We start from the raw sequence: 57,671 nt of genomic DNA, 5'->3' as shown, positions 1-57,671 counted from the left end.
TTGCCGACCTTATGGGAAGAGGCAGCACTTAAAAATTTCGATGGTATTGTTTGGTTTAGCAAAAAAGTTACCCTTCCCGAAAATTGGAAAATAAACGACGTGAAACTCAATCTTGGTACCATAGATGATAACGATATCACTTATGTAAATGGTGTAAAAGTTGGCGAAACGGTAGGTTATAATGCCGGAAGATCTTATGCTGTACCTGCAAACTTGCTTAAAGCAGGCGAAAATATGATAACAGTGCGTGTATTCGATAGCGGTGGCGGCGGTGGTATTTATGGCGAAGCCAAAGATTTAAACTTAGCAAATAATGCTGGTGAGAAAATATCATTAGTGGGCGACTGGAAATATAAAGTAGGTTTAGATTTCAGCAAGACGGGGCCAAAACCTGCCGACGAAAGTGGCCCGAACAGGCCAACAGTTTTGTATAATGCCATGCTTAATCCTTTTATTCAATTTTCGATTAAAGGTGCGATATGGTATCAGGGAGAAAGTAATGCCGACAGGGCTTATCAGTACAGGGAGTTATTCCCGGTAATGATTAAAGATTGGAGGCAGAAATGGGGGCAGGGCGATTTCCCTTTTTATTTTGTGCAACTGGCCAATTTTATGCAGACAGATAATAACCCGGTTGAATCGGCCTGGGCAGAACTAAGGGAAGCACAGCAAAAAACACTTGCTTTACCCAATACCGGTATGGCAACCATTATTGATATTGGCGATGCAAAAGATATTCACCCAAAAAACAAGCAGGAAGTAGGCAGAAGACTGGCCTTAATTGCACTGGCTAAAACTTATGGTCAAAAAAATAACTATTCAGGTCCGGTTTACCAGTCCAGTAAAGTAGAAGGAAAACAGATCCGTTTAACTTTTGGCAATACCGCAAACGGATTAAAAATTTCGAACGGCACCGAACTCACCGGATTTGCCATTGCCGGGGCAGATAAGAAATTTTATTGGGCAAAAGCAATTATTCAAGGGAATCAGGTGGTGGTAAGCAGCGATAAGGTAGCCAATCCGGTTGCAGTGCGTTATGCCTGGGGAAATAACCCGGTAGCCAACTTAACCGCAAATGATGGCCTTCCGGCTTCGCCATTCAGGACAGATACCTGGCAGGGTATCACTTTTGGTAAAAAGTAATTTCTATACATAACTTTATCGATAACCCAACAGTTTACAATAGTTAAATTGTTGGGTTTTTGTGTTTAATATGTTTAGTCGTCACCCTTGCTCCGAATTTCCATGATCAGGATCTTTTTGACATGAAAGACCCTGATCCCGATGTAAAAATCGGGACAGGGTGACGACCGCTTTAATCTAAAGGCTAATTAAAATACTACAAAAGGAGGGGTATCAATTTATTATCTGTAATGTGTTGATAGTTATGTTTTTAATTACTTTTTATCGTATTTAGTAAAACGTTTTATTATTCACTCATATTTGCTAGTTTTATAAAATAATTATCTAACCAATAATCCCTTTATGAAGAGAATAGCAATACCCTTTTATTTCCTGATTTCAAGCTTATCCATTCAAAATTTACAGGCTCAGAATTTAACCGAATTTAATAAAGCACCACTAAAACAACAGGTTTATGTGCAATTGCCAATAGGCAGCATTAAAGCTAAAGGCTGGTTATTAAAACAACTCGAGCAACAGCGCGATGGCGCAACAGGTATGGCTGAAGAACTGTACCCTGAAAAAGATAACCTTGGTAAAAATACCGATTGGCTTGGCGGTGATGGAAATGGATGGGAGCGCGTACCTTATTATGTTAAAGGTTTAGTGGCACTGGCTTATACTTTAGATGATGCGGGGCTTAAAGCCAAAGCACAGAAATATATCGATTGGACCTTAAACAACCAGCAGCCTAATGGTTTGTTCGGTCCGCCAAAAATGAAAGACTGGTGGCCGCGCATGCCTATGATGTATGCACTGCAAAGTTATTACGAAGCTACTAATGATAAGAGGGTTATCCCGTTTCTCTCTAAATATTTTAAGTACGAACTGGCCAACCTCGATGCCGACCCTTTAAAAGAATGGGGTAAATCAAGGGCTGGCGATAATATGGAAATCGCTATCTGGCTTTATAATAAAACCGGCGATCAGGACCTGTTAAAACTGGTAGAAAAGTTAAAACAACAGGCTTATCCCTGGATCGATATTTATACCAATAACGGTTTTTATTTTTATGGCGACGATTTTCAGCCAAAACACATGGTTAATGTGGCACAGGCCCTAAAATTTCCTGTGGTTTATGCGCAACTGAACGATTTACCTGCCAATCGTGATGCATTATTAAAAGGCATACAGCACATTATGCATGATCACGGTCAGCCGGAAGGTTTAGGTTCGGGAACGGAGTTTTTGGCGGGCACCAGCAGTATAGAAGGTGTCGAAACCTGTACCGTGGTAGAGTGGATGCAGAGTTTAGAAACAGCCGCCAAAGTAATCCATCAGGCAGAAATTGGCGATCAGCTCGAAAAAGTGGCCTTTAATGCACTGCCGGCCCAATTCAGCAGGGATTTTAAAAACCATTCGTATTATACCTTACCAAACCAGGTGCAAAGTGTACATGGCGAACATGGTTTTAACCAGGATTATGGTTCAGGTATTGTTTCGAGTCCGTATTCAGGTTATGGTTGTTGCCGCTATAACATGCACATGGGCTGGCCTTATTTTGTAAAAAGCAGCGTGGTGGCCACACCAGATCAGGGCCTGGCTGTAATTACCTACGGACCGATGGAAATAGAAACATTGGTGGCCGGAAACAAAAAAGTTAAGATTACCGAAGAAACCAATTATCCTTTCGAAGAACAGATTAAGTTAAAGGTTGGTCTTGCTGCTCCAGCAACATTTCCGTTGATATTAAGAATACCGACATGGAGCGTTAAACCTGGCATAAAATTAAATGGAAAGGTTTTAACTGACGTAAAAGCCGGGGAAATGTTCAGTATTAACCGCGAATGGAAAAACGACGATCAGCTGGAACTTAACTTTCCGATGGAGGTAGCTACCCAAACACAGGTGAACAACTCGGTAAGTGTATCCCGCGGGCCAATCGTTTATGCATTGGAAATAAAAGCTGAAAATAAAATCACCAAAACACATTCCGTTGCAGGTTTTACCGATTATGAAATCCGCCCTGCATCAGCATGGAATTATGGCCTCTCGTTAGGCAAAGGAAATTTAAACAGCGTGATTAAGGTGGTTAAATCGGCTATGACCGAAAATCCCTTTATTGCTGTACAATCTCCCGTGAAATTAAAAGTTCAGGGTAAAAAAATTCCGTCATGGGGTTTAGGATATAATAAAATAGCCGCTTTTGATGTGCCTTTCAGTCCGGTTGCCTCTAATGAAAAGGAAGAGGAAATCACTTTGGTGCCTTACGGATCAGAAAATATCCGTTTAAGCTGTTTTCCCGTAATTGGTCAGCCTAAAAAGGTAAATAAAAGCCTTGTCGAAAATTTTGATAAAGGAATGGCTGCCGACTGGGTTTTTTACGGTGGTGGCTGGTTCTGGAAAGACGGAGAGGTTAATTCGGCATCTAATGCTGGTTCTGGTGGGTTTGGCATCAACGGCTCAAAATATGTGGCTAATGGAACCGATTTTAAAGATTTTACCTATCAGGCCGATGTAAAAATCAATACCGCCGGCGATGCAGGTTTAATGTTCAGGGTTTCCAATCCGGCAATCGGACCTGATGCTTACCAGGGTTATTATGTGGGCTTAAACCAGGTGGATGGAACAGTACAGATAGGTAAAGCAAGTAATCAGAAATGGATGGTTTTAAGCGCGGCAAAGTTTCCTGTTGAAATGAACAAAATGTATAGCTTAAAAGTGGTAGCCAGGGGTGATAAATTTGATATTTTTATCGATGGATCAGCAAAACCTGTGCTCTCGGTAACCGATGGTCAGTATCAATCGGGCAGCATAGGTTTAAGGGCATATAAAGCATTGGCCAGCTTCGATTCGGTAAAGATTAACGCTTTTTAACACCCATTAAAGGGGAGATTAAACTTTACGGCAAGGAATTTGTTAACGTATTAGCAATTAAAAAAAATAAGATTATGAAATTTTACAGATCAATCCCCATAATGCTTTTTGGTCTTGCGCTTGCCACCGGTTGCGTAAGCAATAAAAAGTATGCTGAACTTCAGGATACTTATGCAAAACTCAGAGAAAGAAATCAGGAATTAAGCAATAAATACCAGGATAGCCAACGCGAACTGAGCGGAAGCACCAGCAGGGTAAAAAGCCTGGAAGAACAAATTGCATCAGAAAGGGCAAACGTAACTGCGTTGCAGGATGCTTTAAACAAATGTTTAAATTCGAGCAACCAGGGTAATGTTAACATCTCAAAACTGGTTGATGAGATTAACAGTTCGAATAAATACATCAAACAACTTGTAAATGCCAAAAATAAAAGCGATTCGCTTAATATGTTGTTAACCAATAACTTAACCCGTTCATTAAGTAGAGAAGAGCTTGGTGATGTTGACGTACAGGTATTAAAAGGCGTGGTTTATATCTCTTTAGCTGATAACATGCTTTATAAATCAGGTAGCTACGAAGTTTCTGATAAAGCAGGAGAGACTTTGAGTAAAATCGCAAAAATCATTAAAGATTACGATACTTATGATGTGCTGATTGAAGGTAATACCGATAATGTGCCTATTACCCAAACCAATATCCGTAACAACTGGGATTTGAGTGCTTTACGTGCTTCATCAGTAGTTCAGGTATTGCAAACCAAATATGCGGTTGATCCAAAACGTTTAACTGCTGGTGGCCGTGGCGAATTTAACCCGATTGCCGATAATACCACAGCAGGCGGAAAAGCTAAAAACAGACGTACACAGATCATCATTACACCTAAGCTTGATCAGTTTATGGATCTGATCGGAAAAGCTCCCGAACAATCACAAAAATAAACTCTCGGTTGTCACAAAACATAAGGGCTGGAATTAATTTTCCAGCCCTTTTTTATGCATAATAATTTATACCAATTATTTCTTTACAGCTGCATTTGATTAAAAATTATAGTACTATTTAGACAAAATAAAGAAAATCTGTATCTTGTGGGCTTAATTATTAACGCTCCATTCTTTATGAAGTCTTCTTTTTCTTTTGGCCGCTGTCCAAAGATTCTTTTTCTGTTATTATTTTTATCAACAGTAACTTTTAATGGTTTTTCGCAGCAAAATAAAGCTGATTATAATTTATTATGGCAAATTTCAGGAAAAGGCATGGCGAAACCGTCCTATCTTTTCGGTTCGATGCATGTTAAAGACCGCCGCGCCTTCAATTTTAGCGATTCTGTTATAAAAGCCATTCAGGCCAGCTCCGGCTTTGTTCTCGAAATTCACCCTGATTCGCTGCTTAAATCTATTTACGAAAGTAGTATCGGAGAAAAAAATAAAGGAAAAATCACCGGGTTAATCACGGCAGAACAAACCGCCGAGCTGATTAAACGTTTTCAGGCCAAAAATGGTTATAAGCCAGATTCTGCTTTGCTTGATAATCCTGTTTTAGTCTCATCCTTAATGAAACCCGTTTTTTCAAAAAAAGACGACATGCAAACTTTCATGGATGCTTACCTGTACGGAATGGCAAAAATGATGAAAAAAGACATTTATGGATTAGAAAAACCCGAAGATCAGGTTAAACTGTTATATGGCGATGATCAAAAGATTGGCGCCCTGTTCGATATTGACGAAGAAGCCGAAGCTCAGAACTTCGAAAAAATGATAAATATTTATTCCAGGGGTAATCTTGATGAGATTTCTGCTTATTTAAATGAAGAAGATAAAGACCAGTTGGATCTTGTGGGCAGGAATAAGGTTATGGTTAGCGGGATAACAAAGCTAATCGCATCATACAACATGTTTATTGCTGTAGGTGCAGCGCATTTAGCTGGCGAACAGGGTATTATTAACCTGTTGAAACAACAGGGCTACACCTTACGCGCTGTAAAAGCCGATTTTACGGGCTTGGCAAAATCTTTCAAAATAGATTATGCTAAAATGGATTGGGTAAAATATAAAGATGCAGCAGACAATTTCGAAATCGAATTTCCAGCACAGCCATTTGTTGTTAAAAAAATTATCGGAAAATCGTTAACCTGTACCGATCTCGTAACCGATGTGCTGTATACTTTTCACTCAACTTATATTGGTCCGCTCGATAAAGCTTCGCCAAAACAATATCTCGATACCGTTTTAAAAGGATACACCAAAGGAGATGTGAAGTTATTGAGTAAAAAAAACGATAACAGGTTTGGTGCGGCTGGTCTAGATGTAGAAATGCAGATCAACAACAAGTTCTCCAGAGCGATTATGTTTTATAAAAATAATAGCCTGTATGTGCTTAATGTTGAAAATGAAAAGAACAACCTTCACGAGGCTTTTATAGAAAGATTTATTTCTTCACTCAAAATTGGCAATGCCATTTCTTCAACAGGCAGCAACTGGTCTGATTACAAACATGCAGCAGGTGCTTTCAGTTTAAAAACGCCCTTACCACCCGAAGAAATGATTAAAGAAGTACCTAACCCAAGTTTTCCTGCTTCTCCTTATGTAATGAACATATACACCATGCTCGATAAGGTTAATAATATTAGTTACCTGTTTAAATACAACGATTTTCCTGAAGGGATGTATGTAGCTGATAAGGAAACTGTATTTAGTGGAACAATAAAGCAGATGGAAAAAAGCGGTAAAATTACAGCAGGCCCCAAAACCATCTTTAAAGAAGGCCTTGAGGGTAGGGAAATAGAATTACTGGTGCAGGGTACGTACATGAAAGTGCAGGTTTTTTTAAGGGGAAATCGTACCTATTTATTAATGATGCAGAATGGAATAAGTGACGAAAAATTAAAAGAGGATGAATTTTTCGGGTCGTTTAAAATGGAAAAATACCAGGACGGCATTATTAACGAATATAAGGTTGAAGATTTAAAGGTATTTACTCCAGGCAAACCGGTTGAAGCCGTGGCCGTAGACAAAAAAGACTACAATTCTATTTTACAACATAATAATACCTACTATTCGCTCAATAAGAATTCTGGCGGGCTTTATGCTTTCGAAACCGGTAACCTCAGTAAATATGCAAAAATCCTGAATGTAGATTCTTTCTACATTAAAATAGTAGATGGTATCAAAAAAGAAACCGATAGCATCCGTAAAACTGAAGATGTAATGGTTGGCAAATCAAAAGGTAAAATTTTCACCTATACCGATAGCGCCGCAGGGATCGAAAGAAAAGTGAAGATCTGGATTAACGACGACCGTTTCCATTACATGGGCGTGATGTGTACCAAAGAAGAACTGGATAGTAAACTTGCAGATGCTTTTTTTAATCAATCCACCTTAATCAGCGCTTCAAAACCATTTGATATTACGGCATCAAAAGCAAAAATGTTATTCGACGACCTGAAAAGTAAAGATTCGCTGATATTTAATCCTGCTTTTGGCGCATTGTCGTATTATGAATTTGATAAAACAGAAATTCCTTTGATGAATGCAGCATTAAAGATTAAATATGCTGACGATACCACCACAAACGGCGTAAGAATAAGATTGATCAGGTGGTTAAGCGTATTGCAGAAACAAAAAAGCATTCCGCTGTTAAAGGAGTTGTTCGCAGATGTTAAGAATCCGGATGTTTTGCGTGCAAAAGCGCTTGCTGAAGTGGTAAATCTTGATTCGACCCAATATGGCTGGTATTTAAAAAATCTTTCAGATCAGAAAACACTTCATCTGAAAAATAATTGGATGATTTTTAAACCATTAAGCGATTCTCTGGCTTTTGTTTCCAGGAATTTTGATCAGGTTTTGGCCTTAAAAAATAAGCCAGAATACCGCGACAATATACTCGATATTGTTTCTGATATGATAAACGAAAAAAACAGGTCGAAATATTTGGCACAGGTTAAAAACAGCAGGGATAAAATAACGGCTACTGCCTTAACCGATCTGAATACCTATTTAAAAGATACCGAAAATGAAGATGCAAGTTCGATGTATGCTTACCTGAATATTTTACCAGCACTTGATGTACCTAACTTAACTGATGTATTTACCAAAAAGATAATTGCCGATACTGTTCCTTACATGCTTACACAGGCGTTGTGTGCCAGGATAAAAGCAAATTTACCGGTCGATCAGAAATTGTTGGATACCCAGTTAGATAGCCTTTCAACGCGTTACGATATTTTACTGGCTTTTGATGATGCAAAACAAATGGATAAAGTACCGGCGAAATATAAAAAGCATGAAGAAATTGCAAAACTGATGTTTTATAATTATCTGGGAATGGAGAATGATTACCCTGAAACCATTAGCTTACTGGATAAAGTCGAGGTTAACGGGAAAACCTATTATGCCTTCGAATATTCCTACTCAGGCGAGGAAGGGAAAAAAACGTATGTTGGCGTTTGCGGTTCTTTTGATGCCAAAAATGATAAAATTGCCCTAAGGGATTATAATAGTTACAGCGATTTCGAAGAAAAAAGCGATGACTGGTTAACGCAGGCCAAAACAATGATCAAGGTGTTGGAAGAATAGTAATTATAGCTGACATGTAATGCTTATTTAATTATTCAGCAATCAGTGGTTGTGAATATTATCTTATTATATTAAATATGAATAATCATGTTTCAAAAAAAAGGTCCAAATTTTAAAATTTGGACCTTTTTTAATGATAATCAATTCTATTCTGCAGCAGCTTCTTCATTTACAAAGCTTTCTGCAACTTCGGTTAAAGCAACATCAGTGGCTTTTTCATTTTCGAGTGTTTGTGCCAGTAGGTTTGCTACTTCAGTATGTCCCATGTTTTCGGCAAAAACCTTCAAGGTTCCATAGGTGGCAATTTCATAATGCTCTACTTTTTGTGCGGCCAAAATTAATCCTGCATCACGAATCATCGTTCCTTTATCAGTTTCTTCAATAATTCCATTGGCTTCTTCCAATAAACCTGCCATTGCATCGCATTTTTTTGCTACAGCTTTTTCATCCAATAAGGCGAAAATCTGCTCCAATGTATCAATGTGGGTTTCAGTTTCAGCGGTATGTTTATCAAATGCTGCAGCAAGTTCGCTGCTTGTTGCTGCTTTTTTCATTTTCGGTAAAGCTTTAACAAGGTGTTTTTCTGCCCAGTAAATATCTTTCAATTCATCAACAAAAAACTTATGGAATTCTGAATCTTCCATTTTGCCTGTCTTGTTTTGTGGCTTAGCCGTTGATTTTAAATTTCCAGAAGGGGTAGATTTTGCATCTGATCCTTTACCTGATGTACTTGTTTTTGTAGCAGGAGATTTTGTTCCTGTTTTTGTTGTGGTAGCCATAGTTGTAATTCTTTAATTGTATATAAAGAACCATGGCTTTTACTAAAAGGTTTGAACAATCTCATTTAAATGCAAAAAGATCGGCTAAAGCTTATTACATAACCAGGTATCAGGAAATACTTATTGTATTTTTTTGCTGATTTAAATAAGCGGTAATCTGATCCAATGTTATACTTCTGGTTGCCCTTACTGCCGATTTTAAAGCCTCACAACTCACGCCTAAGCGGTTTGCCCAATAATTGCGGTCGGTTTCTTCAGATAAAAGGATAATTTCTTCTTTAATGCCTGTGGTTTGATTGAAATTTTTCATGGTAAGGGGATGATTAGATAGGGTGAATAACAATTGCAATCCTGCTTTTGTTTTATAAATTTAATGTTTTTTTTATTTAATAACAATCTGTAAAGCAGTTGATTAAAATGAACAATATGTTTAGCGCTAAATCTTGCCGTACGAAAATGATCATCACCCAGCGCGGCGGTTAATAAGCACTCTTACTTTAATTAAACAATTGAATTAAATTTTTGGCAGGAGTTTTGAATAGATATTAGAATTAATAAAACATGAATATAAGATTAATACAAAACGTTTTAGTATAGCTTTTAGTTGTGCGTATATTTCATTTTTTGTATTTTTAATTCTACGTATTTTGATTATAATTGCTGAGTTTTTTGGTGGAAATTTATATGAATGACAGAAGGAGGGGAGAAATTACCCTGATTGATAATGAACATGGGTTTGGAGTTATTATGGACGAAAATAACCAGGATATACAGTTCCGTTTAGAGGCTGTTTCCGGTTATATTGAAGAGAATTTAAAAGTAACTTTTGAAATACAATTAACGGCTCGGGGTCTTTCTGCCGTCAATGTTGAAATGCAGGAAGAAAAAGTGCTGATACAAGCGGTATAAACCATTAAGATCTATTCTGCAGTGGGCAAACTGAAATAAAAGGTAGAACCCTCACCATATCTGCTTTCGGCCCAGATTTTTCCCTGGTGTCTTTCTATTACCTCGGCACAGATGTACAAACCCACACCAAAACCTGCTATGGTTTGTGTAACCGGACTTTCTACCCGGAAAAACCGGTCGAATAATTTAGGGATATTATTTTCTTTAATACCAATTCCTTCATCTTCAACACTAACTACGAGTTCTCCTGCTCTTTTTTCGCATTTTATAGCTATAAATGATTCTTTTTTAGAATATTTTGCTGCGTTGCTGATAAGGTTATTGATTACATTTCCAATTTTCTCACGGTCGGCATTTACAATCATTCCATCTGCCCCGATTACCTGTATAAAATGACTTGGTAAGATCACGCGGTTTTCTTCGGCAATAATCTGGATCAGTTCTACCAGGTCGAAATCCACTTTATGCAACTGGATCTTACCCGATTCCAATAATGAAACGTTTAAAAAACCATCAATCATTAACGACATCCTTTTGAGCTGAACATTGATTTTATTCAGTGTTTCTGTAGTAAACTCGTTTTCGGTTTCTTTTAATTTAAATTGTAAAAGCTGTACATAAGCGTTCAGGGCGGTTAAAGGTGTTTTGAGTTCGTGGCTTACCATTCCTATAAAATCATTTTTCCTGATCTCATCCTGTTTGTGCTCCGTAATATCCAGTACTGCGCCAGCAATATAAACACCCTTTCCCTGTTCGTTATAATAAGCTTTACCTGCAGTTCTTAACCATTTTATTTTATTTTTTGGTCCTTTTAAATTAATCTGATATTCTACATTGAAAGCTTCCCTGTTGTGCAGCGCTTTTCTGATGCTGCTGGTAAGGAAGCTTAAATTCTCCAAACTGATCAGCGATTTGGCTTCATCAAGATCGAGTTTGTTGCTTTCCAGTTCGTAAATCTGTTTAGCCCTTTCTGATAAAAGAACTTTTTTACTTTCAATGTCGATATTCCATGAGCCCATTTCTGAAGCATCCATGGCGATTTTGAGTATATCTTTTGCTTTTAATAGTTCTTTTTTAAAGTTTACCTGCTCGGTAATATCCTTAATAATTACTAAAATACTGGTTACCTCGTTTTTATCGTTTTTTAAAGGTTGATACATGGCTATAAAATAGCCATCTGCAATCGGCGTTGATATTTTAAGCTCGTTCAGCGTTAAAGGCTCGCCTGTTTTAAAAATATCCTTCACCCGGCTCAAAATCTGTTTTTGTAAACCAAGTTCCTGTATGGCTTCTTCCTGGGCAACACCTATTATCTCCTTCCTGCTTTTGCCCCAAAGTTTTAAAATATTATCGTTTGCATACTCCGTGATCAGATCCCTGCCCCTCAATACGCACATGCCTAAGGGAGCCTGCTCAAAAAAGCCCCTGAATCTTGCTTCGCTTTCTGAAAGTTCAAATAAAATACTTTCCAGGTCATTCTCATTTGTTGGGATTTCTTTCAGCGAACAGATAATATAGTCGGCAGGCTTTTCGCCATGCAATACCGGAGAAAATTCGAGCTCCCATTTTACATTTGGCGAATTGGAATAAATAGGATGGATAATTAAGCCGGCATTTACTTTTAGCTCACTTACTTTATTTACCGTTTTTATCAAAAGGTCTTTTTCCCTGTCCGAAAGCAGGTTTGGGATGACGTCAATATCATAAAATTTTAATTTGCCACCAATCCGCTCTATTAGAGCCTGGTAGGCATCATTATGTTCTACAACCACCAGCACGGGTTTAATCTTAAAAATAACTAAGGGTGATTTAGAATGTTTTAATAATGCCTTTAAGAATGAAGAGCTCAAATCGATCATAAAATTTGGTTGACACTTAATCAAATATAATCTTTAAGACGCTAACTGACAATAGGATTACTATGGTTGCATAATATTTAAATCGAAAATGGATGAATTATCAAAAAAAGATATGTAAAATTCATTATATACAGTCTTAATAATAATAAGAGTACCTTATTTTTATAAATAATTAATTTTTAGCTAAACATTTTTACTGGTTCTGTGTTTCAGAAACAGGTAGATAATATTTTCGTTTGCCGTTCTTTTTGAGCGGTTATTTTGCAGTTACACAATAGATAAAAAATGAGTCCCGAAAACATTTATTCAAAAGATAAGTGGCTACCTTTTAATGGATATTCGCCAGTAATCAACGTTTATAGAACGTTTCACGATTTAACACCGGAAATTGAGTTTATCATCAATAGCCATACCTTTCCAGTTAACTTTAAAAAAAATAAATTTATTACCTCGCCCTTGCACCGTGATAAACATACCTATCTTATTTTAAACGGTATAGTAAGAGGTTATATGAAAGAAGACAACCAGGAAATAACCACCTGGATTGCAAAAGAAAAGGAATTTGTGGGCAACGTAAGTAATTTCTGGGATGAACATGAACCTTCAGAAGAATATGTACAGGCCCTTGAAGATGTGGTAGCCATAGCTATCCCCAATACCATGTCGAAACTCTTATACCTTAATTACCATATTGTTAATTATGTGAGCCGTAAAATGACGCAGCTCCATTACCTGCAGGCTTGCGAACGGGCACTTATTTCACGTTTACAGTCGGCTGAGAAAAGGTACCTCCGCTTTACAAGGTCTTACCCGGAATTAATTAACAGGGTTCCGTTAAAATACATTGCTTCATTCCTCTGTATGCGTTTAGAAACTTTAAGCAGGATCAGGTCTAAACTCGCTTTGCAGTTTATAGAATAAGATTTAACCGGGGTTAAAATGCAGACTGATTGTTATTTTAACATCAAAAAATTGTAAACCTAAATGCTAAAATTGAGTAATCAAAAAACAAAATGTATGCCTGTGTTTAATAAAATCGACTGATTTGTAATACATTTTATCTTCAATTGTTATCTGAAATGTGCTGATTTTAGCATTTAAAATGGTTTTTTGATTTTTTTATTGAAAATTATTTTGCTGTTAATCAGTTAGTTGTAATTTGTTTTTCAATAAAGCGCGTCATTTGCACGATTTAACATTTAAGGCTTATATTTTTTTAAAAATTTATATATATTTGTTCTTACCCTTTCGAGGGTATGTTTTTCATAGGTAGATGTAGGGTCAGAACAATGTTCTGGCCCTTTTTTATTTTTAGTCCCCCAGAAAACCTATTTTTGTTCCATGATGAAAAAGAAAGTTATTGTTGCGGTTACCGGGGCCAGCGGATCTGTTTATGCCAAAGTTTTATTCGATCAGTTAGCTACATTAAAAGATCAGATCGAAGCGGTTGGCGTGGTAATGAGCGATAATGCGAAAGAGGTTTGGCAATTCGAGTTGGGAAACCAAAATTACAACGATTTTAAAGACTTTACTTTTTATAATAAAAACGATTTTAATGCACCTTTTGCTTCCGGATCGGCAAAATATGATACCATGATTATTGTCCCGTGCTCAATGGGTACTTTAGGGCGTATTGCACATGGTATATCAAACGACCTGATTTCGAGGGCTGCGGATGTGGTATTAAAAGAGCGCAGAAAACTGATTGCCGTGGTAAGGGATACACCTTTTAGCCTTATTCACATCAATAACATGAAAACCGTTACCGAAGCCGGTGGCATCATCTGTCCGGCAAATCCGTCTTTTTACAGCTTGCCGAAAACCATTGAGGAAGTGGCAGGTACGGTAATCAGCCGTGTACTGGATTTGGCCGGTTTTGAGCAGGATAGTTACCGGTGGCAGGAGAAATAGTTTCAGATGTCAGTTTTAATTAACGTTTGTATTCAACTGAAAATCGAAAATTGCCAACTGCATTGTTAATACACTGTAATTTGTGCACCATAAGCTCCACAGACTCCTAACTCCGAACAAATTTCTTATCTTTGCAGGCTCAATGAAAAAGGTCGCATTTTATACATTAGGTTGTAAACTCAATTTCTCTGAAACTTCAACTATCGGTCGTTTATTTACCGATGCCGGTTATGCTGTGGTAGAATTTCAGGATCAGGCCGATGTTTATGTGATCAATACCTGCTCTGTTACCGAGCATGCTGATAAAAAATGCCGTAAAGTAGTTAAAGAGGCCCTAAAATATTCTCCTAATGCATTTGTAACCATTGTGGGCTGTTATGCACAGTTAAAACCACAGGAAATTGCCGAAATAGAAGGCGTTGATATGGTTTTAGGTGCAGCTGAAAAATTCAGGATTGTAGAATACATTACCGATTTAACCAAACAGCCAAAAGCTTTGGTTCATCAGCAGAATATCGAAAAGGTAAACCATAATTTTATTGCTTCTTATTCAATTGGCGATAGAACACGTACATTTTTAAAAGTACAGGATGGTTGCGATTACCCTTGTACCTATTGTACCATTCCTTTGGCACGTGGCGCAAGCCGTAGCGATACCATCGAAAATGTAGTTAACCGTGCAAAAATGATTGCCGAAAGTGGTGTGAAAGAAATCGTTTTAACAGGGGTAAACCTGGGTGATTTCGGTATCCGCAACGGTGAACGTGAAGACAAATTTTTCGACCTGGTTAAAGCATTGGATGAGGTAGAAGGAATAGAAAGAATCCGAATTTCGTCAATAGAGCCAAATCTTTTAAGCAACGAAATTATTGAATTTGTTTCCACTTCAAAAAGATTTGTACCGCATTTTCATATTCCTTTGCAATCGGGTTCTGATAAAATTTTAGGCCTGATGCGCCGTCGTTACCGCCGTGATTTATACGTAGAGCGTGTTGCCAAAATTAAAGAGGTGATGCCGCATTGCTGTATCGGCGTTGATGTAATTGTTGGTTTTCCGGGCGAAACTAAAGAGGATTTCCTGGATACCTATCAGTTTTTAAACCAGCTTGATATTTCTTACCTGCACGTATTTACCTATTCCGAACGCGAATTAACCGTGGCAGCCGAAATGAAAGGTGTGGTAGCAGGAAGCGAACGTAATGAGCGTAGCAAAATGCTCCATATTTTATCCGACAAAAAACGCAGGGCTTTCTACGAGTCTCAGATTGGCAGCGAAGCTGAAGTGCTTTTCGAAGCTGATCAAAAATCAGGCTTTATGCATGGTTTTACCAAAAACTACGTTAAAGTTCGTGCTAAATATGATCCATTGATGGTTAACGAATTAAAAGCCGTCAAACTGATCGAAATTACTGCTGATGGTGAAGTAGAAGTAGCCGAACTCGAAACGGTATACGCACATCATTAGTTTAGTCTTTAGTCCAGAGTCTGAAGTCCTGAGTTCTAAGTTTGTATTTCAATACTATTTTAATCGTTTTGTCATCCTGAGCGTAGTCGAAGGATCTTTCTCAAGATACCGTCATTTCGAGCGGAGTGCAACCTGTACAAATTTTATATCGGTAACTCAGTATAGATATGTAGATCTCTCCGCTTCACTGCGTTCCGGTCGAGATGACGTCACTTTTTATCGAATTCTGTCATTCTGAACGCAGTGAAGAATCTTTTGAATTGCATCTTTACTTTATTGTACTTACCGTTAGCCTTTGTGCTCTTTGTGTCTTTGTGGTCAATCATGCTTGCAACTTTCTATTTACCCCAATCTTTCGCCTTTCAGCTTTGGTCTTTCTTTCCTATCTTCGCAACAAAATATTTGTATGTTTCCTACCGTTTCACATTTTTTAGAATATCTTTTTGGCATTAATTTGCCGCTTCCATTTAATACCTTCGGTGTTTTTGTAGCACTGGCATTTGTGGCCGGTTATTGGGCTTTTACCAAAGAACTTAAACGTAAAGAAGCGCTGGGCATACTTCATCCGATTAAAAAAACGGTTGTTATAGGCAAACCTGCTACAACTACAGAACTGATCATGAATGGCCTTTTCGGCTTCGTGATTGGTTATAAACTGGTTTACGCATTATTGAATTACAGACTTTTTGTAAGTGATGCACAGGGCATATTAATGTCGGCCAAAGGAAATATCATCGGTGGTTTATTTTTAGCTGGTTTATTTGCTTACTGGGATTATACTGAAAAAAATAAACACAAACTCGATAAACCAAAAGAAACACAGGTTACCGTGCATCCGTACCAAACCATGAGTAATTTAGTTGTTTGGGCAGCAATATGGGGTTTTTTAGGCGCCAAATTCTTTGATAATTTAGAATATTGGGACGATTTTGTGCAGCATCCTATCGAAAGGTTATTGTCGTTTAGCGGTTTAACCTTTTATGGCGGCTTAATCTGTGGTGGTGCAGCAGTGCTCATCATCGCCAAAAGAAACGGAATTAAACCGCTGCACATGCTTGATGTAGGCGGGCCGGGTATGATGCTGGCTTATGCAGTAGGCCGTATCGGCTGTCATTTAGCAGGAGATGGCGACTGGGGGATTGTAAATCTTAATCCAAAACCTTTTTCATGGCTGCCAGACTGGTTGTGGTCTTACAAATACCCGAATAATGTGGTAGGCGAAGGAATTCCAATCCAGGGTTGTACCGGTAAATTTTGTAACGAACTGGCCCAGGGCGTTTATCCAACACCAATTTACGAAGTAATTGTTTGCCTTATCCTTTTTGCCTTTTTATGGAAAATAAGGGACAAAATAAAAGCACCGGGTTTAATGTTCGGTATTTATATGATTTTGAACGGTATTGAGCGTTTCTGTATCGAACTGATCCGTGTAAACTCAAAATACCATGTATTTGGCCTTTCTTTCACCCAGGCAGAAATGATTTCTACTTTCCTTGTTGTTGGCGGCATAGCATTAAGTGCCTATGCTTTAAGGAACAAGAACGAACTGGCTCAATAACACCCTTTATAAATTCATTTAAAATCCAACAACAAGCTTAGTCTGTTGTTAAATAGCTATGAATTACGAATTACTATGCAATAAAGTGATCTCGATTGTAAAGCTTACCGGAAATTTTATCCGTAAAGAAGCAATGCAGTTTGATGCACAAAAAATCGAATACAAAGGATTAAACGATATGGTTTCTTATGTTGATAAAACAGCAGAACAGAAACTTGTCCACAATCTTGAAAAATTAATTCCAGATGCCGGTTTCATCACTGAGGAAAAAACCATCAACCGGACCGGAAAAACCTACACCTGGATTATTGATCCTTTAGATGGTACTACTAATTTTATTCATGGCATACCCGCTTACGGAATCAGTGTGGCACTTTACGAAGATGGTTTACCGGTTGTAGGCGTGGTTTACGAATTAAACCGGGGTGAAATGTTTTATTCGTATAAAGGTGGAGTGGCTTTTATGAACAAAAAAGAAATTCGGGTTTCTGTTAATCCTGATCTAAAATCGAGTTTATTGGCTACAGGCTTTCCTTATTATCAGTTTGATAAACAACCTCAATATTTGAAATTGCTGGCAGAGATGATGCAAAAAAGTCATGGCGTGCGTAGGATTGGTGCAGCGGCTATTGATCTGGTTTACACTGCCTGCGGACGTTTTGATGCTTTTTTCGAATTTAACCTGCAACAGTGGGATTTTGCAGCCGGATGTTTTATCGTTCAGCAGGCTGGGGGAGAGGTATTCGATTTTGCCGGAGGGAACGATTACTTTGAAAAAAGGGAGATCCTGGCTACAAATGGTAAACTTACCGCCGAAATGTTAACGGCAATTAAGCAGTATTTTTAATCTATAACTCGTCATTGCGAGGCACGAAGCAATCCTAACGCGGTCACAGGTAGCGATCGTCGTAAGATTGCTTTGTCGTTCCTCCTCGCAATGACGACATTTTTTATAGATCTCCCCATTCCGCGTTGCTCCAGGCGAGATGACGAGGCATGGGTATAAAAAAAGTCCCGGTTTACACCGGGACCTTTTCACTATATATGTACTATGAAAAATGCTCAATTAAAGCGCTTCAGAAACTACTTCTGTAACCTCTGGTACCATTCTCTGTAATAAGTTCTGGATACCTGATTTAAGCGTAATGGTAGAAGACGGACAGCCACTGCACGATCCGCGTAACTCAACCGTAACCACTCCTTCATCAAAAGATTTATAGGTAATGGCACCGCCATCCTGCTCAACAGCCGGGCGAACGTAGTCATGTAAAATCTGCTGGATTTTAATTTCTGTTTCCGAACCTTCAAAAGCAGGTGCTTCTTCAGCAGTTGCTTCTTTAATTTTTAGTTCCGACTCTACTGCTCCCTTCACAAACTCCTTTAAAATGGCTTCAATATCAGCCCATTCTGCATCATCTGTTTTGGTAATGGTAACAAAATTACTGGCGAAAAACACACCAGAAACAAAATTGAACTTAAATAACTCTTTAGCAAACGGAGAATGTTCTGCACTTTCTTTGGTGGCAAAATCCTCACTGCCATTAATCAACAGCTTGTTTACCATAAATTTCATGGTAGCTGGATTTGGAGTCTGTTCTGTATATACGTTAATCGTCATGTCTTAATCAATTTGAATATACAAAATTAACAATAAGTCATTAATAAAACCTTTAACTGCTGTCTGCTTAACGTCAATTTAATCTGATTAAAAAACGCCGGTATAGTTAAAAGGAGTAATGGTTCTCAATTGTACTTTTATCTCTTCCGAAACGGCAAGTCCTTCAATAAAATCTGCAATACTTGCCGCATTGATTTTTGAATTGGTCCTGGTAAGCTCTTTTAAAGCCTCGTAGGGATTAGGATAGTTTTCTCTTCTCAATACCGTTTGGATGGCTTCTGCCACAACGGCCCAGTTATCATCTAAATCAGCATGTAAAGCTGCTTCGTTTAATAAAATTTTATTTAAACCGCGTAAAGTAGAATGAATGGCAATTAAAGTATGACCAAATGGAACGCCAACGTTTCTTAAAACAGTAGAATCGGTTAAATCTCTTTGTAAACGCGAAACTGGTAATTTTGCTGCAAAAAACTCAAATAATGCATTTGCAATTCCTGCATTTCCTTCTGCGTTTTCAAAATCGATCGGGTTTACCTTATGTGGCATGGCCGATGAACCAATTTCGCCGGCTTTAATCTTTTGTTTAAAATAGTTTTTAGAGATATAGGTCCAGATATCCCTGTCCAGATCGATAATGATATTGTTAATGCGTTTTAGGGCATCACACTGGGCAGCAAACTGATCGTAATGTTCAATCTGCGTGGTGTGTTGTGCACGCGTTAAACCCAAAGTATCATTTACAAAACTGTTCGAAAAATCAACCCAGTTTACCTGTGGATAAGCAATATGGTGTGCATTAAAGTTTCCGGTTGCACCGCCAAATTTCGCGCTGTTGGGGATGGCCTTTAAATTTTCTACCTGGATGCTTAAACGCTCGGCAAAAACTAAAAATTCTTTACCCAGTTTGGTAGGAGAGGCTGGTTGTCCGTGCGTATGTGCCAGCATCGGGATATCTTTCCATTCCGTTGCCAGTGCATTTATTTTTTCGATCAAAGTATTAATGGCCGGATAATAACTTTCGTTCAATGCCAGCTTAATAGAATAAGGAATGGCTGTGTTGTTAATGTCCTGAGAAGTTAACCCAAAATGGATAAATTCCTTATAATTTTGAAGCGAAAGGGCATCGAATTTACTTTTGATAAAATATTCTACGGCTTTAACATCATGATTGGTTACCTTTTCGGTCTCTTTAATTTCCAAGGCATCAGCTTCCGAGAAATTTTCATGTATTTTACGTAATCCGGCATAAAGATTTTTGTCAAAATTTTCCAAGCCAGGCAAGTTGATTTCGCAAAGCGCGATAAAATATTCGATTTCTACAAAAACACGGTATTTAATCAGTGCTTCTTCCGAAAAGTAAGCAGCTAAACTTTCGGTTGTTTTTCTGTAACGACCATCAACAGGTGAAATAGCTTGTAGTGATGTTAAATTCATTATGCGGATTATATTTTTGCCGCAAATTTACTACAATTGATGGATTTTAAGGTCTAGATGCCTAAATAAAAAAAAGCCTTAGGTTATCTAAGGCTTTTTTCAAATGGTTTGATAAAACTATTTTTTAACAGTAGTAGTATCAGTTTTAACTGTAGTGTCTTTAACGGTTGTGTCTTTTACAGTAGTATCTTTAACTGTAGTATCAACAACGGTAGAGTCAACTTTAGAAGAATCGGCAGCGCCATCTTTCTTCTCTGATTTACAAGCTACAACTGATAAAGATAAAGCTAGAGCTAAAAAGCCCATTTTGAATGCATTTTTCATTTTTTTTAATTAGTTTGGTTTTAAAAAATTAATTACTTGCTAATTTATACAAAAAACTCAAAAAGGTAACCCGGTATTTTAAAATAAAAAAGGTCCCGATCAGAAATCAGGACCTTTTTTATAGAAATAAGTGAAATAAACTAGTGTTTAGTTTCTTCTTTAGTAGTTGTAGCTTTAACTGTAGTATCTTTTACAGTAGAATCTTTAACTGTAGTGTCAACAGAAGTGGTATCGGTAACAATTGTAGAAGAATCTGTAACTGTTGTATCAGCGCCATCAGCTTTTTTACCTGAATCGCCACAAGCAGCAACTGTTAAAGATAAAGCGAAGGCTAAGAAGCCTAATTTGAATGCATTTTTCATTTTGTTTTATGTTTTAGGGTTAATATCTACTATTAATACCCAAAAAGATAAAAGGTAACCCGGTAATTTCGGGTAAAATAAAAAACCCTCCCGATTTTTACATCGGGAGGGTTTTTTTATGAGTAAGTTAGACTAGTGTTTAACTTCAGTTTTCTCAGTAGTAGTTTTTACAGTAGTATCTTTAACTGTAGAATCAGTAACTGTAGTGTCTTTTTTAGTAGTATCGGTAACTACAGTTGAAGAATCAGTAGCAGTTGTATCAGTACCTTCTGCTTTTTTCTCTGAATTACAAGCAACAACTGATAAAGATAAAGCTAAAGCTAAGAAGCCTAATTTGAATGCATTTTTCATTTTTAAATATTTTTTAAGTAATTAATTAATTTACCTCTTAATACGCGTTATTTAAAAAGGTAACCCAAAAAAGTAAAAAAAAGTTAAAAAAAATAAAAAAGGCTCCCAATGTATATCAGGAGCCTTTTTTATATCATAAAGTTAATACTAGTGTTTAACTTCTTCTGTAGTAGTTGTAGTAGCTTTTACAGTAGTATCTTTTACTGTAGAATCTTTAACTGTAGTATCTTTTGCAGTAGTATCAGTAACGATAGTAGAAGAATCAGTTAAAGTAGTATCAGCACCTTCTGCTTTTTTCTCTGAATTACAAGCAACAACTGATAAAGAAAGAGCTAAAGCTAAAAAGCCTAATTTGAATGCATTTTTCATTTTTGAATTTTTTTAAGTAATTAATTTCTTATTAATGCCGCAAAGGTAGAAAGGTAACCCGATAATCATAAAAAAAAGTTAAAATATTTTTTGCCGGGCTTTTGGGTTACCGACGGCGATAAGTTTGTATTAAGCAATTATAGTGGCTATAAATATTTTTTTGTCTAATATTGGGTTACTATTTACCGAAAAATGTATTAACTAGTGAATAACAGTTTAAAGGGTTCAGTTCCAACAGATAGAGAGGTTATTTTAGGTGTCCTAAATAACTCAAAAGATGCACTTAACAAGTTATACAAGGCTTATTATGCAATGGTTTTGCAGTTTATCCTTAACAATAATGGTGATGAAGATGATGCAAAGGATGTTTACCAGGAAGCCATTATTATTTTATATAACAAAATTAAGGAAGGTAATTTTGAGCTGAGCAGCAAACTTAAAACTTACATTTATTCGGTTTGCCGGCGGATCTGGTTGAAGAAACTCAACCTCAACAGTAAAAAGGCTGGTAACATTACCGATTATGAAGATGTGTTTGCGGTAGAGGAGGATGTGGAAGAACATGAGGAAAAAGACCTGCAATTTGTAAAAATGCAATCGGCACTTGATCATCTCGGCGAACCCTGTAAAACCATTATTCAGGATTTTTATATCCATAATTTATCCATGCAGGATATCTGTGAGAAATTTGGTTATACCAATACCGATAATGCAAAAACACAGAAATATAAATGCCTGCAAAGGTTAAAGAAAATATTTTTTCAACCATAATAATTGAAATGAGAAACGATTTGGAGTTAGATGCAATTATTGAAGATTATCTTTTAGGTAAACTAAATGCCCAGGAAACAGAAGCTTTTGAGCAGTTACGTCGTAATGATGCTACTGTAGATCATAAGGTTGTTTCGCATAAGTTCTTTTTAGAATCTATGGAGGCTTTTGCCACGCAGCTGCATTTAAAAGAACAGTTAAACGAAATTCATGCCGAAATTGATGTAGATAGTCTGGCCAATGCGCTTAGGCCGCACCCATCTCGTGTGGTACAGTTGTGGCGTAAACACAGGTCTGCTATTGCGGTTGCAGCGTCATTTATTGTGCTTTCGCTGGTTTCTATCTATTCTATACAGCATAATACCAAACAGGCTGAACGGTACAGACGGTTAAGCAACCAGGTAAACAATGCCATCAAAACCCAGAATAGCTTAATCAGAAAAATCAATCATAATAATACAACTTCTAATAAAGCCACTGTACAAAATAGTTTCGGCGGTACAGGTTTTGCCATTTCTACCAACGGTTATATTTTAACCAACTTACACATTATTAATGGTGCCGATTCTTTATATGTACAAAATAGCAAAGGAGAATCGTTCAAGGTAAAATCTGTTTATACCGATCCACAGAATGATATCGCTATCTTAAAAATTAACGATAAACACTTCAGTAATTTATCATCTATACCTTATACCATTAAAAGAAATACCAGCAGTATTGGCGAAATGGTTTATACTTTGGGCTATCCAAAAGATGATGCCGTATTGGGAGAAGGTTATGTGAGTTCTAAAAATGGTTTTATTGGTGATACAACCCAATATCAGGTAGCTATTTCAGTTAACCCGGGCAATAGCGGCGGACCTGTTTTAGATAATAATGGAAATTTAGTGGGTATTATCAGTGGTAAACCGGATCAGACAGAAGGCGCAGCTTTTGCGATTAAATCGAAATACATTTTAGAAGCAATGAGGGCGATTCCGCAGGATTCATTAGGCGCAAATAAGCTGTCTGCAAATAAAAGAAGTTTGCTGTCCGGCTTAAAACGTACCAAACAGATCGAAAAAATACAGGATTATGTATTTATGATTAAAGCTTATTAAGTTAAAAACCCCAAACAAATTAATATTCTTGAACCCTGTAGCTTAAATGTTGCAGGGTTTTTTGTTTGAAATGTAATTTATAGGTCTTAAAATAATATAATGCCTATGTATTTAGTATACTATTGTTTAGATTTGTTTTAATCAACTTAAAAATTATCATATTATGAGCATAAGACTAGGCGATACCGCACCGAATTTTCAGGCTAATACCTCAATTGGAGAAATCGATTTTTATGAGTACCTGGGCGATAGCTGGGGTGTATTGTTTTCGCACCCTGCAGATTATACGCCTGTTTGTACTACCGAACTGGGAAGAACAGCGGCCTTAAAAGGAGAATTTGAAAAAAGAAATGTGAAAGTTCTGGCATTAAGTGTTGATTCTGCCGAATCGCATAAAGGCTGGATCAGCGATATAAATGAAACGCAAAATACTTCTGTAGAGTTTCCGATTATTGCCGACCCGGATAAAACTGTTGCCAACCTGTACGATATGATCCACCCCAATGCTTCTGAAACTTTAACTGTAAGATCATTGTTCGTGATCAGCCCTGATAAAAAGGTAAAACTGATCATTACTTATCCTGCTTCAACAGGAAGGAACTTTAATGAAGTGTTACGTGTAATCGATTCATTGCAACTTACCGCGAATTATAGCGTGGCTACACCTGCCGATTGGAAAGACGGAGAGGATGTAATTGTGGTAAACAGTATTAAAACTGAAGATATTCCGGCTAAATTCCCAAAAGGACATAAAGTGATTAAGCCTTATTTGCGTACTACACCTCAGCCGAATAAATAATTTGAATAATCTTCTTTTTGAAACGCAACATTCTTGTTGAACGGCCAAAAAGGACTTGTATTATAGGCTCAAATTGTTATATTTGGTAGTTTTGTTTCAATATTAATGCTTATCTGATTGTTTATTCTCACTTTAATAGTCAATTGGTTGAATGAAATGCTGATCAAAGCGTAAAAGGTTTATTTATTTTATACAATTTTTTATTTTTTTATGGCAACCGGAAAAGTTAAGTGGTTTAACACTCAAAAAGGCTTTGGATTTATTGTGCAAGAAGACAATAAAGACTTATTTGTACATTTTAAAGATGTTTTAGGTGGAATCGAAAGCTTGAAAGAAAACGATACAGTAGAATTTGAAGTAGCTGAAGGCAGAAAAGGTTTACAGGCAGTAAACGTTAAGAAAGTTTAAGCGATAAAATATTAAATATTTGTTCGTCCCAGCAAAAAGCCTTTCGAAAAGAAAGGCTTTTTGCGTTTTTGTCATTCTGAATGCAGTGAAGAATCTATAAAAAAGTCATCATCGCGAGGAGTTACGACGAAGCAATCTTTAATTGCAGGCTAATAGCGATCGTTTTAAGATTGCTTCGTCGGCTGAAAAAGCCTTCTCGCAATGACGGAGTGGTGGCAACTAATAATACTGAATAATCGAGGCCTTTAAAATTACATTTTCTCCGTTGGCAACTTTGGTGAAAATCAAAAACTGCTCCTGATCGGCTTTGATTTTGTATTTTTTTACCAAATCTTCAGGTTTTGCAGGGTAATTGCGTACAATAACATTGCCTTTTAAATTGCCCTGTTTTTTAAGCTCGCCTGTAGTTAATATTCCTTCAATTTTAAAAATGCGGCCGGAAAATTCCTTATTTATAGAAACAGATGAATATAACTGCGTTTGTGGATGCAGTTTTGAAAGACCAAAGGTTGATCCTATTAAATTAAATGCGCCTGATTTTAACAAGGCTGCATCTGGTTCGTAGAGGTAATGATCGGTATGTAAACTTTCAGCAAACTGAACGGGTGCATTAGCCGATGGCCAGCAGAAAGAAAAGTCTTTTTCAATACCATTATTTAAAGTTAACGCAACAATTTTAGGCTCCCGGTTAAATCCTTTATCAATTACCCACAGTAGTTCTTTGCATTCGTTTTTTACGCTAACAATGTGAATTTCGCTTACCTGACTCAATTCGTTTAAACCTGCAGAAATATCGAGCAGTGGAGCCGTTTTGATGATGATTCTTGAAGATTTTTCAAGCAAAACATCCAAATTGCTTACCACGTCTGGCGTACAATCTTTAAGCATAAAAACCTTACCTTTTTCGGCCCTGCGGGCTGGATCTATATAAATGGTATCGAATGTGGTATTGGTATTTTGAATGTAAGCAATGCCATCTTCATCTATAAAGTTGATATTGTGGGCTTGCAGCGCTTTGGCATTATGTTGGGTAATGGCCGATAATTCTGCGTTGATTTCGCAATGGGTAACTTCTTTTACTTTTTTGGCAAAATAATAGGCGTCAACCCCAAAACCTCCGGTAATATCGATTAGTGTATCACCTTTGGCCAGTTTCGACTTATAGTTAGCGGTGATTTCGGAAGAAGTTTGTTCAATGGATAAAACCGGTGGATAATAAATACTTTCGGTGCTGAACCAGGTTGGTAATTTCTTCTCCGATTTTTTTTTTGCTGTGATCTGCGTGGCCAGTTCGGCAGAAGTAACATCCTCGAACGAACTTTTAGCTAAAGCAATCTGATTTACATCGGCGTTTAAGTTGGTGCTTATGTAATCCTGGACGGCCTTGGCTATAAGTTTGTTGTTCATTGTTTAGTATCAAGTATGGAGTATCAAGTATGGAGTATCAAGTATTGAGTATCAAGTATGGAGTATCAAGTATCGAGACAAGACTTATCTTGATACTTGATACTAAATACTTAAACCTTTTTATTCTTCATCACCATCTGGCAGGTGTGGCGGCTTTTCACTTCGAGTAAAATATCTTTTTCAACGGTTACACGATCGATGGTTTGCTGGTTGTAATAACGGATGGTTACCAGTTCGAGGCCTTTATTATATTTTACGGTGAACTCCTCCGACAGGTCTTTAATTAGTTTTTCAATCTGAACAGGATGATCATCAATACTCACTGAGAAACTTATAGCAGAATTAAGCATGGTATTAATCTTGATCTTATGCCTATGAAAAAGTTCAAATATATTGCTCAGGTTTTCTTCAATAATAAAAGAATAATCTTTTGGGAAGATGGAAATCAACGCCTGGTTAACCTTAAATATAAAAGAGGGGATAGGCAGTGGATTGTTTTCTTTCGTAATAGCTGTTCCCGAACCTTCCGGTTGGATAAAGGACCTTACAAAAAGTGGAATACCTTTGTTTTGAAGTGGTTTTATGGTTTTTGGGTGGATTACCGTTGCACCATAATAAGTAAGTTCTATTGCATCGTGGTACGAAAGCTGGGCAATTTTTTCAGTTTCATCAAACCATTTTGGATCTGCATTTAAAACACCCGGAACATCTTTCCAGATGGTTAAGGCTACAGCGTCTAAACAAGAAGCGAATATGGCAGCCGAATAATCAGAACCTTCTCTGCCTAAAGTTGTGGTGTAATTTTCACTTGTTCCACCAATAAATCCCTGCGTTACAATAATGTTTTCGGCCAAAAGTGGCACTAAATCTTTTTGTATAATCTGGTTGGTTTTGGCCCAGTCTACTTTGCCTTCGCGGTAAGTATTATCGGTTTGAATATAATTCCTTGCATCGGCCCAAAGTGTCTTATTCCCGGTTTCGTTTAACCAGGCAGCCACAATTTTGGTCGAAACCACTTCTCCGATAGAAACAATCTGATCGTAAATATAATCGGGGTTGTTATCTGGTTCATCTTCGATCAGCCAGTCTATTTCAACGAAAGTGTTGGCCACATCATCGTAAACCGGATGGTGTTTCCCTTGAAAAAGTTCGTCGATAATATTGAAATGGAAATGTTTAATCTCTTCAAAAATAGCATGTGCCTCATCGTTTTGAGCGAGAAATGCATGGGTAAGATCTTCCAATTTATTGGTGATTTTGCCCATTGCCGAAATCACAATCAGCAGGTTGGCTTTTTTGTAATCACGCACAATATTGGCTAGGTTTTTTACACCGGCCGCATCTTTTACCGAGGCACCCCCAAACTTAAAAATATCCATATTAAAATGCCTTGATTTGTTCTGTAGATAAAGCTGCGTTTAACCAGCCGCTTTCTAAATGTGCTTGATATTTATTGTAAAAATTGATTGCTGGTTCATTCCAGTCGAGTACCTGCCAAACCATGCCGCTGTAATTGCCGTTTTTGGCTTCTGCCATTACTTTTTCGAATAATATTTTCCCTAATCCTTTTCCCCTGAATGCTTCTGTTACGATAAAATCCTCGAGGTATAACCTACAGCCCTTCCAGGTAGAGTAGCGGGTATAATACAGGGCAAAACCAACAATGATATGATCCACCTCTGCTACAAACGCTTTCCAAACCGGATTTTTACCAAAACCGGCGTCGGTAAAATGTTCTAAAGAAACGGTTACTTCCTCGGGAGCTTTCTCGTAAACAGCAAGTTCATTAATGAGCTCTAATATTCTCGGGCAATCGTCTGCCTCGGCAAATCTGATATTGAAATTCATATTAATTGGCAGAAATATCGTTTTTGAAATGTTTAATTACCCTTTTACCGAAAATGCTGCTGCCAATGCGAACCATTGTGCTTCCTTCTTCAATTGCGATTTTATAATCTGCACTCATTCCGGTCGATATTTCTTTAAAAGCTTCATCTTTACGGAAGAAACTAACTTTAATGCCATCGAAAAATACTTTTAACTCATTAAATTCGATGGTAATCTGCTTTTCGTTTTTGGTATTGGTAGCAATGCCCATTAAACCTACAATGCGGATGTTTTTCAGTTTTGCAAACTCTTCATCGCGAAGCAATTCAATCACTTCGTCGAAACCAAGCCCGAATTTGGTGTCTTCGTCAGCAATGTAAACCTGTAACAAACAATCTATTACGCGTTTATTTTTTGCCGCTTGTTTGTCTATTTTCTGAAGCAGTTTTAAACTGTCTACACCATGTATTAACTGAACAAAAGGGGCAATATATTTTACTTTATTGGTTTGCAGGTGGCCGATAAGGTGCCATTCGATATCTTTAGGAAGCAATGCTTCTTTTTCTACCATTTCCTGTACATGGTTTTCTCCGAAAATGCGTTGTCCGGCGTTGTATGCTTCTAAAATTGATTCTACTGGTTGTGTTTTTGAAACTGCAATTAGTTTTACCCCGTCTGATTCAACTTCGCTTTTATATTGTTTAAGATTATCAGCTATGCTCATTTATAACTATTTTTGGTAAAATTAATAACCTTGCCGCAATTTGGGCAAAAAATAATATTTTAATTAAGGATGAAGAGACTAATATGGGTTTTAATGACGGCTATATTATGGTTTGGCTGTAAGCCCGGTATACCGGACGACATTATTAAACCCGATAAAATGGAGAAGATTTTATTTGATATGCATATCGTTGACGGGTATATTTCGACCATTTATGTGCCAGATTCGACCAGAAAGGTAGCAGCAGCTTATTACAGAGGGATTTATAAGAAATTCGGGACGGATTCTGCCCAATACAATAAAAGTTTAAAATGGTACAATAACAACCCGAAAGAGCTTGGCGATATCTATAAAAATATTGAGAAAGCACTAAAGCAGCAGAAAAAAGCGGTAGACATTGCCGATAAAAGCATTCAGAAAAAGAAATTCAAAGCCGATTCATTGGTAATTGCAAAGAAATTTAAGGCCGATTCGCTTGCAATCAGGAAAAAAATGAAACCGGATTCATTATCAAAAGCAAAAGCAACAGCTGAAATTGCAAAAAATAAAAAACAGGCCGATTCACTTATTAATATAAAGAAATCCGGTGCCCTGGAGGTGGTTTCGCCTACAGCAGCGCCGGTACAGGTACAATAAAATAATATGTTATATCCCGATAATTGTTTAGAACGTTTAGGTTTTGTAGAGATCAGGCAGCTGATCAGCAAACATTGTTTAAGTCCCATGGGGCAAGCAATGGTGGGCAAGATGCAGGTGATGAACCGTTTTGATCAGATTGATAAATTTTTAAGACAAACAAACGAGTTTAAAAGTATCCTGCAAAATCAGGAACCGTTACAGATCAATACATTTTTTGATATTAAATCGCTGGTTGATAAAATCAGGGTTGAAGGGACTTATCTGTTAGAGGATGAGTGGTTTCAGGTTTATACTTCGCTGCAGACTGTTTTTTCGGTACTGCGCTTTTTTGAAGAACGTGCCGAAGTTTACCCTACGCTCGAAGCTTTATTTGAGCATTTACCGATTGAAAAAATAATTCTCCGTAAAATAGAAACAGTAATTGATGCCAAAGGAAAGATCAAACCCAATGCATCGAAAGAACTGCAGGAGATTACCTCTGCGATAGCAAAGACCGAGCAGGATGTGCGTAAGCGCATGGATTCGATTTATAAACAGGCCATTGCGAATAACTGGGTTGCAGATGGTAGTTTAACCATCAGGGATGGAAGGATGTGTATCCCGGTTTTGGCAGAGAATAAAAGGAAACTAAAAGGTTTCGTACACGATGAGTCTGCCACAGGGCAAACGGTGTATATTGAGCCTGAAGAGGTTTTTACCTTAAATAATAAACTGCGCGATCTGGAATTTGATAAGCGCCGCGAGATCATCAAGATTTTAATTGCGTTAACAGATGAATTGCGTCCGTATTCGCCATTATTGCTTTCTTATCATGGTTTCTTAACTAAACTAGATTTTGTACGTGCAAAGGCCTTATTTGCCTTAGATATTGAGGCCGAGATGCCAGGTTTGCTAAAAGAACCAAAAACCAAACTGATCAACGCAAGGCATCCCTTATTATCGATATCGTTTGCAGCGGAAAAGAAGACGGTTACACCTTTAAATATTCATATTGATGCCGAAACACGTGTGGTATTGGTTTCAGGACCAAATGCGGGTGGTAAATCGGTTTGCATGAAAACGGTTGGTTTATTGCAGATTATGCTTCAAACCGGTTTGTTGATTCCTGTTGATGCCAATAGTGAAGTGGGTATTTTTGAAAATATTTTCGCCGATATTGGTGATGATCAGTCGATAGAAAGTGATTTAAGTACCTACAGTGCACACCTGAAAAAGATGCGCTATTTTGTAGAACACGCTTCGCCCAAAACCATGGTGCTGATTGATGAGTTTGGTACAGGTACTGATCCACAGTTTGGTGGACCTATGGCCGAGGCTGTTTTAGAAGTGCTTAACAATAAAAAAGTACGGGGCGTAATCACCACGCACTATTCTAATTTAAAGCTTTTTGCAGGCAACACCCCCGGACTCGAAAATGCATCGATGCTTTTTGATAATGCAAAGATGAAACCGCTTTACATTCTGGAAATGGGAAAACCGGGTAGTTCTTATGCTTTCGAAATTGCACAGAATATTGGTTTGCCAAAAGAGGTAATCCAATTGGCCAAAGAGAAAACGGGCTCTAACCAGAACAGGGTAGATACGATGCTGGTTGACCTGGAACGTGAAAAGAAAAATGTTTATGATGCTAAGGTAAGTTTGGCAAACCAGCAAAATAAAGCTAAAAACCTGGTTGCCGAAAATGAAAAGTTGAAAGCCTTTTTAGAGGAGAATAAAAAGGTATTGATTAAAGAAGCCAAGCAGGAAGCACAGAATATTATTAAAAATGCCAATAAACTCGTAGAAAATACCATTGCGGAGATTAAGGAAAAGCAGGCTGATAAGGAAGTAACGAAAGAACTTAGGCAGAACCTGCAGAAAGAGCTTGTTAAAAATACAGTTCCGAAAGAACGCCCGAAACCTGTGCAGGTAGTTGTGGGTGGTGAAATTGAAGTTGGCGATCTGGTAAAATTTACAGATAGTGAAACCATTGGACAGGTTTTAGAAATTAACCGCAACGAACTGGTTTTGGCTATCGGCGATTTACGCTCTACAGTTAAAAAGAACCGTGTGCAGAAAGTAAGCAACCGCGAAGCTAAAAAAGTGGTTCAAAGCAGTGCAAATTCTTTTGCCGGTCGTATGAACGAGGCAGTTTCGGGCTTCAGGGCTGAACTGGATTTACGTGGAAAACGTACAGAAGATGCTTTGTTCGAAGTTGAAAAATACCTGGATAAAGCGATTATGCTTGGCTTTCCTTCTATCAAACTGATTCATGGTAAAGGCGACGGGATTTTAAGAAAAATGATCAGGGAGTATTTACGGAAGTACAGTCAGGTAAACAGGATGGAAGATGAGCATGCTGACAGGGGCGGAGATGGGATTACTTATGTTTATTTGAATTAGAGGTTTTTTTTAGATACAAGATTTGAGACACAAGATGTGAGATGAGATGTTCAAGAAAGTATCGTCTTCTCAACTGAAGCGAAGCAGAAAGATCTATCTCGAGGCAGATTTCATAAAAAGAGTCGTCATTGCTTCGTCTTCTGAAAAAACCTTCTCGCAATGACGGTAACACCATAACTAAAACTTTATAGCCGTAACTATGTTATTTCTAAAACGTTACGGCTATGAAAAAAATCTTACTCTGCCTTTTTGTGGTAATGGTTGCCACAACTTGCAAAAAGACTGATGATGGTAATGAGGATTCAGGCACCCTGCCTGATGTAGAATTAAAAGCGAAAGTTATTGTTTCGGGCTTAAACCTTCCATGGGAAATGGTATACGGACCCGATAACTTTATCTGGTTTACCGAAAAAGCTGGTAAAATCAGCCGTTTAAATCCTTCCACAGGGCAAATTACTGCCTTATTAACCATTTCTGAAGTGCGTACCAATGGCGAAGGCGGTTTGCTGGGAATGGCCCTGCATCCAGATTTCACTGCAAACCCTTATGTTTATGTGGTTTACGGTTATGGAAATACCTACAAGGCTAAAGTTGTGCGTTATACTTATGGTGGGGGAAATTTAAGTAGTCCGCTCGTATTACTGGATCAGATTCCGGCTGCTTCTATCCATAACGGATCTCGGCTGTTAATCAGCGGAGGCAAACTTTTTATCAGTACCGGCGATGCATCCGATACAGCCAACCCACAAAATATAAATTCCTTAGCTGGTAAAATATTAAGGATTAATTTAGATGGTTCCATTCCAACAGATAATCCGTATCCAAACAATCCGGTCTGGAGTTTAGGCCACCGCAATGCACAGGGTTTAGTGCAGGTTGGTAATAAAATATTTTCTTCAGAGCATGGTCCCGATTCAGATGATGAAATCAATATTATTGAAAAAGGCCGGAATTATGGCTGGCCGAATATTAAAGGTTTTTGTAACGAAAGTGGCGAACAATCGTTCTGTAGCTTAAACAATGTGGCAGAACCTTTAATCAACTGGACGCCCACTATTGCACCAAGCGGTTTGGCCTATTACAACAATAATTATATCCCGCAGTTTAAAAATTCTTTACTGCTGGCTGTATTAAAAGGAACCAAACTGATGCAGCTGAAACTGGATGATGCACAAACTAAAATTACGGAAACGAAAGATTTTTATGTAAATACTTATGGCAGGATCAGGGCTGTTTGCCAATCGCCTGAAGGAAAAATTTATATCTGTACCAGTAATGGAAGTGATGATAAAATTGTAGAAATTTCGAAATAATGCTTATTTCTTTTTATTTCCCGGGCATTTTTTGCAACGTTTGCCTTTTTTAAATTTCTCACAACATTTTTTGTGTTCAGCAGTACAACTGAAAATAAAACCCATTCCTTTCTGAAATTCAGGATCGGTGGGTAATATGAATAGACTTTCTTCTCTCTCGTAAATCATTGCTGCACAAAGGTAATAGTTATTTAGATTAATTCCAATTGATAAATATTCCCAATAGATTTAAAAATTATAATTGCTGCATTTTTGAAGGCAATTTGTAATTTAGCGAACTAACCAAAAATTCGTAAAATGATAAATAAAGTGGTATCTGGTGCCGAAGAGGCGATCAAAGATATATCAGATGGCGTAACCATTATGCTGGGTGGTTTCGGTCTTTGCGGTATTCCAGAAAATTGTATCAATGCCCTGGTAAATAAACAGGTAAAAAACTTAACCTGTATCTCCAATAATGCCGGTGTTGATGATTTTGGTATTGGTTTGATGCTGAAACAGCGTCAGGTAAAAAAAATGATTTCTTCTTATGTAGGCGAAAATGCAGAGTTTGAACGGCAATTGTTAAGCGGCGAACTGGAAGTAGACCTGATTCCTCAAGGTACTTTGGCAACACGATGTTTAGCTGCCGGATATGGCATGCCTGCAATTTTTACCCCTGCAGGTGTTGGTACCGAAGTGGCAGAAGGTAAAGAAGTCCGTAACTTTGACGGTAAAGATTATTTAATGGAATATGCTTTTGATGCTGATTTTGCCATTGTTAAAGCCTGGAAAGGTGATACTGCCGGAAATTTGATTTTCAGGTCTACCAGCCGCAATTTTAATCCGGTAATGGCCATGGCAGGTAAAATTACTATAGCGGAAGTTGAAGAACTGGTAGAAGCCGGCGAACTTGATCCTGATTATATCCATACCCCGGGTATTTATGTGCACCGTATTTTTCAGGGGAAGGATTATGAGAAAAGGATTGAACAAAGAACGGTTAGAAAGTCCGAAGTCTGAAGTCGGCAGTCTGAAGTCCGAGGTCGAATAGCAGATTAGAGCATTCAATCATTCAATTCTTCAATCATTCATTCATCCACTCATTCAAAATTCATTTATTCAATTTTATGTTTTCAAAAGAAGAGATTGCGCAGCGTATTGCTAAAGAAATAAAAGACGGGTACTATGTTAACCTGGGGATCGGTATACCAACGCTGGTGGCCAATTATATCCCCAAAGGAATCAATGTAGTGCTACAATCAGAAAACGGTTTATTGGGCATGGGACCATTTCCTTTTGAGGGAGAAGAAGATGCCGATTTAATTAACGCAGGGAAACAGACCATTACCACTTTGCCAGGCTCATCTATTTTTGATTCAGCGATGAGTTTCGGCATGATCCGTGCACAAAAGGTTGATTTAACCATTTTAGGGGCTATGGAGGTTTCTGAAAACGGAGATATTGCCAACTGGAAAATTCCGGGTAAAATGGTAAAGGGAATGGGAGGTGCAATGGACCTGGTGGCATCGGCTAAAAATATCATTGTAGCCATGCAGCACGTTAACAAAGCCGGCGAAAGTAAATTGTTGCCAAAATGTACTTTGCCTTTAACTGGTGTAAAATGCATTAAAAAAATAGTTACCGAACTGGCTGTATTAGATATTTTGCCCGAAGGTGGTTTTAAACTGTTAGAGCGTGCTCCTGGGGTAAGTGTGGATTTTATACAACAAGCTACAGCAGGAAGGTTGATTGTGGAGGGGGAGATCCCGGAAATGAGGTTGGATTAAATCTTTATGTAGGAGTTATGGCGATGGTTTGTGAGGACACAAACCATGGAGTAGAGAAGTCAAGTTTTTAAAACTTGACTTCTCTGGTATTTAAGCTATATCAACCAAAATACTATTCCTCAAATCATTCGAAATAGCTTCTGTTATGGCAATGATTTCGTCGGGTTCGTTGGTGTTGTTGAGCACTACTTTATTGCATTGTTCGCGGTAGGGTAATAAGTACTCTTTATAGGCCGGAACAACGTGGTTATGCCACTTATATAATACATCTTCTTCCGGATAACCTCGTTCTAAACCATCGCGTTTAATGCGACGGTCTAAAGCTACCTGTTCGTCGGCATCCACAAAAATGGTATGATCCAGTAATGAAGCAATTTCTTTAAAATGAAGGATAAATAAACCTTCTACAATAATGATCGGAGCCGATTTAATTTCGAGGATTTTGACAACAGCTAATGGATTATTGAAGTTGTATTCTTTTTTATAAACCACTTCGCCACTCATTAATTGCTTAATATCCCTTAAAAACTGTTCACTATCAATTGTTGAAGGAAGATCGAAGTTATACAGTTTGTTCTCCTCCTGCGTCATTTCGCCGGCCGGGATGTAATAATCATCCTGCGATACCAGCGTTACCTCATCCTGTTTAAAATGGTGCAGAAAGCAGTTTAAGAAAAATGTTTTGCCCGATCCGCTACCGCCGGCAATACCAATTATAAAGGGCTTTTTGTTTGAACTCATTGAGCACTATATGTTAAATTGCAGAAAAAACGTTTGTCTAAAGCACCCAGCGAATCAGCTACAGCTTTAGTCATTACAATGATAACATCTTTTGTAGATTCGTTCTCTGTAAATTTACCAACAACTTTGGCAAAAGTGGTACGGTTGGTCATGGGGTTGGTAATTTTAATAACCCTGCCCACAGGAGCTGTACGGTGTAAAACCAGCATTTTGGTGCCATCAAGGTCCTGATCTGCTATCCAAACCGCCGTGCCTTTTTCTTCAATCTGGCTCAGGCCATAAACGCTGGGATCGCGGCGCAATTTAGGATCTTTAACCATCGTACTATCCGGTTCATTCTGCTGATCCTCTTTCGACGCATCATTTACCGATTTTGGTTGCGGTGGTTTAGGGATAATCAGTTTCTGATCTACTTTAATATTATTATCATCAAGTTTATTCGCTGTTCTGATCTGGTAAGCCGTTAAATTATATTTTTTAGCAATTGAAAAGATATTTTCGCCTGTAGCTACCGTATGGATAAAACTTTCTTCTTTATCTGCAACAACTTCTTTTGTTTTCGTTTCGGCTTGTTTTTCTTTTGGTACCTGTACATCGGCAATAATTCCTCCGGGTACTTTTAAAACCTGCCCGATGGTGATTGCATTGTCAGGAAGATTATTCATTGTTCTGATCTGATAAGCCGTAATGCCATATTGTTTGGCAATGGTGAAAATGGTTTCATTCCTTAACACGGTATGGGTACCGGCAGCATCAGCTGATTTATTCTCCTGTGCTGGTTTTTCTTCAACAGCAGCAGAAACCACTTTATTCTCGTCGATATTTTTTGTAGCAGGGATTTTTAATTTCTGGCCTATCTTCAGGTTATTTCCCGAAAGGTTGTTGGCTTTTTTCACTTCCTCAACCGTGGTGCCATATTTTTCGGCAATTTTACCTAAAAATTCTTTTGGCGCAACAGTATGTTCGATCATGGTCTGATCAGAAGACGTGCCAGTATTTGCTGGTACTTCAGTATTGTTTTTTGCTGCGGGAGTTGCCGGAACTGTTGACTCGCCCTGTTGTCCGTTTTTTGCAGGAATTTTTAAAACCTGACCGATGCTTAGGTTATTACCGGTTAAATTATTTAAAGTTTTAATTTCGCTGATGGTGGTGCCGTATTTTTCGGCCAGCATATTCAGGTTTTCTTTTGCCTTAATGGTATGCTCAATTACACTGGCATTCGAAGCGGGACTTTCAGTATTTGAAGATCCGGTAGCTGTAAATGGTATATTGGTAGGAACCTTGATAATTACCCCAACCTGGAGATATTTATTATCGTTAAAGGCCATAATATCCTTTGGAGATACATTATACCTTCTTCCGATAGAATAATAGGTATCTTTTGCTACAGTTTGGTGAACGATTAGTTTTTTGCCTTTATTATTTTCTACACCGATAGAGTCTCTTGCTGTATTGGCTTTGGCATTTGCGATATTTAAGGCAAATAACACTACAGCAGATAAATATATTTTATGCATTTATTTTTATGTAAATTTTTAAGTCAAAGGGAGCAATTATACGAATAATATTGTTAATCATCTTCAGTTCGGTTGTTCGTTTTTACGTAAAATTAAGATGACTTTTATAACGTAATATAGGTATAATATTCATTAACAAATGTTTATAAAATTGTTGTTTGTTGCGATATTGAATATTAAACGATCTATTAAATAAGGTATTGTATAAAAGCCATTTTTGAAGAAAACTTTTCTAAATTTGGGTTGTTAGGTACACATTAAAATACATTATAAATCATAAAAAAATGGACGCTAAAGAAATAAGCTTAAATGAAAAAGAGGTTAAACCAGTTGTAGATCTGTTAAACGATTACCTGGCCAACTATCATATCCATTATCAAAAATTAAGGGGCTGCCACTGGAACATCAAAGGACAGAACTTTTTTACCCTTCATGTTAAGTTCGAAGAATTATATACCAATGCGCAGTTAACCATTGATGAAATTGCCGAGCGTGTATTAACTTTGGGTAAACCACCGCATAGCCGTTTTGCCGATTACATCAAAGAATCTAAAATAAAAGAGATTGATACCATTGGATTGAAAGATCTTGATATGGTTGATGCTATTTTGGATGATATGGCTACCCTGATCGAACTGGAAAGAGAACTGTTAGATGCAACAGATGAGGCAGGCGACGACGGATCTAACGATATGGTGAACCGTTTTATGCAGTTTAAAGAAAAAAATACCTGGATGTTACGTTCTTTTGCCGGAAAAAAATAACAGGTAATTAGTAGGTTAAGAGCCCTGTATAAGTAGCTTTATTGTAAAATCTGCTTATATGGGGCTTTTTTGTTTTGTAGAAAATCTAAATATTTATCTTTGGGCATGGCGTATAAAAGTTTAGCAGAATGTGTTTCCGATCTCGAAAAGCATGGTCATTTAATCAGAATAAAAGAAGAAGTAGACCCTTATTTAGAAATGGCAGCCATCCATTTAAGGGTTTACGAAAACCAGGGACCTGCTTTATTGTTCGAAAAAGTTAAGGGAAGTCCTTTTCCGGCAGTTTCCAATCTGTTCGGGACTTTAGAGCGGTCGAAGTTTATTTTCAGGGATACTTTACCCAAGGTGCAGCAATTGGTTTCGTTAAGAAACGATCCGATAAAAGCATTAAAAAATCCATTTAAATATGCGGGTTCTGCCATGTCGGCATTATCGGCCCTGCCGCTTAAAACGCCTTCTGCAAAAAATAAATTTTTAAAAACGAGTATTAGTCAGTTGCCTCAAATTGTAAACTGGCCGATGGATGGCGGTCCTTTTGTAACCATGCCGCAGGTTTATACCGAAGATGTAGATAAACCTGGGGTATTAAATGCCAATATGGGGATGTACCGCATCCAACTGGCGGGTAATGATTATATCCAGGATAAAGAAATTGGCCTGCATTACCAGATCCACCGGGGGATAGGGGTACATCAGTCGAAAGCCAATGCTTTGGGGCAACCTTTAAAAGTGAGTATTTTTGTTGGTGGTCCACCGTCGCACCCCTTAGCTGCAGTAATGCCTTTGCCCGAAGGTTTGTCGGAAATGACTTTTGCCGGCGCATTGGGCGACAGACGTTTCCGTTATTTCTATGATGATGAAGGTTTCTGTATTTCTGCAGATGCCGATTTTATCATTACCGGGACCGTTTATCCGAACGAAAATAAACCCGAAGGTCCGTTTGGCGATCATTTGGGTTATTATAGTTTAACGCACCCTTTTCCTTTAATGAAAGTACACCATGTGTACCATAAAAAAGATGCAATCTGGTCGTTTACCGTTGTGGGCCGCCCGCCGCAGGAAGATACCAGTTTTGGTGCTTTGATACACGAAATTACCGGTTCGGCTATTCCGCAGGAAATACATGGTTTAAAAGAAGTGCATGCAGTTGATGCTGCTGGTGTACATCCACTGCTTTTTGCCATTGGCAGCGAACGATATACCCCATATTTAAAAGAGAGAAGGCCACAGGAAATTTTAACTATTGCCAACCATATTTTAGGCAAAAACCAGTTAAGTCTGGCCAAATACCTTTTCATCGCCGCGAAGGAAGATAATCAGCAGTTAAGTACGCATCATATTGAAGATTTTATTAAACATATCTTAGAACGGATAGATTTAACCAGGGATGTTCATTTTCATACCAATACCACCATTGATACACTCGATTACAGTGGCGACGGCTTAAACAGCGGATCGAAAGTGGTAATTGCAGCCGCAGGTGATAAAAAAAGGGAACTGTGGAATAAAATTCCTGAAAATCTGACGTTAAGCAGCGGCTTTTTCAATCCGAAAATTGCCATGCCAGGTGTTTTAGTTCTTGAAGGGGATAAATACCTCAATCCTGAGAAAACAGCTGCCGAAATTGCTTTACTGAATATCGCTTTGATCGATCAGGATTTAGCTGGCTTGCCATTGATTATATTGGCCGATGATGCCACATTTACGGCTGAAACAATTGATAACCTAGTTTGGGTGGCTTTTACAAGGAGTAATCCGGCTGCAGATATTTATGGTATAAACGATTTTACGGTAAACAAACATTGGGGCTGTAAGGGGTCGATGATTATTGATGCCAGGAAAAAGCCCCACCACGCACCCGAGCTGATCAAGGATGAAGGGGTAGAGGCTAAAATTAATGAGATGGGTAAAGAGGGTGGAGCGTTATTTGGGGTGGTTTAGCAAAATAAACATGCAGAGGGAATTCAGTTTTATAATTATTTCCCAGCATAATTATTTTTTCACGGAGTATCTGCGGATAATTTAGTTGAAAATCCGGATAAAAATTTTGATTTTTAATGATATTATTCTAAATATGCTTTCAAAATTTTATCTCATCCTTATCTGCTGCTTGCTTTTATTTTTTAAAGCAGGGGCACAGGATGCAAAATTGGATAGTGTTGCCGAAAATATCCATCATTATGGCTTAAAATTAGCCAAATCAAGTCTGTTTTTGCATTTTGATAAGGCCATCTATAGCAATAACGATCAGGTTTGGTTTACCGGATATTTATTAAAAACCATCACTAATTTAGATCAGTACCATACGCTTTATCTGTCGCTCCTTAATAATATTGATAGCAGCATTGTACTTCAGGAAAAATTTCTGATCGAAAAAGGTTTTTCATTTGGAGGCTTTACGCTACCCGATTCGCTACCAGGCGGATCATATCGTTTTGTAGCCAATACCAACATTAAAAAGAATAATGAACCAGACGGTGAGTTTATCCAAAACATTACGGTAAAATCAACTACAATAAATCCTTTAACCGCCAATATTTCCATCTTTAAGGCTTATGATGAACAGCATAAAACCGGAACAGCTTTGGTAAAAGTTTTAACCGGAAATAATCGTTTCGTCGAAAATGCAGAGATTAAATATCAGATAGGAAGTGATAAACATATCCTGCTCTCCGGGACGGCAAAGAGTAGTGTGATTGGAGAACTGATGCTCGATTTTCCGGCAGATAAGATTACTGAGGAGAACAACCAGCTTTCCATAACGGTGAAAAAGGGGAAAGATATCAGGTATGCCAAATTTAAACTACCTGTTATAAAACGATCAAACTATCAGATTCAGTTTTACCCTGAAGGTGGTTACCTGGTTGATCAGTTAGCCTCTAAAGTAGGTTTCGAAATCAAAAACCTGGAGGGAACAGTGTTAAAAGCAAAGGCTGTTTTGTACGAAAATGATGTTCCAACTGATACGATTGAAAGTAATTCTACCGGGATTGGTTCATTCTCTATACGTCCGCTGGCTTCTAAAAAATATTTCGTAAAAATCCTGAATGAACATCAGGATGAAACAAAATATGCTTTGCCCATCGTATTAAAAGATGGAGTAGTACTAACAACAACTACTGCAATAGCCGAAAATGATTTCAGGATCCATCTTGAAGCAAATAGTCAGAAAAAGGTGCATGTTTTGGTGCATAATTTTTCGAATATTTTATTGAATACCAGTTTGACGCTGGAGCGAAATAAAACCCAGAGTATCAGGTTCAGGTTGGATTCTGTTCCAGTTGGTTTAAATGCAGTAAGTATTTTGGATAGTAACTACCGGCCTATTGCAGAACGGATTTTCTTTGCCCATTATAATCAGCTTAACGAGACTGAACTATCAACAGATAAGAATGAATACAATACGAGGGACCAGGTAAACTTAAAACTGACCGTATCCGATCACGATAAAAAGCCTGTTGATGCACTCGTTTCCATTGCCTGCGTACAAATTAACAGACTTTCAAATATTCACAATCAAAATATTTCCGATTATTTCTACCTGCAACAATATTTAAAACCGTTACCTAACCGCCCGATGGGCTTAAAACTGGTAGACCAGGATTACCTGAACGATATTTTATTGGTTAAAACGTGGAGCCGTTATAAATGGCCCGAAACTGAAATAAAGGCGGTTAGTAAACAGGATGTGTTTTCAGATTTAGCTTACCATGGTAAAATTACCCGAAAAAATAAACCACTGGATAAACCTATGGGTTTAACAACCATAGCAGGAGAAAATCTTAATTTCCTGAATACGGATAGTGCAGGAAAGTTTAATATTCCTTATGAGAACCTGATGATCAAAGAGCCAAAAATGCGGGTATGGCTGGCCATGACTACGGCGAAATATGATCAGTATGATGTTAACATTGATAATCCTCATGATGAGTTAAAGACATACCTGATTCAACGAAATTTTGAAGCCCTGAACACCAGGTCTGACGTTTTAAACGAAAGCAATCAAAGTATTACGTCGCTTGCAGGTATCAGACTCAAAGAAGTTACCATTACCAAAAATACCGAAGCAACGGAATTTGCCAAGAGAACATTCAACAGATGCGGCGATTATGTTTGCCGTTATAACATTTTAAACTGCCCGAACCATACCGCAGATGTTGGAAACAGCAATCCCATTAAGGGTAAAAGTTATTCAACCGGAAGGGGAGGAACAATGGTTTATCAGGGATGTACAGATGAAGAACGTAAACCCAACATCATGATATTAAAGGGCATTAACCTGCCAAAAGAGTTCTATGTGTCAGATATCACCAATAAAAATGAACCGATCAATTTTGCCACCGTATATTGGAATTATCAGGTACTAGTTAAGGGTGAAACACCTGTAAGTTTTAACACCGGCGATTTAACCGGCCAGTTTAAAATTATTGTTCAAGGAGTTACCAATGGGGGAGTGGTTTATGGGGAGAAGGAGATTGTGGTGAGGAGTAGATAAAATTATAGTTTTGGTGCAATGAAATATTTACGACCTTTTTGTATTGATATAATACAAAAAGTTCAATTATTTTAAATAAATAATTGAACTTCAGTTTTAATTTATATTATTTAAAATTGCCTTGGTTCTATCGACAAGAATATTTGCCCACAACTCACTTCATTGGTTATATATTCCTCAGTAGTAACAATAGTTCCATTTCTTCCAACATAAGATTTAGTATCCTTTCGCAGTATAATAGGCGATCCAAATTCCAATATCCCTTCACCTAGTTCATCCGAGCCCGTTGTTGTTACATACTCAAATGTATTAGAGGAAGATGTTTCTTGAGTTGCCCCAGCTTTAAGACCTACTTTAACTACTTCACCAAAAGTAGCTTCATAATTAAAGTTTGTTACAAATTTAGCAGTTTCATTGTAAGTCTTTTTTGAGGTCGCAGACTCATCAAATTCACTTACAATAAATTTCCAGGCTGCGCCGTAATTTTCCAGATCCCAAGGAATCAATTTTTCATTTATGAAATAATCTTTTGGTTCAAGTCCTATAATTTCATAAACTGGATTACGGGGATTGCCAGTTTGTTTGGTAATTAAGTTATAAAGGTCTGATCCAACAGCTGAAATATTTTTATTCAATTGAGTTCCAGCTCCATTTTTAGCATTTATTAAAATGGCGATTCTAAATTCAAAAAAACCATCAGTCCAATCTTTGATCACAGGATCGCCATTTCTTGGAGGTCTCGGTGTTACAAATTTATTCAGGTCTTTGGGATCTTTAGGTTCATCCGATATTTTAGCAAGATTGCCATCTGCCATACGAATTGATACAATGTACTCTGCTACCCGATTGTTAAATTTACCTTTCACAATACCTGCGTTTGGATTTAATCCATAATAAATATTGTCTCTGTGCCAATCTAAATTCACATTATATGCATCAACTACTTTTTGGTCGATATTAAACACATTTATAAGAGGTGAACCTATTGCTTGAGTAGATACAGATCTGCTAATTTTTGAATTAAGATTTAAAGGCAACCCACTGCTATTAATTGATGAAGGTGGAGTTAGATTATTATTTGTTCCATCAAAGGCTTGATCTACAAAGTTAAATCTTAAATCGCCTTTAGAAAGGAATTCCAGTGATTTTGGACCATCTTGCAGCATTATGGTATTTCCCTTTGCTGAAATAGCTACCCGTTCATTTTCCTTGACTACAACGACAGGAAAACCAGGAAGATATCCTGACGGTATATTGATTATTTCTCCTTTCTCATCATAAATACTAATTTGTTTAAAATTTTTATTCTCAGGAGATACTGCAACTTTAGGTATTTCTGTTAGAGGATTCCAGGACTTGATAGAAAAATTGATTACTTCAGGCACCATTATGGTTAGTGTCGGAAGGTTTTTAATAGCGTTATCTAAATCATTCTTAGAAGTAGCATATTGTGTTAATACTTGATAAAATGTTTTACCTGAAGTTATTTCGTTGCCCTTTACCATTTGAAAAAGAACATCATTGTCCATATCAAATTGTTTTAGTGCTTCTTTTTTAATAAATGTTCTTAAGGCTGGCTCTTTTTCTAGAGCAATTGCAAGCGTTTTGGAAAAGATAGTTTTCGAATCTTGCCTTTCTAATACTGTAGTTGATGGAAGTAAAAATTCCTGTTTAATTTCTTTCTTGCATGAGAACAGGGCCGCAAGGATAGTTAAATAATAGATTTTGTGTTTCATATTAGGTTTTATTTTAACTGCAATAATAGTTAAAAATCTAATATGTATTTTTAATTATATTTTAATATTATAATTTTACATATTTATTTGTATTTTTAAAATTTACTTAATGTAGTTTTATATTTCATTTTAAAATAAAAAAGCCATAACGCTTAATAGCATTATGGCTTTTTTATTTTTATTATTTGGCTTAGAATCTTACTCCAAAAGTTAAAAATACATTGTTTCTGTTACTTTTTACATCGGCAACAGGCTCAGTATAATCATCCAATAAATATGGACTAGAACTGAAGTTGGTTTTATAGTTTTGGTAAGCTACATCAAAATAATAGTTATCAATGCGGTATCCAAGTCCACCTGTATAATACTGACCTTGATAAAATTTGTTATCACCACCTTTAACACCATTTCCATTTACGCCGTAACCAGCACGTAAACTAAATTCGTTAGTTACTTTAACCTCAGCGCCTACTCTATAATTAACCGCTTCTTTATATGATGCTTTAATAAAGGCATTATTATCGTTAATAGTTGCACGGTCAGAGCCGTTAGAATCAGAAAAACGCATTGAAGAATAGTCTACATAATCAACATCAGCTGATATTAACGCGGTACCTGCAATTACATAACTAATACCTGCTGAAGCTTTTAAAGGCGTGCGCAGATTGTAGGTAAATGAATAATATTGGGTAGGATTATTTGATTTAGTTGAAGCAGTATTGGCATTACCAGCAGTAGTAGCCTGTAAGGTTTCGCTAGTATTATCTTCAATGTTCATCCAGGTAGGTGTCTGGAAATTCAAACCGATCCTTAACTCACTTACCGGTCTGAAAATAGCGCCTAGTTTTAAATTAAAACCACCACCTTTAGTTTCCTGGTTACGGAAATGGGTAAGGTTGTAATTTTCATTTCCGTTATACTTGGGTACATCAGGCAAAGTTGGGCTGTCATCATACGAATTAAGGATGCCAGACTCAGTAAAAGTAGCATCACTGATATATTTTACATTAACAAAACTCGCCGTTGCACCAATATAAACTTTATTTCCAAAATTAAGGGCACCTGCCACATTAAACTCTGAAGTTGAACCTAAACGTGCCTCATCCCAGTTTTGATTGAAATTGCCGCTATAGGGCTCTGCAGAAAACTGATTTGGAAAAGTTGGTGTGTTTTTATTAATCAGGTAACTGTTATAAGCATCACCAGCAATACTGTTGCTCGTGCCAAAATTATTGGCCTGCTCAGCGTAAGAATATCTGATCGAGTTATTTCTGTTGATACCATTATAACTAATATTGTTCAGGAAATCGTTGTTACGGGTATAGCTCAAGCCAAAAACGGTACTTACCAATCCCTTGTCAACGTCAGCGCCTTTCATTTTGGCTGCGGGACTATAAAATACTACCCCGATATTGTTCAGATTTAACTGGCTTTTATCTGCTTTAATGTTATTTCCGAGATAAGAACTTCCGTTAGAAACCGAATTAAATTCGGGCGTAATGCTAAACTCCGATTTGGTAAATAAACCTAAACCAGCAGGGTTAGCATTGATTGAACCGATATCGCCACCAACACCGATCTGTGCTCCGCCCATTCCTTTAAATCTTGAGGTGCTTCCATAATTGGTTTGCGAAAAACGGAATGCATCCGGTGCATAACTTTGGGCGTATGATGTTCCCATAGCAGCTACTGTAGCTACTAGTGAAGCTAAAATATATTTTTTCATTGTGTGTTTAGATTTTTATAATTAACCTCTACCTGCTCTTGATGGACGTGAACCACCGCCACCACCGCCACCGCCATACGAACCACCGCCGCCGCCATTTGAAGGTGGAGGTGAGTAACTTGGCCTGCTTTCGGTTCTGGTAGGTTGTTGAGGGGTATAAGTCTCATTTCTGGTAGGTCTGTTGCTTTGGTTACCTTGCTGAGGAGTATAATTCTCATTTCTGGTAGGTCTGCCACTTTGAGTACCCTGGTTTTGTGTATAACCACCATTTGCCTGATTTCTAACCGGTCTGCCCGCATTGTTATTAGGCGCATAAGAAATTCCACCATTTTGGTTTGCTATGCCCGATCTGCTTGGCCTGCCCACGTTTCCTCCATTTGTGCCTCCATATCTTGGTACACCTCTGTCATCACTTCCCGGCCTAGGTCTGTAATTCCTGTTGGTATATACACCACCACCATAGTAGCCACCGCCGATACCCCAGCCTCCGCCGTAGTATCCACCGCCGCCCCAACCATAACGATCATAGTATGAGTTTGGTCCCCACGAGTTCCATCCCCATGGATTGTTCCAGCCATAACCATAGTTGCCGTAGTAGAACGGATTATTCCAGATGCTGCCGTAACCCAAGCCTCCGCCGTAATATCCGCCACCCCAGCCTAAACCATAACCATTGCCCCAACCCAAACCAATACCTAAATAGTTTGAAGGACCATAGCTGCTTCCATAATAATAATTGTCGAAATAAGGATCATAATAGCCCTGGAAGCTGTATCCATTATAAAAACGGTTTATCCTCGACGAATAATCCATATCGTAATAAGGATTACTGGTACCATAATATTCATCGTACTCATCCTGACCCTGAGCCTGGTATTGCTGGCCCTGTTGGTTTTGAGGTGGAAGTACAACTTCTACCTCCCTGGCTTTTGCCACGGAGTTATAAACATCATCAGCAGGCTTAGTTGTAGCCAATTTTGATGTTGAGCATGAAGCTACCAACCCAGCAGCAGCAATCATAACAATGGGTAAAAATTTAATTGGTTTCATTGTGTTTATATTTAGTTGTGTGTGTTCACGAATGTAATAAACAGGTTTCAAAAGTAGTTAATTCCTAACTATTTACTTAGTCTAAAAATGTTAAATCACAATTGATATTAATTGTTGATCGTTTGTAGGCATAAATTTATAAATTTGCTAGCGAATTTTACACTTTTTAACATACAAATTACGTTCCAAATACATAACATGAGCAAAGAAATTACAAGCAGAGAAGCAGATTATTCCCAGTGGTACAATGATATCGTAATCAAGGCAGATTTAGCAGAACACTCCGCAGTACGTGGATGTATGGTTATTAAGCCAAATGGCTATGCCATTTGGGAAAAAATGCAGGCTGTTTTAGATAAAATGTTTAAGGATACAGGCCATCAAAATGCCTATTTTCCATTATTCATCCCAAAGTCATTTTTCTCGAAGGAAGCTTCTCACGTTGAGGGTTTTGCGACAGAATGTGCAGTTGTAACGCATTATCGTTTGAAAAATGACGGTAATGGCAATATTGTTGTTGATGAAACTGCCAAACTGGAAGAAGAATTAATTGTTCGTCCAACTTCAGAAACCATTATCTGGAATACCTACAAAGGCTGGATCCAATCTTACCGCGATCTTCCAATATTGATCAATCAATGGGCTAATGTGGTAAGGTGGGAAATGCGTACCAGGTTGTTTTTACGTACTGCCGAATTTTTATGGCAGGAAGGGCATACCGCACACGCTACCGCCGAAGAAGCGATCGAAGAAACAGAACGCATGTTACATATTTATGCCGATTTTGCCGAAAACTGGCTGGCCGTGCCTGTGGTAAGGGGACGTAAATCGCCGAACGAAAGATTTGCCGGAGCTTTGGATACTTATTGCATTGAAGCTTTAATGCAGGATGGTAAAGCTTTACAGGCGGGTACTTCGCACTTTTTAGGGCAGAATTTTGCCAAAGCCTTTGATGTGAAATTTACAGGTAAGGATGGTAAATTAGACCATGTATGGGCAACTTCATGGGGCGTTTCTACGAGGTTGATGGGGGCATTGATTATGGCACACAGTGATGATTCTGGCCTGGTTATCCCTCCAAAACTTGCGCCTATCCAGGTGGTTATTGTACCAATTTATAAAGGCGATGAAGATCTGGCCAGAATTTCGAGTTATGTAAACGAATTAACCATGCGTTTAAAAGGTTTGGGCGTTTCGGTAAAATATGATGACAGGGATACACAGCGCCCTGGATTTAAATTTGCCGATTATGAATTAAAAGGTGTGCCAATCCGTATTGCAATCGGTGGTCGCGATCTTGAAAATAAAACTGTTGAAGTTGCCCGCAGAGATACTAAAGTTAAACAAACCGTACCACAGGAAGGTTTGGATATTTACATTATAAAACTATTGGAAGATATTCAGCAGAGCATGTTTAACAAAGCGTTGGCTTACCGTGATGAGCATATTACCGAAGCCAATAGCTACGAAGAGTTTAAGGAACTGCTGGATACGAAAGCAGGTTTTATCTCGGCACACTGGGACGGAACGCCAGAAACTGAACAAAAAATTAAAGAGGAAACAAAAGCTACTATACGCTGCATTCCTCTGGATAACAAACTGGAAGATGGTGTTTGTATTTATTCAGGCAAACCGTCTATCCAAAGGGTGTTGTTTGCAAGAGCATATTAGGCTAGTCCTTAGTCGAGAGTTCGGAGTCGTGAGTCTCCGTTCTAACGTTAATAGCTAACGCTCAGTCTAGGGGGCTGTTTCTTGCGAAGTTATAAAGAATCGTTAGTTGGGCGTTTTATCATCCAGCTAACGATTTTAAATTTTAATGTAAAATAGTATCTGCGGAATAGCTGTTTTCAAATCTTATTTCGATACTTGTTAATCATCCTATTATTAGAAAAAAAATGAAATTCGCAACTAAAGCCATACATGCAGGCCAGGAGCCTGACCCAACAACGGGTGCCGTAATGACACCGATTTATCAAACTTCTACCTATTGGCAAAAATCGCCTGGAGATAACAAAGGCTACGAATATTCGAGAGGCACCAACCCAACGCGTAAAGCTTTGGAAGATTGTTTGGCAGCGTTGGAAAATGCTAAATATGGTCTGGCTTTTTCAAGCGGGATGGGGGCAACAGATGCGGTTCTTAAATTATTGCAACCGGGTGACGAGGTGATTACCGGAAACGATCTTTATGGTGGTTCTTACCGTATTTTTACCAAAATTTTTACTAAATATGGTATTAAATTCCACTTTCTGGATCTTTCCAACCCGGAAAACATGGTGCCTTATATTAACGATAAAACCAAACTGGTTTGGATCGAAACACCGACCAATCCTACCATGCAGATTATCGACATTGAAGGAGTAGCCAAAATTACCAAAGCAAAAAATCTTATCCTTACGGTTGATAATACTTTTGCCTCGCCATATTTACAAAACCCGATAGATTTAGGAGCAGATATCGTGATGCATTCGGTAACGAAGTATATCGGTGGTCACTCTGATGTGGTAATGGGTGCCTTGGTGACCAATGATGAACAGTTATATAAAGACCTTTGGTTTATTTACAATGCCTGTGGTGCAACACCAGGTCCGCAGGATGCTTTCCTGGTTTTAAGGGGGATTAAAACACTTCATTTAAGGATGAAGGCACATTGCGAAAATGGCGAACGCATTGCACATTATTTAAAAACACACCCAAAAGTAGATAAAATTTACTGGCCGGGTTTCGAAGATCATCCTAACCATGAGGTAGCTAAAAAGCAGATGCGTGGTTTTGGTGGAATGATCTCGATTACACTAAAAGGAGCCGATCTGGAAGAAACCTTCAGGATTTCCTCTAATTTTAAGGTATTCACTTTAGCCGAATCGTTAGGTGGGGTAGAATCGTTGATTAACCACCCGGCAACCATGACACATGGTTCTATTCCGAAAGAGGAAAGGGAAAAAGTAGGGGTTACGGATAACCTTTTGCGTTTGAGTGTAGGGGTAGAGGATATTGACGATCTTTTAGAAGATCTGGCTAATGCATTAGCATAATATTTCAATTGGGCAGGTCATAAATACCTGTCCGGTTTTTTCTTTTTGTAAAGCCAGGCTGTGCCAGTATTAGTGGTCGTCCGGCTTTACACTAAATCTTTTTTGTTGAGGTATCTATTTCATCAAAATGAGGAAAAACAAAAAGGATACCGTTTCAGTCCGGTTTAAATGGTAACAATTGTGCTGCTGTTTACGTCTAAACAAAACTAATCATGCAATTTCTGGAGCTCAAAAATTTTCTTGATGGTAAAGTTGAACAATACAATCAACCTAATTTTATAACAAACGATCCGGTTTGTATCCCTCATCTTTTTGAGCAGAAACAGGATGTTGAAATTGCAGGTTTTTTTGCTGCGGTTTTAGCTTGGGGGCAACGCAAAACCATCATTAATAAGTGCCGGGAACTGCTTGGCCGTATGGATAATGCACCTTATGATTTTGTGCTGAACCATAACGATAATGATTTAAGGCGTTTGCTCCATTTCAAACACCGTACGTTTAACGATACCGACCTCCTGTATTTTATATCGTTTTTTAAACAGCATTACCAGCATTTTGATAGCCTGGAGCAGGCTTTTATTCCTCAGCAGGATGTTTTTAAATCAGCATATCTGGAAGTTTCGTCAACCGATGAACAAATAGAGGTTTCATCTTCCGCTTGTTATTCATCCAACCTTAATTTTACTATAGAGCAGGCTTTAAATCATTTCAGGTCATATTTTTTCTCGTTAGAAGATTTTCCTCACCGTACTAAAAAACATATTTCTTCACCAAGGCAAAAATCGACCTGTAAACGTTTAAACATGTTTTTGAGGTGGATGGTAAGGGCAGATGATAAAGGAGTTGATTTTGGGATATGGGAAACGCTTAAACCAAAAGACCTGGTGTGCCCATGCGATGTACATGTGGATAGGGTAGGGAGGCTGCTCGGATTAATTAACCGCAAGCAAACTGATTGGCTGACTGCAGTGGAATTAACAGAAAATTTAAAACAGTTTGATCCGAATGATCCGGTAAAATACGATTTTGCACTGTTCGGTTTAGGTGTAGAAAAAGTATTTTAACCCGCCTGGAAATTGAGAAAAGTCAAAAAAAATTCTTTTTTCAATTCTAATCTTCTTATACTTACCCTGTAATTTTGCTGTTTTCGGCATAATTATAATCTATCCCAATCCTTATCCTATGCTCGCAGTCAATTTATCTGATGAAGATAGGTGGAAGAAATACAATAATTTTTCTCCACTGGTATCGATTTTTAAAAAGTTCCATCCCCTCAACGCTGATATAGAAAAGCGCATTAACCAGCATACGTTTCCTGTCAGTTATAAAAAAAATAAGTACCTGGTATCTCCTGTTGACCGTAATAAATTTCTTTTTTTGATTGTAAAAGGAGTGGTGAGGGGTTTTGTAAAAGATGGAAGTACAGAGATAACCACCTGGATTGCGAAAGAGAACGAAGTGGTTGGAACGATACGTAATTTGTGGGTAGAGGGCGATTCGGAAGAGTATCTGCAGGCATTGGAAGATGTAGATTTAATTGCTATTCCGCACGTACTTTCTGAATACCTTTACGAAAATTTTGCAGAAGCGAATATTGTAGGCCGGAAAATGATGGAACTTTATTACCGCTCTGCTGAAGAACGTGCTTATCTGTGCCGCATTTCATCTGCCGAGAAGCGGTATAAACGTTTTTTGGTCTCTTTTCCGGGGTTGGTTAACCGGGTATCGTTAAAATATATTGCTTCATTTTTAGCCATTCGTTTAGAGACACTTAGCAGAATCAGGGCGAAAATTTAAACCTTTCGGGTTCGTTTATATAATAAGGGATTTTATCGTTTTTTTTGATTGTTCACCATGTTTGGTAATTGCATGTTTAAGCCCTTTTATTCTTGTTGTCATTCGCCCGAAGTGGCCAATAAATATGCCAATATTTTAAGCTTCTTATAACTGTATTTTTACCCGATTTTGGGTCGAGTAATTTTCTCATCATCTGCTTCATTTTCTTATTCCTTAAATTTTCATTTCAAGCCTTTATCTGTAGTATAAATTAGCAGTTTTGTTATATTGTTGTTGATTATTGTCAAAAAATGAGGCCGACACCTGTTTTCTGATGCTGGGCATATATGAATTCATTTTTCTTTTTTGTTTACTTGTATTATTCTAAATACAGTTTTTCGGTGTTTTTGTGCTTAAAATATGTTCAAATGTGCCTGTTTTAGGTACTTGCATGAATGCCTGAAAAAACATACTTTTGCCGCCCTCAAAATTAAGGTTTTTTTATAGTGTCTATCTCTTTAAAAGTGTTTTATAATCAGCCTACATACGCTGTTTTCTGGGCATCCGGATCAAGAGAAAAATTTATCGATAAACCATCTTTTAAGAAGATTTTGTGCTCATCGAATGAGGCCGGTTTAAGCATTAATAACCCAGTTATCCTAACAGGAAAATGAATAAATATACGATGCGTTTTTTTTTGAATATTAGAAGATCCACACTAAAGATATTCATTTCTGTATTACTTATATTTATTGCTGGAATTGGCCAGGTTTCAGCACAGTTTAGTGTTACTGGTTTATTTACCGATTATAAGGGTTACTGGACATCAAAGCAAGGTGCGATTAATCCCATCTGGCCGGACAACAAAAACAACTTACTTGCATTTACTTTCAACAACATCAATTTTTCTACAGGCGTAAATGATGCATTACTTACTTCTAAACTTGTTTCTTTTACACCAGGTTTATACCAGGCTTTTCCGGTAAAAAATATTCCATTGCCCGGAACCGCATCTAATTTTATCGGACTCGGCCAGTTAGAGGATGGGGTTGATAACGGAGGGGTTTATCCGTATTCTGTTCCGGTAACCGTAGCCCAAATCTTAACAAGAGGTATCAGAGGGCTTGATATGGGATCATGTATCACCAATATACCTTCTACGGCTGCACCCTTAAGCTTCAATTTCGGTGCGATCACGAATGATAGTCAGATAGGAGATGGTATACCTGATATTTTAATCACCCAGGTGGCTCAAGCTACCGGCGCTTTGGATCAGGTGTATTTTGAGGATGGAAATGGAAACCTGGTTGGAAATAAGATTAGCATAGATCAGTCTGTTATGCCAGTTATAGGAACATGGCTACCCGATTTCTATGATCCAAATACGGGCGTTATACAGCCTGGTTTTATCAAAACAGATCGCCCGATCAGGATCTGGGCTGCAGATGCAAGTGCCTTTGGGATCAATAGTTCTAACTATTCGCAACCACTTGTTTTAAGGTACAAACTTGGGGGAAGCAGTGATCCGGCATTTATCGCTTTCAATACCAAATTTATTAGTCTGGTTACGGCGAATGATGATCTGGCTGCAACTACATTAAACATCCCTGTTAATATCAATATACTTGCCAACGATCAGCCAAACAATCAATCGGCACTTTCTTCATATACTGTTCCATCTGTTTCGCCTCATGGAACAATTGTTAAGAATGCAAATGGCACCATTACTTATACGCCCAATGCAGGTTATTATGGGCAGGATATATTTACTTACACCATTTGTACAAATATCAATGGTACTGTTACCTGTGATGATGCGATTGTGACGGTAAATATCTCTCCAGACGTAGCGGCTCCTGTATTTAGTTCGGGTGTAAATTTAAGATGTCAGAGCACAGCCACCACTTCTTATACCGCAAGTTCGGCTTTTGCCACTTCAATGGCTTTTGCTATCAGTCCGAATAATGCCGGTACCGTATCAACTTCGGCAATGACAACCAGCGCAAATGTTGGTACTGCAACTGCAACGGTAACCTGGGCTGATGATTATTATGGCGCAGCAACCATAACTGCAATTGCTTATGGTTCTAACGGACCAAAATCAACGGGATATAATATTACCGTAAACCAGGCTCCAACTTTGGTTCCCGGCAGTAACGGTACGCAAACTGTGTGTGCCGGATCGCCGATTGCTCCTGCAACATTTACATGGGGTGGAAGCGCCACTGATGTGAATGTTACAAATCTTCCGGCAGGATTAAGTACTTCCAAAAGTGGAAAGGTTTTGACCATAAGTGGTACTCCAACTGCTTCAGGTACTTATACTGTTACCACCGTAGGGCAAACATCGCCATGCGGCGGTGCAAATGCAACCGGAACCATTAATATTAACCCTATTGCAACATTAGTAAAAGGAGGTGGCCCTATTGATCAAACCATTTGTAGTGGTACAGCAATCACGCCGATTACATTTACCTGGGGTGGAAGTGCAACCGATGTAAGTTATACAACTTTACCGGCCGGATTAACTGCGGTTAAAAACAATACCTCAAAGGTTTTAACGATAAGTGGTATGCCAACAGCGAATGGTTCATTTTCGGTGAGTACAAGCGGGCAGCTCAGTCCTTGCACACCTATAACGGCTACAAGTAACATAACGGTTAATCCTTCAGCAGGTTTAATGGCTGGTGGTGGAGCAAGCAATCAAACGGTGTGCGAAGGTGGTTCAATCACACCTATTACCTATACCTGGTCTGGCTCAGCAACAGATGTAGTTGTCAGTAATCTTCCATCAGGACTTGTTACCTCTAAAACCAGTAACGTTTTAACCATTAGCGGTACACCATCTTCGGGTGGAACTTTTACAGTTAACACAGTCGGACAGACAACTCCATGTACGCCTGCTTCTTTAAGTGGTTCGGTAAGCATTACGGTTACGCCGGCTCCAACAGCAAATAACCAGGCCTTTTGCGAAATATTGAATGCAAAAATATCAGACCTTTCGGCAACAGGATCTTCTGTTAAATGGTACACCCAACCGACCGGAGGAACGGCTTTAGCCTCAACAACGCCCCTGACTAACGGAACTTATTATGCAAGTCAGACGATTAATGGTTGTGAAAGTGCAACCCGAGCTTCAGTTACGGTTACGATTTACCAAACGCCCAAAGGTTTTAACGATGCGAAAACTTTAGATTGTACCGGTGTATTTAGCTATAATATCCAGACACAGAATATTAACAGTACAGCAAATGGAGGTAATTCGGTTCCTGCATCATTTACCTGGACGGTAAATTCGAATGCTAATGTAACCGGTGCTGCCAATGGATCGGGCAGTACAATTACGCAAACCTTAATTAACACAAGCAATAGCACACAAAATATCGTTTATACGGTAACGCCAAAAGCTACTGTTACGGGTGCTTGTGTAGGAAGTACTTTTACAGTTACGGTAACGGTGCCTGTTTGTTCGTCACTTTCAATCACAAAATCGGCCAATGTAATTTCGGTTAACCAGGCTGGAAATGTGATCAATTATTCGGTTACGGTAGCGAATACGGGAAACACTAATCAGAACAATATTGTAATCAGCGATCCGCTATTGGGTGGTAATCTGAGTAATCCGACAAAAACCGGTAATGCTGATAATATTTTAGAAAAAGGGGAGAGCTGGACTTATACCGGATCTTATACCGTAATGCAGTCGGACCTGAATAGTAATGGTAATCCAACCAATAACTCGGGAAAGATTACAAATAATGCAAGTGTAACCACAACTGAGCTTCCTGTAGCCAAAACCGCAACCGCGGATGTAAATATGGTATTAAGTCCTTCGGTTACCTTGGTGAAAAAAGGCACATTAAACCTGAACGGCAACACCATCAGCTATCTGTTTACGGTTAAAAATACAGGGAATGTTACTTTGAGTAATCTCGCAATAACCGATAATAAAGTTACAGGTGCGATTACGTTAGGCGCAACAAGTTTAATGCCTGGAGGAAGCACAACTGCAACGGCAACTTATACTATTTCAGCAGCGGAAAAAGCAGCGGGATCGGTTAGCAATACTGCTACAGTTACAGGGAAAAATCCGTCAAATGGAAATGTATCCGATATTTCGGGTACTACAGAGGGCAATGATAATCCAACGGTAACAAATACCGGTGTTTATGCGGTTGATGATGAGGGAAGTTTAAATGCACTAACCGGTGGTGTTGCCGTAAATAATGTTTTGGTTAACGATAAGCTGAACGGGAACCAGGCTACTTTTGCGAATGTAACCATTAGTCAGATTTCGAGTTCAAATCCAAATATATCTATCGACCCAGCTACGGGTAAGGTTAATGTTTTGCCCAATACCCCTGTTGGTAATTATACTTTGATTTATCAGATCGAAGATAAAGCTAACCCAGGAAATGTGAAGCAGGCAACGGTTACTGTTCACTTGACTACAGGAGCAATCCTGGCCAAAGACGATGCCGGGTCGGCAAACTCGGTAATCGGTGGTACGGCTGTGGCAGATGTACTGTCTAATGATAATTACAACGGAAGCACAACGGCACCAACTTTGGCCAATGTGACGATCACGAATGGCACGAATGATAGCAATGGGAAAGTAACACTTGATCCTGCTACCGGCAAAGTAAGTGTTGCGGCGAATACGCCGGCTGGCATTTATACCTTAACTTACACCATTACCGATAAACTTGATGCTTCAAAATTCTCTACCGCGACGGTAAAAGTAACTGTTGCTTCAGGGGCAATCCTGGCCAAAGATGATGCCGGTTCGGCAAACTCGGTAACAGGTGGTACTGCTGTGGCAGATGTACTGGCTAACGATAATTACAACGGAAGCACAACTGCTCCAACTCTGGCCAATGTAACCATCACGAATGGCACAAACGACAGCAATGGAAAAGTAACTTTGGATCCTGCTACCGGCAAAGTAAACGTTGCGGCAAATACACCGGCTGGCATCTATACCTTAACTTACACCATCACCGATAAACTTGATGCTTCAAAATTCTCTACCGCGACGGTAAAAGTAACTGTTGCTTCAGGGGCAATCCTGGCCAAAGATGATGCCGGTTCGGCAAACTCGGTAACCGGTGGCACTGCTGTGGCAGATGTACTGGCTAATGATAATTACAACGGAAGCACAACTGCTCCAACTCTAACGAATGTAACGATCACGAATGGTACAAACGACAGCAATGGAAAAGTAACACTTGATCCTGCTACCGGCAAAGTGAGTGTTGCGGCAAATACCCCGGCTGGCGTTTATACCCTTACCTACACCATCACCGATAAACTTGATGCTTCAAAATTCTCTACCGCGACGGTAAAAGTAACTGTTGCTTCAGGAGCGATATTGGCCAAAGATGATACCGGTTCGGCAAACTCGGTAACCGGTGGCACGGCTGTGGCAGATGTACTGGCTAATGATAATTACAACGGAAGCACAGCAGCTCCAACTTTGGCCAATGTAACCATTACCAATGGTACAAATGATAGCAATGGGAAAGTAACACTTGATCCTGCTACCGGCAAAGTAAGTGTTGCGGCAAATACCCCGGCTGGCATTTATACCTTAACTTATACCATTACTGATAAACTTGATGCTTCAAAATTCTCAACCGCTACGGTAAAAGTAACTGTTGCTTCAGGGGCCATATTGGCAAAAGACGATTCCGGTTCGGCAAACTCGGTAACCGGGGGTACTGCTGTGGCAGATGTACTGGCTAACGATAATTACAACGGAAGTACAACTGCTCCAACTCTGGCCAATGTGACGATCACCAATGGCACAAACGACAGCAATGGAAAAGTAACACTTGATCCTGCTACCGGCAAAGTAAGTGTTGCGGCGAATACCCCGGCTGGCATCTATACCTTAACTTATACCATCACTGATAAACTTGATGCTTCTAAATTCTCTACCGCGACGGTAAAAGTAACTGTTGCTTCAGGAGCAATCCTGGCCAAAGATGATACCGGTTCGGCAAATTCGGTAACCGGTGGTACGGCTGTGGCAGATGTACTGGCTAACGATAATTACAACGGAAGCACAACTGCTCCAACTCTTGCCAATGTAACCATTACCAATGGTACGAATGATAGCAATGGAAAAGTGACTTTGGATCCTGCTACCGGCAAAGTAAGTGTTGCGGCGAATACCCC

45 protein-coding genes (1 of these 45 running past the window's edge) are annotated in these 57,671 nt (G+C 38.4%); 27 read left to right on the top strand and 18 right to left on the bottom strand.

Features of this window, described 5'->3' with window-relative positions; genetic code table 11:
• The 4 genes from DRW42_RS15750 to DRW42_RS15735 all read left to right on the top strand — a co-directional run.
• Positions 1-1,143 carry the 3' portion of a sialate O-acetylesterase gene (locus DRW42_RS15750; RefSeq protein WP_113949793.1) on the top strand. It extends 846 nt beyond the left edge of the window, so the window shows 1,143 of its 1,989 coding nt (coding positions 847-1,989); the start codon falls outside the window, past its left edge; the stop codon is at positions 1,141-1,143.
• A 342-nt stretch (positions 1,144-1,485) separates the two neighbouring features.
• Positions 1,486-3,999 (top strand): beta-L-arabinofuranosidase domain-containing protein, encoded by a 2,514-nt coding sequence (locus tag DRW42_RS15745; RefSeq protein WP_113949792.1) that lies wholly within the window; start codon positions 1,486-1,488, stop codon positions 3,997-3,999.
• Between the two features lie 74 nt (positions 4,000-4,073).
• Positions 4,074-4,937, top strand: coding sequence for an OmpA family protein (locus tag DRW42_RS15740; protein WP_113949791.1), 864 nt, complete (start codon positions 4,074-4,076; stop codon positions 4,935-4,937).
• A 177-nt stretch (positions 4,938-5,114) separates the two neighbouring features.
• Positions 5,115-8,570: a TraB/GumN family protein gene (locus DRW42_RS15735; RefSeq protein ID WP_113949790.1), complete on the top strand. Its 3,456-nt coding sequence runs from the start codon at positions 5,115-5,117 to the stop codon at positions 8,568-8,570.
• Positions 8,571-8,716: 146 nt separating this feature from the next.
• On the opposite strand, the gene DRW42_RS15730 is transcribed toward DRW42_RS15735, so the two are convergent.
• Both DRW42_RS15730 and DRW42_RS15725 read right to left on the bottom strand, forming a co-directional pair.
• Positions 8,717-9,349, bottom strand: a complete 633-nt coding sequence (locus DRW42_RS15730; protein WP_113949789.1) for a YciE/YciF ferroxidase family protein — start codon at positions 9,347-9,349, stop codon at positions 8,717-8,719.
• A 109-nt stretch (positions 9,350-9,458) separates the two neighbouring features.
• On the bottom strand, positions 9,459-9,659 hold the full coding sequence (locus tag DRW42_RS15725; protein WP_113949788.1) for a DUF3606 domain-containing protein: 201 nt from the start codon (positions 9,657-9,659) through the stop codon (positions 9,459-9,461).
• Between the two features lie 374 nt (positions 9,660-10,033).
• On the opposite strand from DRW42_RS15725, the gene DRW42_RS15720 reads away from it, so the two are divergent.
• Complete coding sequence (locus DRW42_RS15720; RefSeq protein ID WP_147243760.1) at positions 10,034-10,258, top strand: cold-shock protein; 225 nt, start codon at positions 10,034-10,036, stop codon at positions 10,256-10,258.
• A gap of 11 nt (positions 10,259-10,269) precedes the next feature.
• Here the strand turns inward: DRW42_RS15720 and DRW42_RS15715 are convergent, their stop codons facing one another.
• Entirely contained in the window at positions 10,270-12,117 is a 1,848-nt protein-coding gene (locus DRW42_RS15715; protein WP_113949786.1) for a PAS domain-containing sensor histidine kinase, read from the bottom strand.
• A gap of 285 nt (positions 12,118-12,402) precedes the next feature.
• On the opposite strand from DRW42_RS15715, the gene DRW42_RS15710 reads away from it, so the two are divergent.
• The 5 genes from DRW42_RS15710 (at position 12,403) to DRW42_RS15690 (ending at position 17,898) form a co-directional block, all read left to right on the top strand.
• Entirely contained in the window at positions 12,403-13,038 is a 636-nt protein-coding gene (locus tag DRW42_RS15710) for a Crp/Fnr family transcriptional regulator (protein ID WP_113949785.1), read from the top strand.
• A 420-nt stretch (positions 13,039-13,458) separates the two neighbouring features.
• Entirely contained in the window at positions 13,459-14,028 is a 570-nt protein-coding gene (locus DRW42_RS15705; protein ID WP_113949784.1) for a UbiX family flavin prenyltransferase, read from the top strand.
• A 142-nt stretch (positions 14,029-14,170) separates the two neighbouring features.
• Positions 14,171-15,493, top strand: coding sequence for a tRNA (N(6)-L-threonylcarbamoyladenosine(37)-C(2))-methylthiotransferase MtaB (mtaB, locus tag DRW42_RS15700; RefSeq protein WP_113949783.1), 1,323 nt, complete (start codon positions 14,171-14,173; stop codon positions 15,491-15,493).
• Positions 15,494-15,899: 406 nt separating this feature from the next.
• Entirely contained in the window at positions 15,900-17,051 is a 1,152-nt protein-coding gene (locus DRW42_RS15695) for a prolipoprotein diacylglyceryl transferase (protein ID WP_113949782.1), read from the top strand.
• Between the two features lie 58 nt (positions 17,052-17,109).
• Positions 17,110-17,898 (top strand): inositol monophosphatase family protein, encoded by a 789-nt coding sequence (locus DRW42_RS15690; RefSeq protein WP_113949781.1) that lies wholly within the window; start codon positions 17,110-17,112, stop codon positions 17,896-17,898.
• Positions 17,899-18,117: 219 nt separating this feature from the next.
• Here the strand turns inward: DRW42_RS15690 and DRW42_RS15685 are convergent, their stop codons facing one another.
• The 6 genes from DRW42_RS15685 to DRW42_RS15660 all read right to left on the bottom strand — a co-directional run bounded on the left by DRW42_RS15685 (position 18,118) and on the right by DRW42_RS15660 (position 21,509).
• Positions 18,118-18,669, bottom strand: coding sequence for a NifU family protein (locus tag DRW42_RS15685; protein WP_113949780.1), 552 nt, complete (start codon positions 18,667-18,669; stop codon positions 18,118-18,120).
• Between the two features lie 87 nt (positions 18,670-18,756).
• Positions 18,757-20,103, bottom strand: coding sequence for an adenylosuccinate lyase (purB, locus tag DRW42_RS15680; RefSeq protein WP_113949779.1), 1,347 nt, complete (start codon positions 20,101-20,103; stop codon positions 18,757-18,759).
• Positions 20,104-20,220: 117 nt separating this feature from the next.
• Complete coding sequence (locus DRW42_RS15675; RefSeq protein ID WP_113949778.1) at positions 20,221-20,427, bottom strand: hypothetical protein; 207 nt, start codon at positions 20,425-20,427, stop codon at positions 20,221-20,223.
• Between the two features lie 140 nt (positions 20,428-20,567).
• Positions 20,568-20,789 carry a hypothetical protein gene (locus tag DRW42_RS15670; RefSeq protein ID WP_113949777.1) on the bottom strand — a complete coding sequence of 74 codons (222 nt, stop codon included), beginning with the start codon at positions 20,787-20,789 and terminating at the stop codon, positions 20,568-20,570.
• Positions 20,790-20,921: 132 nt separating this feature from the next.
• Positions 20,922-21,140 (bottom strand): hypothetical protein, encoded by a 219-nt coding sequence (locus tag DRW42_RS15665; RefSeq protein WP_113949776.1) that lies wholly within the window; start codon positions 21,138-21,140, stop codon positions 20,922-20,924.
• A 147-nt stretch (positions 21,141-21,287) separates the two neighbouring features.
• On the bottom strand, positions 21,288-21,509 hold the full coding sequence (locus DRW42_RS15660; RefSeq protein ID WP_055911571.1) for a hypothetical protein: 222 nt from the start codon (positions 21,507-21,509) through the stop codon (positions 21,288-21,290).
• Positions 21,510-21,713: 204 nt separating this feature from the next.
• On the opposite strand from DRW42_RS15660, the gene DRW42_RS15655 reads away from it, so the two are divergent.
• From DRW42_RS15655 to DRW42_RS15640, 4 genes are all read left to right on the top strand, one after another.
• Positions 21,714-22,280 (top strand): RNA polymerase sigma factor, encoded by a 567-nt coding sequence (locus DRW42_RS15655; RefSeq protein ID WP_113949775.1) that lies wholly within the window; start codon positions 21,714-21,716, stop codon positions 22,278-22,280.
• An 8-nt stretch (positions 22,281-22,288) separates the two neighbouring features.
• Positions 22,289-23,383, top strand: a complete 1,095-nt coding sequence (locus DRW42_RS15650) for a S1 family peptidase (protein WP_113949882.1) — start codon at positions 22,289-22,291, stop codon at positions 23,381-23,383.
• Positions 23,384-23,546: 163 nt separating this feature from the next.
• Positions 23,547-24,182 (top strand): peroxiredoxin, encoded by a 636-nt coding sequence (locus DRW42_RS15645; RefSeq protein ID WP_113949774.1) that lies wholly within the window; start codon positions 23,547-23,549, stop codon positions 24,180-24,182.
• A gap of 210 nt (positions 24,183-24,392) precedes the next feature.
• Entirely contained in the window at positions 24,393-24,590 is a 198-nt protein-coding gene (locus DRW42_RS15640) for a cold-shock protein (RefSeq protein ID WP_029276380.1), read from the top strand.
• 219 nt (positions 24,591-24,809) lie between these two features.
• Here the strand turns inward: DRW42_RS15640 and DRW42_RS15635 are convergent, their stop codons facing one another.
• The 4 genes from DRW42_RS15635 to DRW42_RS15620 form a co-directional block, all read right to left on the bottom strand.
• Complete coding sequence (locus tag DRW42_RS15635) at positions 24,810-25,997, bottom strand: class I SAM-dependent methyltransferase (RefSeq protein ID WP_113949773.1); 1,188 nt, start codon at positions 25,995-25,997, stop codon at positions 24,810-24,812.
• Positions 25,998-26,107: 110 nt separating this feature from the next.
• The gene (locus tag DRW42_RS15630) at positions 26,108-27,376 is read right to left on the bottom strand and encodes an aspartate kinase (RefSeq protein ID WP_113949772.1); all 1,269 of its coding nucleotides are present in this window, start codon (positions 27,374-27,376) and stop codon (positions 26,108-26,110) included.
• A 1-nt stretch (position 27,377) separates the two neighbouring features.
• Positions 27,378-27,845 carry a GNAT family N-acetyltransferase gene (locus DRW42_RS15625; RefSeq protein WP_113949771.1) on the bottom strand — a complete coding sequence of 156 codons (468 nt, stop codon included), beginning with the start codon at positions 27,843-27,845 and terminating at the stop codon, positions 27,378-27,380.
• Between the two features lies 1 nt (position 27,846).
• Positions 27,847-28,548 carry a YggS family pyridoxal phosphate-dependent enzyme gene (locus DRW42_RS15620; protein ID WP_113949770.1) on the bottom strand — a complete coding sequence of 234 codons (702 nt, stop codon included), beginning with the start codon at positions 28,546-28,548 and terminating at the stop codon, positions 27,847-27,849.
• A 93-nt stretch (positions 28,549-28,641) separates the two neighbouring features.
• Between DRW42_RS15620 and DRW42_RS15615 the strand changes: the two genes are divergently transcribed.
• The 5 genes from DRW42_RS15615 (at position 28,642) to DRW42_RS15595 (ending at position 34,651) form a co-directional block, all read left to right on the top strand.
• Positions 28,642-29,184, top strand: coding sequence for a DUF4296 domain-containing protein (locus tag DRW42_RS15615; protein ID WP_158544355.1), 543 nt, complete (start codon positions 28,642-28,644; stop codon positions 29,182-29,184).
• A gap of 6 nt (positions 29,185-29,190) precedes the next feature.
• Positions 29,191-31,569, top strand: a complete 2,379-nt coding sequence (locus tag DRW42_RS15610; RefSeq protein WP_113949768.1) for an endonuclease MutS2 — start codon at positions 29,191-29,193, stop codon at positions 31,567-31,569.
• 224 nt (positions 31,570-31,793) lie between these two features.
• On the top strand, positions 31,794-32,882 hold the full coding sequence (locus DRW42_RS15605; protein WP_113949767.1) for a PQQ-dependent sugar dehydrogenase: 1,089 nt from the start codon (positions 31,794-31,796) through the stop codon (positions 32,880-32,882).
• Positions 32,883-33,179: 297 nt separating this feature from the next.
• The gene (locus DRW42_RS15600; protein WP_113949766.1) at positions 33,180-33,884 is read left to right on the top strand and encodes a CoA transferase subunit A; all 705 of its coding nucleotides are present in this window, start codon (positions 33,180-33,182) and stop codon (positions 33,882-33,884) included.
• Between the two features lie 107 nt (positions 33,885-33,991).
• Positions 33,992-34,651 (top strand): CoA transferase subunit B, encoded by a 660-nt coding sequence (locus DRW42_RS15595; RefSeq protein ID WP_113949765.1) that lies wholly within the window; start codon positions 33,992-33,994, stop codon positions 34,649-34,651.
• A gap of 90 nt (positions 34,652-34,741) precedes the next feature.
• On the opposite strand, the gene DRW42_RS15590 is transcribed toward DRW42_RS15595, so the two are convergent.
• Both DRW42_RS15590 and DRW42_RS15585 read right to left on the bottom strand, forming a co-directional pair.
• On the bottom strand, positions 34,742-35,392 hold the full coding sequence (locus DRW42_RS15590) for a uridine kinase family protein (protein WP_113949764.1): 651 nt from the start codon (positions 35,390-35,392) through the stop codon (positions 34,742-34,744).
• A complete protein-coding gene (locus DRW42_RS15585; protein WP_113949763.1) occupies positions 35,389-36,909 on the bottom strand; it encodes a muramidase family protein in 1,521 nt (506 codons plus the stop codon). The genes DRW42_RS15590 and DRW42_RS15585 overlap by 4 nt, the downstream gene beginning before the upstream one ends.
• Positions 36,910-37,193: 284 nt before the next feature.
• On the opposite strand from DRW42_RS15585, the gene DRW42_RS15580 reads away from it, so the two are divergent.
• The 3 genes from DRW42_RS15580 to DRW42_RS15570 all read left to right on the top strand — a co-directional run bounded on the left by DRW42_RS15580 (position 37,194) and on the right by DRW42_RS15570 (position 42,168).
• A complete protein-coding gene (locus tag DRW42_RS15580; protein ID WP_113949762.1) occupies positions 37,194-37,673 on the top strand; it encodes a Dps family protein in 480 nt (159 codons plus the stop codon).
• Positions 37,674-37,778: 105 nt separating this feature from the next.
• Entirely contained in the window at positions 37,779-39,614 is a 1,836-nt protein-coding gene (locus DRW42_RS15575) for a UbiD family decarboxylase (RefSeq protein WP_113949761.1), read from the top strand.
• Between the two features lie 133 nt (positions 39,615-39,747).
• Entirely contained in the window at positions 39,748-42,168 is a 2,421-nt protein-coding gene (locus tag DRW42_RS15570) for a hypothetical protein (protein WP_147243759.1), read from the top strand.
• A 110-nt stretch (positions 42,169-42,278) separates the two neighbouring features.
• Here the strand turns inward: DRW42_RS15570 and DRW42_RS15565 are convergent, their stop codons facing one another.
• From DRW42_RS15565 to DRW42_RS15555, 3 genes are all read right to left on the bottom strand, one after another.
• The gene (locus DRW42_RS15565) at positions 42,279-43,904 is read right to left on the bottom strand and encodes a hypothetical protein (protein ID WP_113949759.1); all 1,626 of its coding nucleotides are present in this window, start codon (positions 43,902-43,904) and stop codon (positions 42,279-42,281) included.
• Positions 43,905-44,094: 190 nt separating this feature from the next.
• A complete protein-coding gene (locus tag DRW42_RS15560) occupies positions 44,095-45,630 on the bottom strand; it encodes an OmpP1/FadL family transporter (RefSeq protein ID WP_113949758.1) in 1,536 nt (511 codons plus the stop codon).
• Between the two features lie 21 nt (positions 45,631-45,651).
• Complete coding sequence (locus tag DRW42_RS15555; protein ID WP_113949757.1) at positions 45,652-46,680, bottom strand: hypothetical protein; 1,029 nt, start codon at positions 46,678-46,680, stop codon at positions 45,652-45,654.
• Between the two features lie 198 nt (positions 46,681-46,878).
• Between DRW42_RS15555 and proS the strand changes: the two genes are divergently transcribed.
• The 5 genes from proS to DRW42_RS15530 all read left to right on the top strand — a co-directional run.
• A complete protein-coding gene (gene proS, locus DRW42_RS15550) occupies positions 46,879-48,351 on the top strand; it encodes a proline--tRNA ligase (RefSeq protein ID WP_113949756.1) in 1,473 nt (490 codons plus the stop codon).
• 224 nt (positions 48,352-48,575) lie between these two features.
• The gene (locus tag DRW42_RS15545; protein WP_113949755.1) at positions 48,576-49,715 is read left to right on the top strand and encodes a cystathionine gamma-synthase; all 1,140 of its coding nucleotides are present in this window, start codon (positions 48,576-48,578) and stop codon (positions 49,713-49,715) included.
• Positions 49,716-49,927: 212 nt separating this feature from the next.
• On the top strand, positions 49,928-50,779 hold the full coding sequence (locus DRW42_RS15540) for a TIGR02757 family protein (RefSeq protein WP_113949754.1): 852 nt from the start codon (positions 49,928-49,930) through the stop codon (positions 50,777-50,779).
• 118 nt (positions 50,780-50,897) lie between these two features.
• A complete protein-coding gene (locus tag DRW42_RS15535) occupies positions 50,898-51,512 on the top strand; it encodes a Crp/Fnr family transcriptional regulator (protein ID WP_113949753.1) in 615 nt (204 codons plus the stop codon).
• A 676-nt stretch (positions 51,513-52,188) separates the two neighbouring features.
• A partial coding sequence (locus DRW42_RS15530) for a beta strand repeat-containing protein (RefSeq protein ID WP_158544354.1) occupies positions 52,189-57,671 on the top strand: 5,483 nt, incomplete at its 3' end.

Source organism: Pedobacter miscanthi, from assembly GCF_003315595.1.
GTDB lineage: Bacteria > Bacteroidota > Bacteroidia > Sphingobacteriales > Sphingobacteriaceae > Pedobacter > Pedobacter miscanthi.
This window is presented reverse-complemented; position numbering and strand designations above follow the sequence as displayed.

Excerpts from the sequence above, each read along its gene's own strand:
- DRW42_RS15555 (WP_113949757.1), bottom strand. The coding sequence starts at position 46,680 with ATGAAACCAATTAAATTTTTACCCATTGTTATGATTGCTGCTGCTGGG.
- DRW42_RS15675 (WP_113949778.1), bottom strand. The coding sequence starts at position 20,427 with ATGAAAAATGCATTCAAAATGGGCTTTTTAGCTCTAGCTTTATCTTTA.
- DRW42_RS15670 (WP_113949777.1), bottom strand. The coding sequence starts at position 20,789 with ATGAAAAATGCATTCAAATTAGGCTTCTTAGCCTTCGCTTTATCTTTA.
- DRW42_RS15615 (WP_158544355.1), top strand. The coding sequence starts at position 28,642 with ATGACGGCTATATTATGGTTTGGCTGTAAGCCCGGTATACCGGACGAC.
- DRW42_RS15685 (WP_113949780.1), bottom strand. The coding sequence starts at position 18,669 with ATGACGATTAACGTATATACAGAACAGACTCCAAATCCAGCTACCATG.
- purB (WP_113949779.1), bottom strand. The coding sequence starts at position 20,103 with ATGAATTTAACATCACTACAAGCTATTTCACCTGTTGATGGTCGTTAC.
- DRW42_RS15605 (WP_113949767.1), top strand. The coding sequence starts at position 31,794 with ATGAAAAAAATCTTACTCTGCCTTTTTGTGGTAATGGTTGCCACAACT.
- DRW42_RS15600 (WP_113949766.1), top strand. The coding sequence starts at position 33,180 with ATGATAAATAAAGTGGTATCTGGTGCCGAAGAGGCGATCAAAGATATA.
- DRW42_RS15665 (WP_113949776.1), bottom strand. The coding sequence starts at position 21,140 with ATGAAAAATGCATTCAAATTAGGCTTCTTAGCTTTAGCTTTATCTTTA.
- DRW42_RS15580 (WP_113949762.1), top strand. The coding sequence starts at position 37,194 with ATGGACGCTAAAGAAATAAGCTTAAATGAAAAAGAGGTTAAACCAGTT.
- DRW42_RS15535 (WP_113949753.1), top strand. The coding sequence starts at position 50,898 with ATGCTCGCAGTCAATTTATCTGATGAAGATAGGTGGAAGAAATACAAT.
- DRW42_RS15570 (WP_147243759.1), top strand. The coding sequence starts at position 39,748 with ATGCTTTCAAAATTTTATCTCATCCTTATCTGCTGCTTGCTTTTATTT.
- DRW42_RS15560 (WP_113949758.1), bottom strand. The coding sequence starts at position 45,630 with ATGAAAAAATATATTTTAGCTTCACTAGTAGCTACAGTAGCTGCTATG.
- DRW42_RS15620 (WP_113949770.1), bottom strand. The coding sequence starts at position 28,548 with ATGAGCATAGCTGATAATCTTAAACAATATAAAAGCGAAGTTGAATCA.
- DRW42_RS15735 (WP_113949790.1), top strand. The coding sequence starts at position 5,115 with ATGAAGTCTTCTTTTTCTTTTGGCCGCTGTCCAAAGATTCTTTTTCTG.
- DRW42_RS15660 (WP_055911571.1), bottom strand. The coding sequence starts at position 21,509 with ATGAAAAATGCATTCAAATTAGGCTTTTTAGCTTTAGCTCTTTCTTTA.
- DRW42_RS15745 (WP_113949792.1), top strand. The coding sequence starts at position 1,486 with ATGAAGAGAATAGCAATACCCTTTTATTTCCTGATTTCAAGCTTATCC.
- DRW42_RS15630 (WP_113949772.1), bottom strand. The coding sequence starts at position 27,376 with ATGGATATTTTTAAGTTTGGGGGTGCCTCGGTAAAAGATGCGGCCGGT.
- mtaB (WP_113949783.1), top strand. The coding sequence starts at position 14,171 with ATGAAAAAGGTCGCATTTTATACATTAGGTTGTAAACTCAATTTCTCT.
- DRW42_RS15540 (WP_113949754.1), top strand. The coding sequence starts at position 49,928 with ATGCAATTTCTGGAGCTCAAAAATTTTCTTGATGGTAAAGTTGAACAA.
- DRW42_RS15720 (WP_147243760.1), top strand. The coding sequence starts at position 10,034 with ATGAATGACAGAAGGAGGGGAGAAATTACCCTGATTGATAATGAACAT.
- DRW42_RS15705 (WP_113949784.1), top strand. The coding sequence starts at position 13,459 with ATGATGAAAAAGAAAGTTATTGTTGCGGTTACCGGGGCCAGCGGATCT.
- DRW42_RS15595 (WP_113949765.1), top strand. The coding sequence starts at position 33,992 with ATGTTTTCAAAAGAAGAGATTGCGCAGCGTATTGCTAAAGAAATAAAA.
- DRW42_RS15575 (WP_113949761.1), top strand. The coding sequence starts at position 37,779 with ATGGCGTATAAAAGTTTAGCAGAATGTGTTTCCGATCTCGAAAAGCAT.
- DRW42_RS15635 (WP_113949773.1), bottom strand. The coding sequence starts at position 25,997 with ATGAACAACAAACTTATAGCCAAGGCCGTCCAGGATTACATAAGCACC.
- DRW42_RS15725 (WP_113949788.1), bottom strand. The coding sequence starts at position 9,659 with ATGAAAAATTTCAATCAAACCACAGGCATTAAAGAAGAAATTATCCTT.
- DRW42_RS15645 (WP_113949774.1), top strand. The coding sequence starts at position 23,547 with ATGAGCATAAGACTAGGCGATACCGCACCGAATTTTCAGGCTAATACC.
- DRW42_RS15585 (WP_113949763.1), bottom strand. The coding sequence starts at position 36,909 with ATGCATAAAATATATTTATCTGCTGTAGTGTTATTTGCCTTAAATATC.
- DRW42_RS15710 (WP_113949785.1), top strand. The coding sequence starts at position 12,403 with ATGAGTCCCGAAAACATTTATTCAAAAGATAAGTGGCTACCTTTTAAT.
- DRW42_RS15590 (WP_113949764.1), bottom strand. The coding sequence starts at position 35,392 with ATGAGTTCAAACAAAAAGCCCTTTATAATTGGTATTGCCGGCGGTAGC.
- DRW42_RS15730 (WP_113949789.1), bottom strand. The coding sequence starts at position 9,349 with ATGGCTACCACAACAAAAACAGGAACAAAATCTCCTGCTACAAAAACA.
- DRW42_RS15650 (WP_113949882.1), top strand. The coding sequence starts at position 22,289 with ATGAGAAACGATTTGGAGTTAGATGCAATTATTGAAGATTATCTTTTA.
- DRW42_RS15565 (WP_113949759.1), bottom strand. The coding sequence starts at position 43,904 with ATGAAACACAAAATCTATTATTTAACTATCCTTGCGGCCCTGTTCTCA.
- DRW42_RS15610 (WP_113949768.1), top strand. The coding sequence starts at position 29,191 with ATGTTATATCCCGATAATTGTTTAGAACGTTTAGGTTTTGTAGAGATC.
- DRW42_RS15690 (WP_113949781.1), top strand. The coding sequence starts at position 17,110 with ATGAATTACGAATTACTATGCAATAAAGTGATCTCGATTGTAAAGCTT.
- DRW42_RS15715 (WP_113949786.1), bottom strand. The coding sequence starts at position 12,117 with ATGATCGATTTGAGCTCTTCATTCTTAAAGGCATTATTAAAACATTCT.
- proS (WP_113949756.1), top strand. The coding sequence starts at position 46,879 with ATGAGCAAAGAAATTACAAGCAGAGAAGCAGATTATTCCCAGTGGTAC.
- DRW42_RS15740 (WP_113949791.1), top strand. The coding sequence starts at position 4,074 with ATGAAATTTTACAGATCAATCCCCATAATGCTTTTTGGTCTTGCGCTT.
- DRW42_RS15545 (WP_113949755.1), top strand. The coding sequence starts at position 48,576 with ATGAAATTCGCAACTAAAGCCATACATGCAGGCCAGGAGCCTGACCCA.
- DRW42_RS15640 (WP_029276380.1), top strand. The coding sequence starts at position 24,393 with ATGGCAACCGGAAAAGTTAAGTGGTTTAACACTCAAAAAGGCTTTGGA.
- DRW42_RS15625 (WP_113949771.1), bottom strand. The coding sequence starts at position 27,845 with ATGAATTTCAATATCAGATTTGCCGAGGCAGACGATTGCCCGAGAATA.
- DRW42_RS15695 (WP_113949782.1), top strand. The coding sequence starts at position 15,900 with ATGTTTCCTACCGTTTCACATTTTTTAGAATATCTTTTTGGCATTAAT.